Source organism: Shewanella sp., from assembly GCF_013214165.1.
GTDB lineage: Bacteria > Pseudomonadota > Gammaproteobacteria > Enterobacterales > Shewanellaceae > Shewanella.
The window spans coordinates 1-57671 of record NZ_JABSSM010000019.1 but is presented as its reverse complement, the minus strand read 5'-3'; the positions used below and the strand labels follow the sequence as shown (position 1 = coordinate 57671).

Here is a 57671-nt window from a genome sequence, read left to right as displayed (position 1 = left end):
TTATCATCGATGATGATAAAATATTTGCCAAAATATTGCGGGACCATGCCCGGGAAAATGGTTACAAATGTCTGGTTGCCGGTGACGGGCGTACGGGTATTTACCTGGCGCAGGAGCACCAACCCGACGGTATCATTCTCGATATCATGCTACCGGATATCGATGGTCATAGGGTGCTTGAGCAACTCAAATTTAGTCTCAAGACACGCCATATACCGGTAGAGATCATCTCGGCCCATAGTGACGACAAAAACGCTGCCCTAGTTCAGGGAGCTATCGGTTTACAGACTAAGCCTGTCAGTCAGGAGCAACTCTTGACGGTATTTGACCAGATAAGGGCATTCTCTGCCTCCGAGTTGCGCCATGTGTTAGTCATAGAAGATGATATCGCCAATCAAACTTTAATCAGCAGGCTATTGGAGAATAGTGATATCGACATCAAGTGTGTCGATAACGGCAGCCAGGGGGTCGATGAGATCATGTCGGGACAATATGATTGCGTCATCTTAGATTTGGGACTGCCGGATTTCAGTGGTTTCGAAGTGCTAAAGCGGATCGATGCCAGTGACCTTGCTCGGGTGCCGCCAGTGATCATTTACACGGGGAAAGAGATCACCGATGAAGAGCAAGATGAGCTGAACAAGTACTCATCCAGCATAGTGATCAAGGGCGTGGGCTCTGCAGAGCGACTACTAGATGATATTTCACTGTTTTTACACGATATAGAGTCGAGGTTTTGTACCAGTAGCCGCAAGACCATACATATGCTCCACGATGAAGACTCCATGCTTAAGGGCCGTAAGGTTTTACTGGCCGATGATGATATGAGAAATACCTACGCCTTGTCGAAAAAGTTGATCGAGATAGGATTAGATGTCGAGATGGCCCATAACGGTAAGGAAGCGGTGGAGCAGCTAGAGCAAGATAAAAATTTCGAATTGGTGCTGATGGATACCATGATGCCTGAGATGGATGGTTATGCGGCGACGCGAAAAATTCGGGCCATGAGCCATTACAAGCAGATCCCTATCATAGCGTTAACCGCTAAGGCCATGCCCGAGGATAGGGAGGAATCTCTTCAAGCTGGCGCTTCGGAATATCTGACTAAACCGATTGATTTCGATAAATTATTGTCGATTATGCGGATATGGCTATTTAAGCACTAGACTTGGGGGAGGGTATCTTTTGATGATGAAACCCGAAGATATGATTGAGTTTGAAGTCAATCAATTGTTAGAGGCGATAAATTTCCGTTATGGCTATGATTTTCGTGATTACTCCAGAGCCTCTCTGGAGCGCAGGATTTTAAATCGCGTTCAGCTATCGGATCTCGGCTCTGTGTCCGACATGGTGCCTAAGATTTTACATGATGCTGATTTTTTCGATCTCTTTCTACGAGACATGTCGGTGACAGTGACCGAGATGTTTCGTGAACCTCTGGTGTTCAAGAAGGTACGCCAAAAGGTTTTTACGCAACTCAAAACCTATGCGAGAGTCAACATCTGGCATGCCGGCTGCGCGACGGGAGAGGAGGTGTATTCCATGGCCATCATGCTCAAGGAGGAGGGCCTGCTGGAGCGTACTCGGATCTATGCCACCGATTACAATAATCATTCTCTGGAGATCGCCAGAAAGGGGATTTATCCTGCCGAAAAGATAAAACTTTTCACGCAAAATTATCAGGGTTCCGGTGGCAAGGCATCCTTTGCCGATTACTACCTGGCCAAGTTTAATTCGGCTAAAATGGCCGAGTCACTCAAGGAACACATCACCTTTGCCAACCATAATTTAATGAAAGATCAATCCTTTGCCGAGATGCATCTGATCGTGTGTCGTAACGTGCTCATCTATTTTAACCCCAGATTACAAGACAGGGTGCTTAGCCTGTTCAAAGAGAGCCTGATCCCCAGAGGCTTTCTCTTGCTAGGGGATAAGGAGACGCTGGAATTTAGCCAAGTTAAATCTTCATTCGAGGTGTTTGCCAGTAAGGAGCGGATATTCAGGCGGCTCATTCATGTATGAAGCCATGGTCATAGGGGCCTCTGCGGGAGGATTACATGCATTGACCGCTATCTTGCCACAGCTTCCCTATGATTATCCTTTAGGGATACTGATCGTTCAGCATAGATGCAGGCAGGCGGATAATTTTTTGGTGGAATATTTAAATGACAGATCCGCAGTGGTGGTGAAAGAGGCTGAGCCCGGTGAGCCTGTGTTACCAGCTCATGTGTACCTTGCTCCTGCCGGCTATCATCTGTTGGTAGAGAGGGATAAAACCTTGAGCCTGAGCATAGACCCGCCAGTAAATTACTCTATTCCTTCCATCGATGTATTGTTTCAATCTGCGGCGACTTGCTACAAGGAGCAGCTGATTGGACTTATACTTACAGGAGCCAATTCTGATGGAAGCTTGGGGTTGAAAATGATCAAAGACTATGGCGGTTTTGTCCTGGTTCAAGATCCACAAACTGCCGAGGTCGATGTGATGCCAAAATCTGCTATAGCTATGGTGGTTGTTGATAGGGTTATCTCAATGGATAAATTGGGGCACTATCTGGCTCAGTGTGATTTTAAGCCTGACCTTGATGTGAATAAAGGCGTTTTGCATGAGTGACCCCCAAGCTAAAATCCTCATCGTCGATGACGAGCCTAATAACCTACGTGTTTATGAGCGAATTTTAGCGCCACTGAACTTAGACTTTACCAAAGCCATGTCCGGTCAGCAGGCCTTGGCTGTGGCTCACAAACATGATTTCTTTCTTATCTTGATGGACGTACAGATGCCTGGTATGGATGGTTTCGAGGCGGCTTCACTCATCTTAGACCATCCCAAAACCTGCCATATCCCCGTCATCTTCATTACCGCCTTTGCCCGTGATGAGGCGTTTGAGTTCAAGGGATATATCAGTGGCGCGGTGGATTATCTGGTGAAACCGATTAACGATGAGATACTGAAGAGTAAAGTCGGGGTGTTTCTTGAACTCTATAAAGAGCGCCTTAGATTAGGCCAGGCTTATGAGACGAAGAAGAAAGCCGAGGAGGAGTTGAGGGTACACAAGGAAAACCTTGAAGAGTTAGTTAAGGCCAGGACCAAGGAGTTGCAGCAGTCAATGGAGCACTTGATATCGGCTCAGGACAAATTAGTCAAAGCTGAAAAAATGGCGTCCTTAGGCCGATTAGTTTCAGGGGTGGCTCATGAGCTTAATACGCCCATTGGAATTTGTGTTACGGCAGCGTCCTTTATGCATGGGGAAACTGCCAGATTGAATCATGATTTTAAAGAGGGACAACTGGCACACGAGGATATGTCTGGTTTTTTCGATGCCGCCATTCAGTCATCTGAGATGATTTTATCGAATTTGAATCGAGCTTCTAAGCTGATAAAAGACTTTAAGCTGGTGGCTGTTGATGTGTCATCAGAAGCGCTAACCACATTTAATCTTATGTCTCATGTCGATGACTGCATTACTGAAATATTACCCGAGTTAGATTTAACCCATCATCAAGTGAGTATCGAAGGTGATAAAGACCTCTGGGTGACTAGCTACGCAGAAACCTTGAAATTAGTGCTCAAAAATTTACTGCTTAATGCCATCATCCATGCTTTTGACCATGACGCTAATGGAAAGATCTTGATCAATATTGCCCAAGCAGAGGACAGAGTATTGGTGCGTTTCAAAGATGACGGCAAGGGCATGTCTGCGGAGTCCGTGTCTATGGTCTTTGAACCTTTTTATACGACTCGTAGAGGCTTAGGGGGCAGCGGGCTTGGTTTATATATTGTGTTTAACCTGATCACTCAAGTGTTAAAAGGCGATGTGCTTTGTACCAGCAAACTGGGTGAGGGTACTGAGTTTAAGATCATCTTCCCGATCGAGAGAGATACCGATAATCGGTCATTGAAGCACTTTAGTAAAAGCACTTTAGTAAAATGATTTAAGGAAAAGCATTTAAGTAAAAGCACGTTAGTAAGATAATTTTAAGCCCCTTGTCACCGAGGGCATGCAATCATTAACAGTACGGCTTAGTGTAATTTCATACGAGGTCTAACTAGGCGCATGATTTTCTCGGCTAACCACAGAGCTATGGTCTTCAATGCCCCATGTATGGCTTGTTGATGCATGCGGTAAAGAGAGGGATATACCAAGTGGACGATCTTGCCCTCAATAAACATACTGTTGTTGGTTAAATTCCCCATCAGGCTGCCGACCGTGCTAAAACGCGACAGCTTGACCAAGGAGCCATGATCCACATCATTTATTGTGCTGAGTAAGTTAACCTTTACCATGATCTGATTGGCTCGCTTTAACTCAAACATCTCGATATTTTTGATGAAATCCGGGGCTTTCACTCCAGCGGCCCACGACATCAGGTTGGCTTCGATGAGTTTTTCTGGCCAAGCCTATGGCCTAATTGAGTCGCAAGCTCTAACCCTCCGGCCCACCACCTACAATGACAATTTTTGGACATGATGACTTCATTACGCGCTCCTTAATGACAGCATTGTTAACCTCACTGGCGATGGCTTGATTTTTCACCGAATGGATTTTATTCGAAACACTCATTGATTAAGACTGCTCTATAACCTAATTATCTTGGCGTATATCACAGCCTAAGTCATGGCCATAAATTCTGTTGTTTTAGGTTTATCCAGTTTTATCTGCTTAGGTGGTATCTGTGATATCTCCAGTAAGGCTAGATATAGGCAGTTTAATTTACGATTTTTGATTAATAAAGCTACTAAATCGATGCGTTTCATGGCATGTTTTTGCTTCATCCCATGGTTTTCTAAGGTGTTAATGCGATCATTTGATTTCGATTTAAAAGCCTTGCAGGTATTTGTCATGACTGCGCAAACCGGTAACATGACTGCAACGGCTAAACATTTGGGGCTGACTCAGTCTTCGGTCTCACAGACCTTGTCGGTACTGGAAAAAGGGGTGAATGCCAAGCTGCTGGATCGCAGCATACGTCCCATTGGCCTGACTATCGCCGGGCGATATTTTTTCGATCAATCCTCACATCTCTTATATCAAGCTGAGCAGACTCAAAGAATGATCGCTCAAGGCTGCTTCGAGCAGCTGCACCTAGTGCGTATTGCCTTGGTGGACTCCTTAGTCACTGCCTTGGGAAAGCCCTTAATTGAGGTGGTAAAACGACGCACCGAGAACTGGACATTAACCACGGGTCGCTCAAACATGCACGCCGATGCATTACTGTCTCGGCAACTCGACATCATCATCTCCGATGATGCCCTCGAAGATAACGATGATATCTGTCGTTATCCCATTCTTTCTGAGCCATTTGTGCTGGTGGTTCCCGCCAATTATAACCTGTGTGTTGGGGGGCATCCTTCGTTGCACGAGGTTAAACAGCTCGAGAAAGAGCTAGATTTTGTCCGTTATACCCAGGATTCTCTGATTGGCATCTACATCGAACGTTATCTCAAGCGGCTCGCTATAGAGCCAAGCATGCGGCTGCAACTGGATAATACCTTCGCTGTCTTGTCTATGGTCGCTGCCGGTATAGGTTGGACGATAACCACGCCTCTGTGTCTGTATCAAAGCGGAATAGGACTCGAGCAGATTAAGTGTCTGCCGCTGCCGGCTAAAGCGCCGCTACAGCGTCAATTGACATTGGTGTGCCGTCGGCATGAACTGGGGGATTTGCCGCTAAAAATGGCCAGAGACAGTTGCAATATCATGCGGCAGAGCTTCTTGCCTGAGTTAACCAAAGATCTACCTTGGCTGGTCGCATCGATAGAAATTGGTGAGTGAAATAGGCTGAGGTGTGTGACTCACATAGCGGCAATTAAACAGCAATAGGCCCTAGTATTAAAAAAATTAATACTAGGGCCTTAGTACAGATGATTGTAGTTGTCCAATTGGTTGAAGGGCATTAGGGTCGATATAGAGTTAATTTAGCAACATTTTGTTAACGCATCTATCGGGCCATTTCGCCAACCAAGTTAAGGGGAGTGTCATGTCACAAGCATCAAAACAAGAGGCAGTAACGGGTAACAAGCGTACCCACGAGTATAACGCTGTTTCCGATGAATATATGAGTAAGAGGCAGTTAAAAAAAGGGGTAGCGGGCTGGATCGTGCTCGCTAGCCTGGGGGTCTCGTATGTTATTTCTGGTGATTTCGCTGGCTGGAATTTTGGTTTAGCCTTGGGCGGTTTCGGTGGCATGTTTATCGCGACTCTGGTGATGGGCTTGATGTACATCTGCCTGGTATTGAGCTTGGCTGAGTTGTCTTCTTCTCTACCCACAGCAGGAGGCGGCTACAGCTTTGCTCGTCGGGCCATGGGTCCTTGGGGAGGTTTCTTGACTGGCACCGCTATTTTACTGGAATATGCCATAGCCCCTGCAGCCATTGCCGTGTTTATTGGCAGCTATGTCAATGAACTCATAGGTATCGACGGCCCCATTGTTTACGGCGCCTTCTATCTAACCTTTGTCGGACTCCATCTGTGGGGCGCGACTCAGGCATTAAGGATCATGATGGGTATCACCTTGCTCGCAGTTATCGCGATTGGGGTGTTTGCTTTTTCCATGGTGCCTCATTTTTCTGTGGACAACTTGTTCGATATCGCGGCTAACCCAGATGTTGTAGGTTCGAGTCGTTTTCTGCCCGAAGGCTACATGGGGATATGGGCGGCCTTGCCATTTGCGATGTGGTTGTTTCTCGCGGTGGAGGGGGTGCCGTTAGCTGCAGAGGAAGCTAGAAATCCGGCTAAAGATATGCCCAGAGGTATCATAGCCTCCATGTTGGTCTTGATTGTATTTGCAGCGGTGGTGCTGTTGTTGGCCCCCGGTGGGGCAGGTGCTGAAGCGATGAAGGCACATGGTGCGCCTCTGGTCGGTGCCCTAGAGGCTGTTTATGGCACCGACTCGGTCGCGGCTAAATTTGTCAATGTCGTCGGCTTATTTGGCCTGATTGCCAGCTTTTTTTCTATCATCTACGCTTATTCCCGTCAGGTGTTTGCACTCTCCCGCGCCGGTTACATCCCTCGCTTCTTGTCATTATCGGGCAAGCGTAAAGTGCCGGTGTGGGCCTTGATTGTGCCAGGTATCTTGGGTTTCTTATTGTCCTTATCCGGCGAGGGGGACATGATGATCACCATGGCGGTATTTGGCGCCACTATCTCCTATGCCATGATGAGCCTGTCTCATATCATTCTTCGCATGAAAGAACCCGATCTCGAGCGTCCTTACAGGACACCAGGCGGCATCATCACCTCAGGGATAGCCCTAATACTTTCCCTCGTCGCACTGGCATCGACCTTTATCGTCAGTCTGCAAGCCGCTGCTTGGTCGGCACTCTTCTACTCGATAATGGTGACCTATTTCGTGTTCTACAGTCGACATAGGCTGGTGGCTTCGGCTCCCGAGGAAGAGTTCGATATGATCGCATCCGCGGAATCTGAGCTTAACTAAATCTTGAAGTAGCGGCTGCACCTTATTGTTTTTTATGACTAATGTTAACTTGTCTACGGGTGCTGGCATTGAAGTGTGAATGAGGGTTACAGGCGCGTTAGGCTACGAATAGGTCGGCGTGCCAGCCAATAATAGGAAACATGATTATGGATACAAGAATGCAAGCGAGAGATGTCAAGAATGTGGCCGATGCCATGGCGATTATCGAAGAGCGTGGCCTGAGTCATATAAAAGTGGGTGTGTTTGATAATGATGGCGTGATGCGCGGCAAATATATGTCCAAGTCTAAGTTTGTCGCTTCATTAGAGAAAGGCTTCGCTTTTTGTGATGTGGTGCTTGGCTGGGACATGAAAGACCAACTCTATGACAATGCCAAATACACAGGCTGGCACACAGGTTACCCGGATGCACCGGTGCGGATCTTGGCCCACACTTGTCGTGACGTGGTTGGTGAGCCGGGTATGTTGCTATTTATTGGCGAATTTGCTCAGGAGGCCGAAGCGGTTTGCCCCCGTGGCACCTTGCGGCGGGTGATCGAAAAAGCCGATGAAATGGGGTTTAAGGCATTCGGAGCGCTTGAATATGAGTTCTTCCTCTTCAATGAAACCCCCCATTCAATTCGTGAGAAAAACTACCGTAATTTAGAAACCGTGACGCCGGATTGGTTTGGTTATTCGATGATCCGTAATTCGGTGCACTCGGACTTGTATGAAGCCATTCTCGCCATGGGGGAAACCATGGATTTCCCCATCGAAGGGCTTCATTCTGAGACTGGGCCTGGCGTTATCGAGGCTGCCATCGCCGTTGACGGCGTGGAAGCGGCGGCCGATAAAGGCGCACTGTTTAAGACTTATATGAAGGTGTTAGCACAGAAACGCGGTTTGATGGCCACTTTTATGGCGAAATGGTCCGGTGATTGTCCAGGGCAGAGTGGTCACATTCACCTATCACTGCAGCATAAAAATGGTCAGTCGGCATTTTATGACCCCAGCCAGCCCCACAACATGAGTGACAATCAGCGTCATTTCCTCGCTGGGCAACAGCAACTTATGCCGGAGTTTTTGTGCATGATAGCCCCAACTATCAATAGTTATTCCCGTATGGTTCCCGGTTTTTGGGCCCCCACCGAGGCGACTTGGGGAGTTGAGAACCGCACCACAGCATTGAGAGTGATCCCTGGTAGCCCTCAATCCCAGCGAATCGAATATCGTTTAGGCGCCGCCGACGCCAATCCTTATCTCGCCTTAGCTGCTGCCCTGGCCAGCGGGTTATACGGCATAGAGCATAAGTTAGAGCCCCAGGCTCAAGTCAAAGGCAATGCCTATGCGCAGCAACATGACGTGTCTTTGGCCTTGCCGGCCACCTTGTGGGACGCCGCGCAACGATTCAAACAATCCCAGGCGGCGAAAGCGTGTTTCGGCGAGCAGTTTGTCGAGCACTTTGCCATCACCCGAGAATGGGAAGAGAGAGAGTACCGTAAACATGTTAGCGACTGGGAGATGCAACGGTATTTCGAGATCATCTAGTCGCCGGCATGTGTCACGTAACGGCTAATGAGTCGAGTGATTAGGGGTAGTTTTGGTATTAATTGTGAGTAAGGTTCGAGGCTAAATGAATATGTCGCAGCAAGTGAAATTATCAGATGAAACCAGTAACTCAGGTATTCAGCAGACCATCTCGCCCATCGATGCCAGTGTCTATGTGACTCGGGAACTGGCCGGTGATGAGCAGATTGTTGCCTGTGTGAAACGGGCAAGGCAGGCGTTTAAAGGGAAGGGGGAAAGTTGGGCCTTGACCCCGCTGGCCACGCGAAAAACGCTCTGTCAGGCGGCAATCGATATTTTAGTGAGTCATAAAGACGAGATAGCCCAAGAGCTGAGTTGGATGATGGGCCGTCCGGTTCGCTATGGCGCCGGCGAGCTTGCCGGTGTCGCCGAGCGCAGCGAGTACATGATTGGCGTGTGTGAACAGGCTCTGGCGAATATTGAATGTGAAGACAAGCCAGGTTTTACCCGTTATATCAAGCGTGAGGCCTTAGGTGTCGTGCTGGTGATTGCGCCTTGGAATTACCCGTATCTGACTGCCATCAACGCGATTATTCCAGCGCTTCTGGCGGGTAATACTGTGATCCTCAAGCATTCCGCTCAGACTCCATTGTGCGCCGAGCGCCTGTTTCAGGCGTTTGAACAAGCCGGGCTGCCCCCAGGTGTGTTTCAGTATTTACATATGGATCATCATCATACGGCAAGGCTTATCGCCAATGAAGAGGTGGCCTATGTGGCCTTCACTGGATCAGTCTTTGGCGGGGAAATGGTGGAGAAGGCTGCCCTGGGGCGGTTTATCGGTGTTGGCCTCGAGCTTGGGGGCAAAGATCCCGCCTATGTTCGCCAAGATGCCGATATCGACAAGGCGGTCGAGGCCCTAGTCGATGGCGCCTTCTTCAATTCGGGCCAATCATGCTGTGGCATCGAACGCATCTATGTGCATCACAGTGTTTATGATGAGTTTGTCACTAAGGCCGTGGCCTTAACTAAGCAATATCAATTAGGACGCGCCGATGATAAAGCGGTGACCTTAGGCCCGCTGGTGCGGCGCGAGGCCGCCGACTTTGTGCGTGGGCAAATAGCAGAGGCCTTGGCTCAAGGGGCTGTCGCTCATATCGATGAATCCTTGTTTGCACTGAGCCAGGCAGGGACGGCTTATTTGGCACCGCAAATTTTAACCCATGTGGATCACCATATGCGGGTCATGACCGAGGAGTCTTTCGGCCCGGTTGTTGGCATCATGAGTGTGGCAGATGATGATCAAGCCTTGGATCTGATGAACGACAGTGATTTTGGCTTAACGGCGAGTATTTTTACCCGGGACATCAACAAGGGGATTGCCTTAGGTGAACGCGTCGAGACCGGCACCTTCTTCTTAAATCGCTGTGATTACTTAGACCCCGCCTTGGCCTGGACTGGCGTAAAGCTATCTGGCCGAGGCTGCACCTTATCACAGCTTGGATTTGAGCAATTTACGCGGCCAAAGTCATTTCATATCAAACACGCATAGTGCGGCGCGCTTTAGCCTGTGTCGCTAGGTTGAACGCAGGCGTTTATCCCATAAGAACTAAGGAAGTTGTCCATGTTATTGCAAGCCAATTGGAATTATCCCACTGATATCACAGTGGGCGAGGGCTGTATTAAGCAGATTGCCAGCTGTTGCCTCGAGCTTAAGATGACCCAGGTGTTACTGGTGACAGATCCGGGACTAGCCAAGCTGCCCATGGTACAAGACATACTCGATATCTGTGTCGGTGCGGGGCTGGTTATCCAGGTGTTTTGCGACATTCAGGCTAACCCAACGGGTGATAATATTCGCTGTGGTGTCGACGTGCTTAACAGCGGCCAGTTTGATGGTGTGGTGGCGCTCGGCGGCGGTTCGAGTCTCGATGCCGCGAAAGCGATTGCCTTGATGGCAAAACAATCGATTTCCCTGTGGCAGGCAGAAGATGTAGGCGATAACTGGCGAAAAATTGATGCGAGTGTGATGTTACCTGTGGTTGCCGTGCCCACAACCGCAGGCACAGGATCCGAAGTCGGACGGGCCTCGGTGATCACTGACACGGATGGAGATCGCCATGTTAAGCGCATTATTTTTCACCCCAAGATGATGCCTGCCAAGGTATTGCTCGATCCTAACTTGACTATAGGCTTACCGGCCCATATCACCGCCGCCACGGGGATCGATGCCTTATCTCATAATCTAGAAGCCTATTGTGCCCCTTTTTACCACCCGATGGCGGAAGGCATCGCCCTCGAAGCCATCAGCTTGATTAAAGACTTCTTACCCAGGGCCGTGGCCAATGGTGAAGATATAGAGGCGCGCACTCAGATGTTGGTCGCATCGTGTATGGGGGCGACCAGTTTTCAACGTGGCCTAGGGGGAATGCATGCCATAGCGCACTCGCTGGGCGCCTTGTACAACAAGCATCATGGCTTATTAAACGCGATCTTGATGCCCTATGTGCTATTAAGAAATAGGGCCGAGATTGAGACTCGCATCACCAGACTCGCCGGTTATCTCGGCTTAGAGGATCCAAGCTTCGATAGTTTTCTCTCCTGGGTGCTCGAGCTTAGGCAAGCGCTGTCGATACCGGATAATTTGAGCGAAATAGGCATTAATCTGGATGATGCGGTACTCGTGGGGGAAATGGCGGCGAGTGATGCCGCCGCGGGAGGCAATCCCATCCCCTTAACACCCGCACAGTACGCCATGTTATTCAGTGATGCGGTCAAGGGTCGGCTCTACTATTAATAGAGGTGGAATATGTTGACTGGAGGACACAATATGATAATTGGAATTTTGCAATGTGATGATGTGGCTGACACATTACGGCCCAAGCATGGCAATTATCCACAGATGTTTACTCAGCTGTTCGAGGCGCTAGGGGAAGATATTCAATGTAATGTGTACCGGGTGATTGAGGGACAATATCCGAGCACCCTAGATGAATGCGATGCCTATATCACCACTGGTAGCCGTTTCGGGGTCAATGATGTCCAGGATTGGATCGAAACACTGGAACACTTTGTCATCGAGTTATACCGGGCTAATAAAAAATTAATTGGCATCTGTTTCGGTCATCAATTGATGGCTAAGGCCTTAGGTGGAGTGGTGGAGAAGTCATCTAAGGGCTGGGGAGTCGGTGTCAACACCACACAGGTGCAGCGACAGCAGCGATGGATGGGCCAAGGTCAAGATGAAATATCACTGGTGGTGAGTCATCAAGATCAAGTCGTCCAGTTGCCGGCAGACTCGCAGATCTTAGCATCGAGTGAGTTTTGTCCCTTCTACATGATACAGATTAATGAGCATTTTTTAGGGATACAGGGCCATCCGGAATTCAGTAAGGATTATTCATATGATCTTATGCTGGCACGGCGGGCTCGCATACCGGGCCGTTGCATCGCTGCGGGGATAGACTCATTGGCATTACAGACCGACGATAAGTTAGTGACCCGCTGGTTGATCAATTTCTTAAGACAAGGCGGTTGATGCTGGATTTTTAGCCGTTAAATCTATGTTTAGCGGGATAATTTAAACCTTAACCGCCGACAAGTGAATATCACATAGGTTATAATAGCGGATTTATCCCTTGTCTTGTTGCGCTTATCTAGGCGCTTCGAGGCGTTATTATAGCCTTTTTTGTTTGTGGTAACAGATGACAGATATACAGAAAACCTCCGATGAGCTCACCATACTCTCGATAGATACTTGTACCGAATCTTGTTCGGCGTCCCTGGTGGTCGATGGCGAGATATATCATGAATTGGCGATAGTGCCTCGTGAACACAGCCAGCGTATCTTGCCCATGATAGACAGTGTCTTATCTCAGGCAAATATCAAGATTGCCGATGTGGATCTTATTGCCTATGGTCGCGGGCCGGGCAGCTTCACCGGGATCCGTATCTGTACCAGCATGACCCAAGGTCTGGCCTTAGGACAAGATATCCCTGTTATCGGCTTATCTAGCCTACAGACCATGGCACAAGCCGTATATGACGATCAAGGTGGCGAGCAGATCGTTGCCGCCATCGACGCTAGAATGGGTGAGGTCTATTGGGGCCAGTTCGTGGTTAAAGAGGGTATCGCCGAGCCTGTTAGCTCTGAGGTGGTGATCGCGCCAGATTTAGTGACCCTAGCGCCTGATACCCAAGGTGCTATCCTGGCCACAGGTACCGGATTCGATACTTATCCGCAACTACTCGAACTATCGAATGAGTTAGTGGCGGCGAATAACATCAAGTTTCCCGATGCTAAATCGATGTTAGCCTTGGCAAAACAGGGGTATACTCGAGGACTATCGACCTCAGTCGATGAACTGGCACCCGTGTATGTACGTGATACGGTAACCTGGAAAAAATTACCGGGACGTGAGTAGGGCTTATACCGGTATTTAAGGTAAGCTTAATCTGTTAAAAGCCATGACGGGAATATGTGTGGCCTGAGGCAAGGAGTCGATATTATGCAGATACAAACCAACCATTATAACGTGCTCAAGTCCGGGTCATCGAGTATTGCGCCGGCATCAATAGATGCCATAACCTTGACTCCAAGTGAGCGGGTCGAGAGCTCATCTAGAGTCGAGCAGCTTGATAAGGTTCACGCCTCACCCCAAAGAGAGGAGACTAGAGAGCGCGCTGCAGAGGGCTTATCGAATGAGCCTCTCCTTGCTAGCCAAGTTCAGTCGCCTGCACCCGACCCCTTGGCGTCTCGTTTAGGCGCCAGGCTGGAATATGAGCAGCAGACCCAAGCCAGTGACGGCGCTGTTGCCCAATACCTGACGAATCAACATGCGGCCGAAAGAGAAGCCATTCAACAGATGGTTGGAATTGATACCTATGCTTAATCAGCCAGGCACACTAGAGACTCAGATAAACCAAGCTGTGACTGGCGCGCCCAGCCGGGGACGATTCTTAGTCGAACTCTTAATCGCTTTACTTATCACACGTTTACCTTTTATCAGTGTCCCTTTTAAATGGCTCGAAAGCTATTTTCATGAACTCTCCCACGGCTTGGCCACCTTATTGACCGGTGGTGCTGTGAGCCATATTCAGCTTTTCCCCAATGGTGCAGGCTTGTGTTTCAGCCAAGGTGGTTGGCCTGTGGTTATCGGCTTTAGCGGTTATTTCGGTGCCGCTCTTTGGGGGTATTTAATCTTTATTCTGGCGACTTGGCCCAAGGGCATAAGAGTGAGCTTCGCCCTATTGGGCGGCGCGGTCATATTGACGACCTTGTTGTGGGGCAGGGATGTGCTCACTATCTCCATCTTAGCCAGTCTTGCCGTGCTTTTCTTGTTGCCGCTTAAATTAAATAAAAACCGCTTCATGGGGAGTGGCTTAAGGATCATGGCACTGATGATCATGTTAAATGCCTTGGCCAGCCCCACTGTCTTGCTCGGCCTCAATGGCAAAGGTGATGCCGCCATGTTGGCGGGTGCGACTTGGATCCCAGCCTGGATCTGGGTGTTCATCTGGCTAGCCTTCAGCGCCTCGATGATCTTCCTTTGCTGGCAACGTGTCGATAGGGCCGCATCTAACACGGCTTAATCGGCTCAATTGATTGCGTCTATTCATTATCTTTTTACATTCCCCCTGCATTTTCGGCCAGTAAGCCTGCCTATGGGCGGCTAAAGCCACTTGGTTTTTGAGTGCGCTGCTGCTAGGTTAGTCGAGTCCGATTAATGATTAACCTATCTACAGGGAAGCAATAATGAGAAATTACATGTTTGTGGCTGGCATGCTCGTCAGTGCCACGCTGAGTGTCAACGCCTTGGCCCATTCTGATGGTCATGGGGCGAGCAGTTTACAGCAAGCGGTGAATAGCGATTTTAGACAAGCTAAAAATACCAGCCGAGATGACTTTCGTCACCCATTAGAGACGTTAGTCTTTTTTGACATCAAACCAAGCGATAAGGTGATCGAACTCTGGCCTGGTGGCGGCTGGTATGCCGAGATCTTAGCGCCATACTTGGCTGCAGATGGCCAATATATTGCTGGTAACTTCAATACTCAGCCTATTGATGAGAACAAGCGTGCAGGTTATAAAGCTAAGTCTGGTAAGAAGTTTGAAACCTGGCTGCAAGATAATCGTCAACGGCTAGGTAAAGCGACGACTGTGACGTTCGAGCCGCCGACACATTATGCACTAGGTGATGACGCCAGTGTCGATGTGGTGCTGACATTTAGAAATTTACATAACTGGGCGATGAAAGATCAACTAGAGCCAGTATTCGAATCGGCTTACAAAGTGCTAAAATCTGGTGGAACCTTTGGCATAGTCGAGCACAGAGCCAAGGCGGGAATGGACGCTAAAACGGGTTATATGGATGAGGCTAAAGTGATCGCGTTAGCCGAAAAAGTGGGCTTTACCTTGGTCGCTAAATCTGAGATCAATGCCAACACCAAGGATAGCAAAGATCACCCTAAAGGTGTGTGGACCTTGCCGCCCAGATTAGCCTTAGATGATCTTGATAAAGAAAAGTATCTGGCCATAGGCGAGAGCGATCGCATGACATTAAAATTTATTAAAAACAGTCAATAAATAACTGACATCTTAGGTTAAGTATGGCACTGTTGCGCCCCTGAAAAAGGGGCGTGTTAACTAATGAGGTCTTATGCTGCATACTCGAGATGAGAAAAATGAGGTCCAGATACAGTTACCTCATATCCGTTTATCCGGACGTCGTTGGGGGAGCGCTGATAAGCCCTTGTTATTAGCCCTGCATGGCTGGTTGGATAATGCCAACAGCTTCGAGCCTTTGGCACAGTTCTTACCTCAATACCAGATCCTGGCGATTGACTGGCCTGGCCATGGTCATTCCGAACACAGGCCGGGATTATATCCATTGCATTGGATAGATTACCTCTATGATCTTGAGTTGTTAATCGACAGTCTCAAACAAGAAGACACATTCGAAGGCATCATAGGCCACTCGTTAGGGGGCATCATCGCTGCAGCGTATACGGCGGCGTTTCCAGAACGGGTCAACAAGCTGGTGCTGCTCGAAGCCATCAGTCCATTATTCGAGTCAGCCGCTAAAAATAATGTAAGACTAAGAAACAGCTTCGCCAGTCACCTTCGCATGGTCAACAAGAGCGTGAACTCGGCGGCCGTTTATGACTCGATTGAACTCGCGGTCAAGGCCAGAGTCAGGTTGACCGGCCTCGATGAAGCTTGGTGTCGTTTATTAGTCGATAGAAATATGCAACAAGAGGTTAGCGGTTTCAGCTGGCGCAGTGATCCCAGGCTTAAATTAGACTCGCCATTGAGACTGACCTTCGAGCAGGTCGATGCCTTGATGACAGGCCACAGTACTGAGACACTGATTATTACAGCCGAATCAGGTTATGAGCAGATAAGTCATTTATTGCCCAAGGCTCAGCTATGGTTCAATCATCTGTCTTGTATTGAATTAGCCGGCGACCATCATCTGCATATGGGAAATGCGCAACGAGTCGCCGATGCGATCCTTGCCTTTCTGTCTGCAGGGGGAAAATGAGATAAAGAAAAATGGGACTAGGTTTTTTACGCCATTTATGTGATGATGATCAAAATTAAAACACTCGTATGAAACTAGTGTTTATAAAAAAATAATTAAAATCAGTGATTTTGCTTGTTGATTTTCAAGCTATTTATAGGCGAATAAGCTTATATCCACTGGATGTGGGGATTTAGGAGATATTTGTGGAACAGATTTGGATTGATAATTTACCGGATGATGTACCCGCTGAGATCGACGTTGAGGAGTATGACTCGCTTGTCGATATGTTTGAGACTTCAGTATCGAGGTTTGCCGACCAGCCTGCTTTCGTCAACATGGGTGCGACCTTAACCTACCGTAAGTTAGAGGAGCGTAGCCGTGCTTTCGCGGCTTACCTTCAGAACGAGCTTAAGCTAGAGAAGGGCGATAGGGTGGCTATCATGATGCCAAATCTATTGCAGTATCCCATCGTCTTATTTGGTGTGTTACGCGCGGGCATGGTGGTAGTCAATGTTAATCCCCTTTACACGCCCAGAGAATTGAAGCATCAGCTGAACGATTCGGGCGCTAAGGCCATAGTCGTCGTGTCAAACTTCGCGCATACCCTGGAAAAGGTTGTCGAACAGACACAGGTAGAGAGTGTGATCTTGACCGGACTGGGTGATCTTCTTAGTGCTCCGAAACGCACCTTAGTTAACTTTGTTGTCAAATATATCAAGAAGATGGTACCAAAGTTCGATCTTCCCCACGCCATGTCCTTGAGAAAGTCTCTCAGCAAGGGTCGCCGTTTACAATATGTGAAGCCTAAGCTGAATAAAGATGATCTGGCTTTCTTGCAATACACAGGTGGCACCACCGGGGTGTCTAAAGGCGCGATGTTGACCCATGGTAATGTGGTTAGTAACTTGCTCCAGGCCAATGCGGCTTACTCGCCTATGCTCGACGACGGCAAAGAGTTTGTCGTTACCGCGCTACCGCTTTATCATATTTTCGCGTTAACGGTGAACTGTCTGCTGTTTATGCATAAAGGCGCGAATAACCTATTGATCACCAATCCCAGGGATCTGCCCGCTTTTATCGCTGAGTTGAAGAAACATCCCTATACTGCGATTACTGGGGTTAATACCCTATTTAATGCGCTGGTTAACTCGGAAGAATTTAGAAAGCTCGATTTTTCAAATCTGAAGTTGTCTATCGGTGGTGGTATGGCCGTACAGCGCGCCGTCGCTGAGAAATGGCAGAATATCACTAAGACCAAGTTATTGGAGGGTTATGGTTTAACCGAAGCCTCGCCTCTGGTGACGTGCTGCCCCTATAACCTGGCAGGTTACAACGGTGCCATAGGCTTTCCCGTGGCAATGACAGATATTCAGGTTCGTGATGATGATGGCAAGGTCCTAGCTCAGGGAGAGACTGGAGAGCTGTTTGCTAAGGGGCCGCAAATCATGCTTGGCTACTGGCAGCGTCCGGAAGAAACCGCTACCGTCATCGATAAAAATGGCTATCTGGCCACCGGTGATATCGGTTATATGGATGAGCAAGGTTACTTCTATGTCGTCGATCGTAAGAAGGACATGATTCTTGTGTCTGGCTTTAATGTATTTCCCAATGAAGTCGAAGAGGTTGTCGCCATGCATTCGGCCGTGGTTGAAGTCGCCGCCGTGGGCGTACCTAATGACCTCTCGGGTGAAACCGTGAAGGTGTTTGTGGTGGTAAATGATAAATCTTTAAGCGAACGAGATATCATCGACCATTGCCGACTGCATTTAACGGGATATAAAGTGCCTAAGCTGGTAGAATTCAGGGATGAGCTACCGAAAACCAACGTAGGTAAAATCTTACGTAGAGAGCTAAGAGATGAGGTTAAGTCAGCTTAACCTCATTATTGATATCTTTGCTCTCTAAGCCGGCTATATGCCGGCTTTTTAACGACACAATCTTGGGAGAAGACCTTGTTAGCGTTTGAATATATAGAGGACGATGCGAGCTTAACAGCACTCGTATCGCAATATCGACAAAGTGATCTATTGGTATTAGATACCGAGTTTGTTCGCACCCGCACCTTTTATGCCCGTCTAGGTTTAATCCAGGCCTATGATGGCAAGACGTTAGCTCTGATTGACCCGGTTGCTGTGAATAATTTATCTGAGTTTTGGAGTTTACTGACTGATCCTAATATCACCACAGTGCTGCATTCATGCAGTGAGGATCTAGAGGTCTTTGCTCGTAACGGGTCTTGTCAACCAAGCAATCTATTCGATAGCCAGATTGCCGCGGCCCTGTGTGGCTTAGGTCATGGACTCGGTTATGCTAAGTTAGTGGAGCAGACGTTAGATATCAGCTTAGATAAGGGGGAGTCACGTACCGATTGGATGAAGCGTCCCTTGAGCGAGGCTCAGCTTAACTATGCCGCAAACGATGTCTATTATCTTTATAATCTCTATCCTCAGTTGCTCGAAAATCTCCAACAGCAGGGGCGTTTAGACTGGGTCATTGAGGAGGGAGAGCGAATGACCCGAGGCCGATTAACGCCGCCGGATCTGGAGCAAGCCTACCTTAAAGTTAAGAATGCCTTTCAATTGAGTCCAAGGCAGTTGGCCTATCTCAAGGTACTGGCTCAATGGCGCTTGAAAAAAGCCATCGCACGTGATCTGGCTGTGGGCTTTGTGGTTAAAGATCATGCCTTGATAGGTTTAGCTAAGAAGCAGCCGAAAAATAGCCAAGAACTTTTTAAGATGATTGAGCTCACCGAGCAGGAAAAACGCATTCACGGCAAAGATATTTTGGCCTTATTGAAAACCGCCGATGTCGAAAATCCGCCTAACGCAATCGATGTTATCGCCTTGAAAACGGGCTACAAAACATCATTTAAGGTGATAAAGAACTGCCTAGTTAGCATATCTGAGCAGCAGGAGGTTCCCATCGAGCTCTTGGGATCTAAGCGATATATTCATGGGTATTTACAGTGGCTTTGGGACGGTAAGATAGGTGAATCGCCCTTGTTATTGACGGGCTGGCGTAAGGCTTTGGTTGAGACGGCATTGGCTGAGCTAACACTGTCAAATATCTGATAATCATCATGTAGAACCAAGAAAAACGCCGCATTATCGATGCGGCGTTTTTTTGTTTAACTGACCAGATACTCATATGGAATGGTATTACTTTTCCGGTAAAGTCACATTCAGTTCGAGTACAGATAGTTGCTCATCATTTTGATCCAGCTGCACAGTTATTTGATCTGTGTCTATCTGTACATACTTACGGATCACTTCGATGATCTCTTGCTTCATCTTAGGGAAATAATCAGGCGCATCGCGCTCGCCCCTTTGATGAGCGACGATGATCTGCAAGCGCTCTTTAGCCGTCGATGCCGTATTAGGTTTTTTCTTGCTCTTGAAATAATCGAGTAAAGTCATAATTAGCTCCCAAATATCCTCTTTAAGAAACCTTTCTTTTTTTCGGTGGTGAAACGCAGAGGAAGTTCTTTACCCAGTAGACGCTCTACACTGTCGCTGTAAGCTTTTCCGGCGTCACTCTCTAGATCTAAGATCACAGGTACACCAGAGTTCGAAGCTTTCAATACCGCTTGCGACTCAGGGATCACGCCGATAAGTGGAATTGCGAGGATATCTTCAACATCTTCGACACTTAACATCTCTCCGCTCGATACCCTCTTGGGAGAGTAGCGGGTGAGTAACAGGTACTCTTTAACCGGCTCTAAACCCTCTTCGGCGCGTTTCGATTTACTCTGTAGCATGCCAAGAATACGGTCAGAATCTCTTACCGAGCTCACTTCCGGGTTCGTCGTGACGATGGCGATATCGGCAAAATAGAGTGCCATCATGGCACCCGTTTCGATGCCAGCGGGTGAGTCACAGATGATATATTCGAAATCTTTAGCAAGATCTTGCAGAACCTTGCCAACGCCTTCCTTGGTCAATGCGTCTTTATCACGGGTCTGGGATGCTGGCAGTATGTATAACTTTTCGCAGCGCTTATCCTTAATCAAGGTTTGGCTGAGATTTGCTTCACCATTGATAACATTGACAAAGTCATACACCACGCGACGTTCGCAACCCATAATGAGATCTAAGTTACGCAGTCCAATATCAAAATCTACAACGACAGTCTTATGTCCCTTCAATGCCAAACCTGTGGCAATGGCAGCACTGGAAGTTGTTTTCCCTACGCCGCCTTTACCTGAGGTGACAACAATAATTTGCGCCATGTGTGCTTCTATCCTTATTTCTATCTTTTTAAAGTGGCAAAGCTTCGATGGTGAGAGATTCACCGTCGAGCCGAATACAACCACTTTTCGTTGTGCTGTTTGCTTGAATGTTTTCCGTTAGCCAATATTGACCCGCGATGGAAACCAGCTCGGCATCGATGGATTTTGCGATTATGACCGCATGTTTATCACCCGCAGCCCCAGCCATTGCCTTACCACGCAGTGAGCCGTAGACATGAATGCTGCCATCGGCGATAAGCTCTGCGCCATTGCCGACTGTGCCGACCACGATCAGATCACTGTTCTTAGCATATATCTGTTGTCCTGAGCGGACATTGCGTTTCACTATCTTGGTGGTCTTTGGCATCTGTGGTTGAGCTGTTACCTGCTTGCCAGACTTGATCAGTGCCAAGCCTAAATCTTTAGCTTGCGCCGCCACTCCTGTGACCGCACCTGTGATGCCAACGATGACGAGTTGCCTCGAAATGAGCAGGTCTCTGAGGGCGGCAAGGTTATACTCGGGATCGGTAATTGAGCTAAGATTGACAACCAGAGGGGCGCCAATAAAAAACTGCGGGGCGATAGCTAATTTACTATCTAACTCTGCTGCGACTTTTTCCAGATCAAAATGATTGATATGAAGCACAGAAAGCGTAAAAGAGGAGCCTTTCAGTTCTAGGCTGGGTTTCTGCATGCCGATATTGCTCTTTTATAAATAATCAGCATTGATGCTGATGTGCATTATATTCCTGACCTTCCATGTTATAGTGTGACTCAGTCACTGGCAAGTTGAATAGTTTGGAAAGTTGGTAGTATATGATCTGTGCTGTATATAAGAGTCGCCTCAAGGCTGACAGTTATCTTTTTGTTGAAAAACGTAATGAATTTGAACGTGTCCCAGAGGCTTTAATGGAGATGTTTGGTGCACCGACCTTAGTGATGATGTTACCCCTGTCAAAAAGAGATCATTTAGGCTTTGCCGATATTAACAAGGTTAAAAGTGAGCTGCTTAATAAAGGTTATTATTTACAAGTCCCCCCACCAAAGGTTAACTTACTAGAAGAGCATAAGAAAGCGATCGGCTACAGCGGTAAATAGCCTGAATAGGGAATGTTTATGGTGCTAAATAGGCGTTGGCTTCGGGTGGTGTCATTACTGATGATGTCATCCCCGAGTGTTTTGGCTAGTGAGCCAGAAAAACAGCACAGCTTTAATGAGTTTTTGGCTCAATTAAGGCAAGAATCCACGATTTAGGTATTGATAAAACCACCATAGACACAGCATTTTCTCAGATTAAACGCTTTAAACAATCTACTCCCCCAAAGCAAGATCCCAATCTTCCTATATCGCTTGAGACATATTTGCCCATTCGCGTATCAGACGCCAACGTGAGCACGGCCCGTGCCTTTTTCAAAGAACATAAGGACGAGCTGGACATCTTGGGTGAAAAGTATGGGGTTCAGCCCAGATTTATTTTAGCCCTGTGGGGTATTGAATCTAATTATGGCGGCCATTTAACTGGCTACCCAGTACTTTCTGTTACCGCTTCCTTAGCCTTTGAAAGTAGACAGCCGTCCGCTTATAAAAAAGAGTTTTTCGCCGCCTTGAATATTCTTGCTCAAGCACGAATAACGTACGATGACTTGAGGGCGTCGAGAACCGGCACCATGGGGCAGATTCAGCTTACTCCCAATATGTATCTTAGTTACGCCCAAGATGGTAACGGAGATGGCAACAAGGATATCTGGAATAACACCTTAGATGCGTTAGCGTCGGCAGCGGCTTTTGATGCCGAACTCGCCGCCTTAGCGGTGAAGCAGACATTCTCACAGTGGTCTAGTCTGTGACTTATCTGTCTGAAAGATTGAAATACCCTCCTATCAAATAACTCTTACCTAACGTTTACCAAGGTTGGGGAGCATGCAGAGACTCATGAGCTTCAATGAATTCACTAACTAGTGTAAAATAGCCTGCGAAAGTTGTCTTTTTTATAGAATTGAATAATGGAATTTTGGAAAGAAAAAACCTTAGCTCAGATGAATATTTCAGAGTGGGAGTCTTTGTGTGACGGCTGTGGTAAGTGTTGCTTGAATAAAATTATCGATGATGATACCGAAGAGCTCTATTACACCAATGTGGCGTGTAAGTTACTCGATAGCCACCAAGGTCATTGTATCCACTATTCAAGCCGATTCGACTATGTGCCTTCGTGTACTCAAGTGACCATGGACAATGTCGCCGAATTAACCTGGTTGCCGGATAGCTGTGCCTATCGACGTTTATATCTAGGTAAGTCATTACCGAGTTGGCACCCACTCATCACTGGCTCTAAATCAGAGATGCATCAAAATGGCATGTCGACACAAGATAAGGTGATTTGTGAGACAAGGGTTAAGTATTTGGAAGATCATATCGTGATTTGGCCATTGAACGCGCTGGATTAGTCGATCCATCGCTGTGAGAATAGAAAGCAAAAACGCCCGGGTAGGGCGTTTTTTTGCGCTGATTATCTATAATCGGCGATAAATCCTGGTCTTGGTTTGTTTGCCGATAAAGCCGGGATAATGAAGAGAAGTAAGGCCATCAGGTAAGCCGCGAAAGCCCCAATCATATATTGTCCCATGGTGACTCCCATCATTTCCCAAGGAATATCACTGCACATACCTGTTGGCAGGAAGATATCAGGCATCCACTCATGGAGCGGCATCCAAGCAGGAAATTCGGGTAAGAAAGAGCATGTCGCAAATGGAGATGGGTTGGTTTGCATATCGACTAGCTCAAGTGCTAGTTTCAAGCCCCAAGCGGCGCTAACCCCCCAGCCAATCACGGCGATTAGCCGAGCAAATCGATTTTTATGGCCGACAATGCCAATTAAGCCCGCGGCCAAAATGCCAAAGATAGCCAGCCTCTGGTAGATGCACATCACACAAGGATCTAATTTCATGACATGTTGAAACAAGAGGGCGCATACCTCGAGTCCCAACGCCGTGCCAGCCAGGATAAACCAGGCAAGACGGGATTGAGCGAATCTAGTCATAGAGTTCAAATCATTTTCTCCGTAATATTTTATACCGCAGGCTAGGCCCTACTCATTATAGATAAACCATATCCTACTGTGGCGAATGTGCCAATGAAAAACGCCCATGTAGGGCGTTTATAGGACTGAATTAGCAGATAAAAGTTCAGTATCTCTATTAATGACCGGTCACGGCACCCACAGCGTCTTTCGCAGAGTGGTGAATGAGTATGCCTGAGTCATAGAAGTACTGAGTCATGTGCTCGAGCGCGCCGAGCTGAATGGCCAACACACCCACTATGGATAACACTATGGTGTATGGCAAAGCCATCCATACCATGCGCCCGTATGAGAGGCGTATGAGTGGAGCAATTGCCGAGGTCAACAAGAACAGGAAGGCGGCCTGACCGTTCGGTGTTGCAACCGATGGCAAGTTAGTCCCCGTGTTCACTGCGACGGCTAACAAGTCGAATTGGTCGCGGGTTATCTGGCCATTGAGCAAGACGGTCTTGAGCTCGTTGATATAGACGGTGCCGACAAAGACATTATCGCTAACCATAGAGAGTAAGCCGTTGGCGATGTAAAAAATCACCAATTGAGTATTCCCTTCGTAACTCAGTGCCCATTGAATCACAGGTGCAAACAGCTGTTGATCTATGATGACACCTACGATGGCAAAAAATACCGCTAAGAGCGCGGTAAAAGGTAGGGCTTCTTCGAATGCCTTACCTAGCGCATGTTCATTGGTTATGCCATTGAAAGCCGTTGCTAGAATGATGACTGATAGACCTATTAAGCCCACAGAGGCTAAGTGTAGGGCCAGACCCACTACCAACCAGACGCCGATGAGGGCCTGAACAACCAGCTTCATCTTGTCGTGTTTAGTACGATGTGCATCTTCATAGCTGGCGTAATCGGAGAGTATCTTATGCACGGCTTCTGGAAGTTGCACGCCGTAGCTGAAGACTTTAAACTTCTCTACCAGATAACAGGTCGCTATGCCGGCAATAAATACCGGCACTGTGACCGGTGCCATACGTATCGCAAATTCGGCGAATTGCCAGTTTGCTTGTGCGGCTATGATTAAGTTTTGTGGCTCTCCCACCATGGTACAGACACCACCGAGCGCGGTACCCACGCCGGCATGCATCAATAAGTTACGTAGGAAACCGCGGAAGTTTTCTAACTCTTCTTCACACAATTGGTTATTACCTTCATCGGTATGGTCATGTTCATCCGAGAAAGATTTACCCGAGGCCACTTTATGGTAGATGGAGTAGAAACCTATGGCCACGGCAATGATCACCGCGATGACGGTTAATGCATCGAGGAAGGCCGATAAGAAGGCGGACGCTAAACAGAACATTAAGGATACGGCGATTTTAGAGCGTACCTTAGTGATCATCTTAGTGAAGGCAAATAGGAGCAACTGCTTCATAAAGTAGATGCCTGCGACCATGAAGATCAACAGCAAGAGTACTTCTAAATTGGCCTCTATCTCATGCATTACCTGATTCGGTGAGGTCATGCCTATTGCTACAGCTTGGATAGCTAATAAGCCACCGGGCTGCAGAGGGTAACATTTTAACGCCATGGCTAAGGTGAATATGAACTCGACGACGAGTAACCAACCGGCGACGAAGGGGTTAATATAGAAAATTATTGGATTTATTATTAAAAAAGATATAATCGCGATCTTGAACCACTTGGGTGAATTTCCCAAGAAGTTATCAATAAACGCCTGACGCATTGTCACAGGCATGGCACCCTCTCAAATTGATATATGATTGATTGTAAAAACTACAGTCTATTTGAATCGCACCAGTCTAGCGTAAAGAAACCATTAATTTAATACCTTAATTAGCCCAATTGCTTAAAAATAGCTTAAAATTTAGATCTAAATAGCAAAAATGTGCCAAAGTCGTGATCTAAGCGTGATTTTACCCCTTATGTGAGTGCGTGATTTTTGAACAGAAGCAGTATTATTCATATTAGGTTTCCATTTTTTCCCGCTCTGGTATGATCAGTACTCAAAATAACACGAACTAGAGTGGGAAAAGTAACCTGATGACAATTGCCCAAAAAGCTCCTTTAACTTCAAAAGATTCAGGTATCATTGAGGCTAAAGGACCGGCGAGCTTTGCTGAAAAATACATTGTCCGATCTATCTGGGAAGATAAGTTCCCCCCAGGTACAATTTTGCCTGCAGAGCGTGAGCTTTCCGAATTAATCGGCGTTACACGAACCACACTCAGAGAAGTGCTCCAGCGATTGGCCAGAGATGGCTGGTTGACGATTCAGCATGGTAAACCGACCCGAGTCAATGATATCTGGGAATCGTCAGGCCTCAATGTACTTGAGACCATTGCGGATCTTAATCCAGCCGGCGAGCCTGTACTATTAGAGCAACTCCTCTCGGCACGAACGAATATCAGCGCCATCTATTTCAAGGGGGCGGTGCGTCATAATCCCGATAAAGTGCTGCAAGCATTGGAGCAGATCTCTAGTTTAAATGATGATCCTCAGGCCTATGTCGATTTTGATTATCAGCTGCATCATACTTTAGCGTTTAACTCAGGCAATCCACTCTATGTGCTGATCCTCAATGGGTTTAAAGGCCTTTATAGCCGAGTCGGTAAAGATTATTTCACCATACCTGAAGCCAGACTGCTAGCGTTTGATTTTTATGAAGGGCTAAAACAACTTGCGGCAGAGAAGAATCACAACGCGATACCGGCTTTGATGCGCAGTTATGGTATCAATAGCGGTAAGGTGTGGCAGAAATTTAAAAATAGCCAGGCTAAAAATATGGAACATAAATAGTCGCTATTTTTTTGTTCAATGATTGTCATCTAGTAAAACTGACACTTGTTCTGTTAAGAATAGGTGTCAGTTTATGATTCCTAACTGTGTTATCTACATAAGAAATCATAACTAAATGCTAATTTTAAGCTAGCAGGTTACAACTTTTTAGATTGGCGAAGTATTTCTATGAACGTAGACTTGTCAATTAAATCAGTGGTCTGGAGAGGGAATGATTAGCCAACCCAGCCAATAGTAAAGGGGGGCTGGTCGCAAACCATGTTCACTTTCAACGTGCTTAGTCGTAGCTATTTTAAATAAACTCTGCTATATTGAAGATCATGGTTCCGCAAGAAACTATCTAGCAACTCACAAAGTTGTGCACCCAGAACTTTCCCTTCAAAGCTTGATATATGGTTAATAATTATCAATGAAAGTTCTCGCTTAATCGTACCCACTTGCACCAAATTAGTACCCATTAGTACCCATTAGTACCCATTAGTACCCATTAGTACCCATTAGTACCCATTAGTACCCATTAGTACCCATTAGTACCCATTAGTACCTAATTGCACCTAATTGCACCTAATCGTATTAATCGTCTGTTCGCTATATTATTTGACGTGATCCATAATTCATTTCCATTAAGGTTCATTTACGAATAAGTCTATAAAAAACATGACTGTTGTACACTTGTCTATAATTTTTAGTGGAGAAAAAAAACAATAATGAACAATTATCTTTTGTTTACACCCGGTCCTGTTAATGTGGCAGATAATGTCAGGCAGGCAGTTGCTAAAGAAGATATTTGTCATCGAGAGGTTGAATTTGACCAGCTATTGCAAAGTATTGAAAGTAAATTGCTGAAAATATTTAGGGTTAAACAAGCAGATTATAGAGCAGTGGTTATTACTGGTTCTGGCACTGCAGCAAATGAATCTATGCTTTCGTCGGTAGTAGGTGATAAAAACATTCTTATTATTACTAACGGTGAATTTGGTGAACGCTTAGTCGATATTTCTACTATCCATAATAAAAACACCTTCAGGTTGGATTTCCCTTGGGGGGAAGAGTTAGATATTGATAAAATATCGGACTATCTTAAGCGCAATAAAATTGATGTCGTCGCCATGGTTCATCATGAGACCAGCTCAGGAATGTTAAATTCAATTGAAAAAGTTGGGGCCGTAGTTAACAAACACAATATTTTGTTTATCGTTGATGGTGTTAGCTCTGCTGGAGCCGAAGAAATAGATATGAAAAAATGTCATATTGACTTCTTTTCAAGTTCAAGTTCGAAAGCAATGAACTCGTATTCCGGCTTATCATTTATCTTGGGAAAAGTGGAAGAATTTGAAAAACTAAAAAAACTTCCAGTCAAGACCATGTATCTAAATCTATACAAGTTTTACTATTTCATTAAGACATTTTATCAAACACCCAATACACCAGCGGTGCACCTGTTTTTCGCATTGGAGCAAGCATTAGCCAATTTACTCAATGAAGGAGTGGCTAATCGACATGCTTTATTAAAAGCTAGAGCCACACGATTAAGAAAAGGCATGACTAAATTAGGCTTGAAATTTTTAATTGCTGAAAAAAATATGTGTTCTGTATTAACAACGGTTTATATACCTAGAAATATAAATGTGGGTTCTTTTCGTCAAAAATTACGTGAAAAGTCTATTATTATTTATGAAGGTAAAGGCTGTTTCAAGAACAAGGTATTTCAGGTCGGTAATATTGGAGAGCTTTCAGCTAATGACATCCGGTATTTTTTATCTTCATTGACCGATGTACTCGAAAATTTCAATTCGATAGAAAAAAGTAATCTTCTGCCAACTCCCGCCGCTTTTATTAGCGTGAGTCCATTTACTAAAAAATTATCTCCTACGAAGCTTTCCATTGCATGAAACTGACGAAGTCAAAATTTGCCCGTTTATGGGCAACTAAAACGAAAGACGACGAATGGTGGTCATCATTCGTTACCTCGCCTTTAGCTATTGTCTTAAATTTTATAGTAGTTGATTTTAAATGGTTAACGCCGAATTTAATCACCTTAATTTCATTTATTACGGCTATTATTGCCACTGTTTTTATTGTGCTCGGAGGTTACCAAAATTTCATTATCGCAGCCATTTTGATACAGTTAAGTCATGTGTTTGATTGCATGGATGGGCAGATGGCGCGCTACCGGAAAACGACCTCTGTAGTTGGATGTTATTATGACAAACTTACCGATGAAATCCAGGTGGCACTTTGGTTTGGTGCGATCGGTTACGCCGCCTACAGTCAAACTCAACAAGTATTACCACTTCTTTTAGCTTTTATCGGTGTGGCAGCATACTCCTTCAGGGGCTATGTCAAATACGTAGGCTATCATACGCAAATGTGCCACAACAGTAACTATTTAGCAGATCTTGCTCTACAAGAGTCTACGGCTAACGCTAGCAAAGAGGATGTGGCTGGATTTGGCTTTGGATTACGGGCAAACTTACGTTGGTTTATTGGTGAGCAGTACAAGATCATTTATGTTAATGAAGGTGTGTTTATTTTCATGCTGTCGTTAGCCTTAATACTTGATTGCTTAATTCCAATGTTATGGATTTTCGCTTTTAGTCAATTTTTTCTTGCCCTTGGACGTGCTTGGCTTAAATGCAGAGAAATTGAAAAGATTAAAAGTTAGTTACCTGACTATGTCGTAACCTACTAAATGTAATTTAAATTATTATTTGAGAAGTCAACATGCCCCCAGTAGAAACCATGAATAACCAACAAGCACGACCGAGTATATTATCATTTGCTAAAGATTTACCCAACATATGTTCATTGATGGGATTATTATCGGCATTATTAGCCATATATTTTGCTTTTTTATCTTTGTACCCAGCAGCAATGATTGCATTGATTGTTGCGGTATTTCTAGATTGGACTGATGGCATTATCGCCAGAAAAATGCAAGGGCGGACCAAAGAGCAAAGCCAGTTTGGCGCTCAACTCGATTCCTTAATTGATATTGTTAGTTTTGGTATTTGCCCTGCAATATTATTATTGAGTTATGGCGATTTTAGCCCTTGGTTTTTCCCCGGAGCCTTTATCATTGTTGCAGCCGGTGTTTTACGTTTGAGTTACTTCAATGTTTTTGGTTTAGATGGTGAGTCATCGTATCAAGGTATGGCCATTGATAATAATGCCATTATTTTGGTTTTTCTTTTTCTATTTGATGGTTTGCTCGAGCCTGGCTTATTTATCTACCTGCTATATGGGAGCATTATCGCTATAGCTTTTCTCAATGTAGCACCAATCAGAACACCAAAATTAAGTGGTGCTTGGTATTATGTGCTTATTGCATACACCATCATTATATCGATAATTTATACTTGGAAGATAATGTCTACTAGTGTTTGAATGCCTAGTCAATATATACAGCATCAATAACATTATTAAACGTCGTGACGATTTTAGTTGAAACTTAACAATTTAGAGTAATAACATGAAAGAGCAAATTAATAACACCAAAATTAAAGCCATCATCTTGGCTGCAGGAGTCGGTTCTAGGATCAGACCTCTGACTGATAATTGCCCAAAAAGTTTACTAAAAATAGGAGACCACACTATTTTGCAAATGATGGTTTCAAATCTTCAAGCTTGTGGCATTAATGACGTGATTTTTGTTCTAGGCTATTTGCAAGATCAAATAAAAGATTATGTCAGGTCTAATTTCCCTAGTTTAAACGCACAGTTTGTGACTAATGAACGCTATGAGCAGACAAATACTGGTTATTCTTTAATGTTGACCGAACCTTTTGTTAAAGATTGTGATTTTATAAAATTTGATGCAGACGTTGTTTTTGATCAAGACATTCTGCGTAAATTGATAGTGAGTGATGTTGCTAATTGCCTTTGCATCGATAAAGATATTAATCTTGATGCCGAAGAAATCAAGGTGATTGTTGATGAGCAAAATAAGGTACTCAAAGCCAGTAAAGAAGTCGCGCCTCAAGATGCCATCGGGGAGTCAATTGGTATCGAAAAAATCAGCAAAGCAACCGGGAAACTATTATTCACTGAATTAAAGTTAATGATGAATGATCCAGAAAATCATCAAGCTTATTATGAAGCGGCTTATGAGCGATTGATTGAGAAAAATGTCACTTTTAATACCCTAGATATTACAGGGCTTAAGTGGACTGAAATCGATACACAAGCTGATTTCTCTTTGGCAAAGAGCATTTTTTGCAATCAAATTTAACTGAGACTGTCAATTATTTTTAGTGCTGAGTCTAAAAATAATGAACAAAAATTGCCAAGATGCTAGTGAACAGTATCAGTCCTTAGCTGATTTTATGATGTCTGCTGGTGTATATCCCACTCTTTGAGTGGGATTTTTCGTTTAAGCATATGCTCCAGGAGCATTGACTCATCAAGGAGCGAGTTTGAGTCTAGGTCATACATAGGACGTCATTTTTAGTATCAATAAACCTAATCGATATCGAAGTTATAATAGATGTCTAATGATTGCTCTATGGTGCCCGATACGGACTCTAAATAGAGCTGTGACAACAGGTAATACCGTACCGTCATCTCATAACCAGGATTAAAGACCCCATAACCATATTTGACCATCAAGTCTTCGCCGATGAAACCGCTGATAGCCACACGGCCGTCATCATTTGCATCGAGTTGAACATTTGAAAATCCAAGTTTTTCAATTAATCCGGTTGCCGAATCGCCGATGTTATTCACAGCCCCCCCCCCGATCTGATTACTCAAGGTTAGCGCCGCACCCAACATCAAACCACTGTTCTGTTCATTATCATTATTGTGAAACCCAGTGCCCTTGATGATGTATGAGAGTATTTCGGCTTGTTCCTTGGTTGGGCTAGAAAACAAGGTGACGATGGGTTTGAGCGGCGTGCCGGTTATTCTTACTCCGGCCAAGACATCTTCATCTTTGATCTCTCTTACCGCCTCGATATTAAGATTGGGCACTTCCATTGGGCCAATAAATTGGACTTCGCCGGCCTTAATATCTAAGGTTTGCCCCATGAACTTATATTTACCATCTACAACGCGTATATCGCCGTAGAGTAATGCTGGTTTGAAGGCTGCTTGTTTTAGCTCTAAGACGCCTGTCAGCTTACCTGTGAGGCCCATGCCATCAATTTTCAGGTTGTCTGCGAGCTTGATTTTTATGTTAGATGTAAGAGTCAGGGGAATTTGATTGCTCTGCCCGGTGGAGAGACTGTCGTTAAAAATCACATCTTGAGATACCTCTACCCCTCCTTCGGGTAACTGCACTATCTTGATATGGCCTGATGGCACTTCGATGACGCCTTCTATATTAAAACTGTCTTTAGCGAAAGTAATATCAAGCGCGGGTGATACATTGATGATGGCCAGAGGAGGTTGAATGATAACTAGGTTATCACCGTTAATTTGGATATTGCCATTGAGCGCTCCTGTGCTCCAGTCTATGTTGCCTAATACCTGTGCCTGGCCTTGTCCCATTTTCCAGGTACCATCGAGTAGAGCACCTTGACCCGATAGGGACACAGCAAGCTCAATCTCTTCCAATAGTGTTGGGTTCGCTGTGGTCAGGAATTGACCATTTTCAAGTAGTAGTTGCCCAGAAACATCGGGGTGATCTAATGTGCCCGTTATCGTCAACTCACTGGATATATAACCCTGTATCACTTCGAGTTGCGGCAAAAATTCAGCCAATGCATTCAAGTTTATCTTATGTAATCTTGTATAACCCGATAGCGTCCGGTCTGGGGTCACGGCTATGTCTAGTCGTCCTTCCCAGCTAGCGATATCATGTGAATCGAATTGTAACTGGCTTGATAATCTCTTCTCATCTAGTGAGGCGTGCAGTGACAGTGTCTTATAACCTATGTCCACATCATGCTGGTCATTCTTAAGGCTGACATGACCGGGTTCGAAATTGAGGCTCAATGCTCCTTGAGGCTTACTATCTTTGGCCCATATCAAATGTGAAGATAATTTTGCCGGCGCTTGCCATATTAAGTTGTCGGGTAATAGCGGCGCTAATATGGCGCCTATGTCTCCTTGGAAGGTGATTCTGGCATCACCATTCTCGCCCAACTCGGCTTGATCATCCAGACACAGCTTGCCATCGATGTTGAGCCAACAAAAGGTGCTGAGTAAGCCTGTCTGGCTCAGGTTGTCCCAAGATATCTTAAATGGCGCTTGCAGAGCCCAGTCACCTAAGAGTGAACTCAGGCTTAATCTTCTGACCTCGGCGACTATTTTTTCGGTTTTGGTGTTGAGTTTCGAGTCTATGTGCGTATCGAGTCTATGCTCTCCCGATGTCTCTAGCTTCAGCTTTTGATCTTGCTTGTCTCCTGTAATACTCAGTGTGATGGAGTCTAATGTTTGAGTGTTATATCTGAACTCTCCGGTACCGAGTGTTAGGGCAAACTCTTGATTATCCAGCGGACGATAGAAGCCATTAATCTTAGCTTGTTTTAGCTTGAAACGTTCAAATTGCAGGTCCTGCGCGTTAGCCGAGACGCTGATTTCAGGGTGGTCACTCTTTCCCGACACATTCATCTTAGCCTTGATACTGCCAGATGAATCCGGGTGCCAGAGGTTAAGGTCGGGAACATCTAGGCGTGCATTGACGGACCAGTCGTCGTCGGCTGTGCCCGAAAGTGTCAAGATGGATTGTAAGGCGCTCAGTCTTAAGCTGTCGGCACTGAGATGAAGTTGATTATCCAAACTGAGATCGCCAATGAGATGAAAAGGGTATCCTTGAATTTCACCGGTTAAATCAGATTGAGATATAGCGACCCGCCACTGTGTTGTATCAAGTTTACCTTGGGTGTTAAATCTGCCACTGATGAAGCTCTCCGGTAAAGGATTATCAAGGGCTAATGCCAGCTGCTCCATATCAAAATCTATGACATCGATAGCCACATCCCAGCTGATGCCGTCTGTGTAACTGGCATGGCCGGAAATGTCGATGTCACCCAGCTTGCCTCTTGCCTTAAGACGTTTGACTTCGACCTTGGAATTGCTATGGGTAAACTCGGTGTCGATAGCTAAAATGGGATGGTAAGGGGTGTTAACACGGCCTGAGAACGTCAGGTTTTGCAGGTCAAGATCGCCCTCACTCTCAAGGTCGACAGACTGGGCTGAATAGGTATTTGTGTCTAAGGGCCAACCCAGTTGTCTAGATGTGAGAGAAAGATGATAGGCCAGTTTAGGATCGGCCAGTGCAATATCGCCAGTCAGTGAATAGTCGATATGGCCATTGCCGCTCGATTCTATCTTGAGTCTATTGAAGCCTCCGGATAATGCTAAAGTGACATGCTGCTGTCCTAATCCCGGTATCACATCGACTTGCCGGGCATCTATGAGGGCAATAAAATCCAGCGGGTAATCGTCGTGTAGGGATATCTCGCCCTCGAGTTCGACCTTACCATAGGTGTGCTCTAGCTTAAGTTTCTCGATATGGATAAGGAAACTGTGATAACTGGCTTCAAAGTCTATCTGGGAGAAGAGGTCATCTCTGTGCCCAAGTCTTAGATGACTGTTGGTGAGGGAAACACGCTCGGCAAAGACAGGAATTGGCATAAAGACCTGGGGTAAGTCTGCCATGGCCCAAGTGTGATCTTGGTCTATATCTATATCAGTATCTATTTGTGAATGTTTATCTGAATCCCGCGATAATGGAATGTCGACCAGCAGATCTTCAGAGGTTAAATAATTCACTCTGATACCTGTTGACTGCCATTGGGCTCTTGTTTGTAGTCGCGATACATTGAAATGCATTTCATTGACCCTGACCCTGACATTAGCCAGATCAGCCTTAGTCAGGTCGATGCCGAAAGGCAGGGTGATTTCTGCATCAATTACATCGCGCTCCTTTGGCTCTTTTATATCATCCTTAACCGGATTTTTAGCATCAACAAGGGCTGCGGTCGTTAGGTTTACTTGGCTTAAATCGGCTGTGTCTCTCTCTATTATCGATGTTTGTTGTTTTGAGGATGGATCAGTATCTATTTCGACAATGACTCTCGACGCCAACAGTTCACCAACACAAAGCTGTTTGCGCAGCAGACACAAGGGTTGCCAATCTAAGGTTAAGTCATCGAGCTCTACTGCGACTCCCGGCATCCGCCAATGGACACCGGTGACCTCCAGCCTGTTATTGATCGCACCGCCGACATAGGTTATCTGCAGATCCGGCACTAGTGTATCGGCCAAGAATACCGTTAACCGGCTACCAATATGGGTGCCTATTAAGAGTGCAAATGTGATCAAAAAACCCAGTGGGATGTAGATCAAGGCACGCGAAACAAGCTTGAAACTTCGCCAAAGCGTGTATTGATAACCTGTTTTTTTATGTGGCTTTTCCCGGGTTGTTTTGTTTGGCTGCACTGGCTCATCGATGGGCATTTCAGTCGACTCTTGGGTCATAGCTCTGCCCCCATAGTCAAATGGATACGCCATGGTCTGTCTACCGTATCAGTCTCTTTGAGGCCAACACCGAGATCCAGCTTGATGGGGCCGATAGGCGATATCCAATGTAATCCGCCGCCAACAGAGACTATGGGTTCTATTTGGTTGATATCGAATGCATTACCCGCGTCGATAAAGGTGCCAACACGCCAGGTTGGCGTCACGTAATACTGATACTCGAGACTTCCCACCATCAGGTAACGTCCACCGACAACGTCTCTGGCTTTATCGCCATCAATATTGGTGTAGTCAATGTAGGGTCCCAAGGCTTGATAGCTGTAGCCCCTGATACTCTGATCCCCCCCGGCAAAGTAGCGCAATGACGGTGGAATAAGCGCTAAATCGGCATCATCGGCTAAGTTAACGCCTAGATCTAACCGAGCCACAACTCTATGTTTATCGAAAAACGTGTCAATCCATTTATATTTAGTCTGTATACGGGTGAGCTGAATCGCTGAGCCTAAATTAGGGTTAGCATACTCGATACTGTAATACTGAAAAAATCCAGACTTGGGGTCTAACGTGTTGTCGCCACGTGTGGTTTTGGAGATGCTGGTGCCAAACAGAAAAAAATCAGGGGAGTAATCAATATCAGACTGGGTGTAGTATTCTTTCATCGCTTCAACCGAATAACTTAATATCCAGTTATTAGCGAGCCTTTGCTGGCGTATCACGGCGACTAAGCCTTTACTCGCCTCGAGTTCACCGGTATTGGTGAACTTGTTATCATCGGCATCGTAGATCTGTGTCACACCGTATTTATCCCTGAGCATACCGAAACGGATTTTTAGCTGATCATCCAGAGGATGGGTCAATGGGATAGTGTAAGTGGTCAGATATTTGGGTCTATCCGGGGACCATTCTAAACTGGTTTCTTGGGAATGGCCGTAGCTGTTTATCTGTGGTGTGCGCCAGTTTATACTGACTCTGGGCTCGACGGCGCTGTCTGTGGTATTGCCTATATCGACACCTAAACCTAACTCGATCGAGTGACTCGGCTTGGGGCTTAACTCAACCTTGATGGGAACATCTAGCCCTGTTGCTCTATCGAGCTGAGGCAATACTTTGATATTAGAGAAGTAACTGGTGTCTAATAGCTCCCGGTTCAATCTAGATAACCCCCCAGTGCTATAGGGCGCATTTTTTTCAAATGGGATTAAGGTGTCTAGCAATCCATCTTGTAAGTTATGACCTGCAAAACTCACCTCTCCCATATGGTATCTGGGTCCTGAATCATAGTGCAGGGTGATCTTGGCTGTGTTTATATCACGGTTAACTTCGATGGAAGACTGAACATAATTACCATCGAAATAACCTCTGGCGAGTGCGAGGGTGATTAATTGAGATTTCATCAACTGGTACTTGCCGTGATTGAGTATATCGCCAGGTTTGATGGCAAGCTTGTCGAGCCATTGCAGGATAAACACGTCTTCGAGGATCTCACCGTCAAAATGTAAGTCAATCCATTCGATGCGCGTGGGCTCTCCCGGGGTCACCTCTAATGATAAGACCCAAGGTGAATCAGGACTGGTTTGCACATCTTGTGCTATCTCTCCATGGTAATAACCCAGGGAATTCAATGCTGCGATCACATTATCTTCGGCATTAAAGATGAAAGCCCGTCGCTGGACTTCTGAGCTGGGTAACGTCCCTAAATGGGCTTCAATGTTGCGGCTTAGGGAGGCATTCGCACCGGTGATTTTTAACAGTAGGAAAGTATTCGCCATGACAGGAAATGTGCTGAGCAGACAGCTCAATAAAATGATGCTCAATGGCCATAAGTGTAACGAGGATAATTGCAAAAAATCGGGCTCTATTCAGTGAGTAAAGAAGGCTGGGTATATTGTCACTATATAATTGATTGCTAGCAAGCTTATGATTGTAATTAGCACTAAAAATGGTTACAAAGAGTGCAAATAGAAAATAAAGGCCCTAAAAGTGAAAAATAAAAACAAAATACTCGCCATTTTGCTGGCTATATCAAGCGTGTCGAGTTCAGCAGCCTGGGCTGAAGACAAGCCATTTGCTATCGCCATTCATGGCGGAGCCGGGACGATTAAACCAAGCAACTTCACTCCAGAGAAAGAGCAGGCGTACCGCGACAAGTTAGCCCAAGCGGTCGATGCCGGTTATGCCGTGTTGGCCAAAGGGGGCTCGAGTCTGGATGCGGTCACGACAGCCATTAATGTGTTGGAGAACTCGCCATTTTTTAATGCGGGTATAGGTGCTGTCTACACTCATAATGAACAACATGAGATGGATGCCTCCATCATGGATGGTCAAACCATGAATGCTGGCGCCGTCGCTGGGGTTAAACATATCAAAAACCCGATAGATTTGGCGCGTCTGGTCATGGATAAATCTGTTCATGTGATGCTCTATGGTGAAGGGGCCGAGGAGTTTGCCTTGACTCAAGGTGTGTCACTGGTTGCCAACGAAAGCTTCGACACTCAACACAGATACCAAGCACTGCAGCGCGCTAAGGCTAAGATGGAGCAAGCTAAGCTCGAAGACAAAGATTATCTTGTTGCTCACAGCGATCTCGATACTGAATATAAGGTAGGTACCGTAGGGGCTGTCGCCCTCGATAAGCAAGGCAATATCAGCGCCGGCACGTCAACGGGGGGGATGACCAATAAGCGTTATGGTCGGATCGGTGACGCGCCAATCATAGGCGCAGGAACCTACGCAGAAAATGGTGTCTGTGCCGTATCGGCGACGGGCCATGGTGAATTCTTTATTCGCTATCAAGTGGCGGGAGATATTTGCGCTAAGGTGAAATATCAGCAGAAATCTATTATTCAGGCTGCGGATGAAGTCATCAACCAAAGGCTCATTACCGCAGGCGGTATGGGGGGAGTTATCGCCATAGACCATCGTGGCAATATCGCTACCCCATTCAATACCGACGGCATGTACCGTGCGACCCGCAAGAGTGGTGAACAGGCCCAAGTGATGATCTGGCGCGATAAGTAATGGCTTAAGAAGTGGATTTAAGCTTATGACGGCTGTTTTGGTGAATTGCCAGAGCAGGCGGTCATTTTTGTCTGTCTATATAAGCGAGCATCCGAGGAGCGTATTAGGCGCAAAACCTTCGTCGTCGTAGCCGACACTCGATTAGACCTTAGATGACATTTCTTTTTGAACATCTTATTGAAAAGACTTATCTAAAAGAGTCATTGAAGATTTAGATTAGCGAAATCGATTGTTTACTGTTCTGTTTTTTAATAACTTATGTATATTGGAGTCATACAGTATTCAATGAATGTGTCGTTTTAATACTAGGCATTTTCAATACAAATACTGTTAGATAAGAAAGATCAAAATCATTGAGTCATCAAACGACTAGGGAGTGAATATGGATTCAATTAAAGTAAGCGAATATATGGATCGTCAACCTGTGCTGTTAACTGCGGATATGCCTCTGTCCAATGCCGTCGATGCCTTACTGTCGAGGAATAAGCCGGGGGCTCCCGTTGTCGATGATTCTGGGGCATTGATTGGCTTTCTGTCTCAACAAGATTGTATGTCAGTCATGCTCAAGAGCAGTTATCACTGTGATCTCGTGGCTAAGGTAGCAGATTGCATGCGCTCCGAAGTATTGTCGGTAACGCCGGATACCAGCGTCTTGCAGTTGGCTGAGCAGATGTTAGGCCCTAAGCCTAAGGTTTATCCCGTGGTCGATAATGGCAAGGTTGTCGGCACCATCAACCGAACCAATGTGCTTAACGCGATCAACATCTATATGCAGCAGTGCTATCTGGCACCGGTATAAGTTTTGATTAATAGATGTCATTAATGCATTGACCTTAATGGGTGAATCTAGCACCTTTGGTGATTCTTCGAATGAAGCTAGATTACATTTTCTGGTTTAGCTTCTGGCTGAGTGGGTATTAGCTAGTGCTTTGAAGGTCGACCCTTCATGGTTATCTATCACTTGCCGTGGTGCCGTGCAGGGTCTTGTATGTTCCAGACATACATTAGACATTTCCTATCTCCCTATAGGTCAGATTCACCAATGTCGTGATCACATGGTCAGAGATGTTCCCTACATCTCAAGACATTTCCAATCTGACCCACAAGGACGTGGGGAATGCCTGAGTGATATCTGGAGTATCACAGGCCCTATGGGTCAGATGTGAATGACCTTTCATGCAGATACTTCTACGAGACGCTGCAAGTCCGTCCATGGAAGCTCTGCCAAAAAGTCCCTTTTTTGGAAGCTCGCAGCCGCATCTACACCTGTTCTTACAAGCAAAGAGTATGCAGTTGGTTTCTTCGATTTAACTTTGCTAATTGTCGATAGCTTGTCTAGGGCTCGTTTTTCTCGGAATTTAATATTCGCCTTTCTGCTATTCAACATTCGTCTTTACTGCAATTCAATACTGGTCTTTCCCGCAATTCAACATTCGTCTTTCTGCAATTCAATACTGGTCTTTCCCGCAATGCTTGTGGGCGGGAATCCAGCCCTTTGGTGATTCTTCGAATGAAGCTTGGTTACATTTTCAGATTTAGCTTCTGGCTGAGTGGGTATTGGCGAGTGTGTTTATAATTTCTGCTTCATGGTAATTTATAGCCTGCGGCGGTGCCGTGCAGGATGCACCAATGTCGTGCTCACATGGATGTGAATGAACGACCCTAATATGTAAACACTTCTGTGACGCGGCGCCCTCTCTATTGACGGAAGGGTCCCTATAGCCTCTGCGATTTCAAACAACGTCCATGTTTAAATGCCAGTTCCCTGCTGTCGAAGGTCACAGCCGCGTTCACATTTTATGCAGGGTGGCTCGATAAATTATTTGCATATGGGAATTCCAATAGAGGTAGGACTTATCTGTTTGATAGCTGTAATGACGTACCCTGATCTCGCTCCGTATAGCCTCCAGAAATGTTAACTTCTCCATAGTCGTCACCCCATTAGTTTACTGTGTTTATACAAGGGTATAACTGGGGTTGAGATAATTGCTATAAAAAAGATGCATAAATCGCTGAGTTGACGCATCGATGACACGAATGTGAAAATATTAATCAAATCTTATCAATAGGTTACAATGTTGTAAAAGCGTTATGCAGACCTCGTAAACATCCACACATCTTTTTTAGCTGATTATTTACGGTATACCATCTGTGGGTTATATAAATAATCGATTTACAACAGCGACTTAGCGGTGATAAACTGGCAAAAAATTAATAAGCAGACAGGAACGTTATCCTACTGCTAATCAATAAGCTGTTAGCTTTACAAAAGGGATATCGTGAAGAATCTAATCTTAGTTTTATTTACCTGTATATTCGTTTTTGGTTGTGGAAATACGCATAGCTCTGCGAAGTCGGGTTATGTCCAACTTCAATATGATGTAGATAGCAAAGGAAAGACTGAAAATATACAAGTAATTAAGTCTCAGCCAGAAGGTATTTTTGATGACGCGGCGGTAAGAGCTTTATCTAAATGGAAATACAACCCAAAGATAGCTGATGGAAAGCCAGTAAAGCAGTTAGGGTTAAAAGTTCAACTTGATTTTTGATCCAGTTAGTAAGTAAAGCTAACAAACTGCTGAATTCAGACTCACCAAGGCTGTCATGCCATTTGCACAGCAAATCGCCCGCCAGCACTTGGCTCACTATTAAATGGGCGTTAGGCTACTTTGCAACTTTATCTTCCCATTCCGCAGCCCATTCCCTCAAAGGATTCAGTGTATTCATTAAGGATAATCCTAACTCTGTTAGTTTATAGCCCTCTGATGTCGTAAAAACCAATTCAGCCGCAGTCAATTGCTTAATCCTAGTGTTTAAAACCGAAGGAGACATACCGTCACATCGTTCTTGTAATCCTCTAAAACTTAAAGAAGAGGAGTTAAGTTCCCACATGATTCTCATATTCCACTTTCGACCTAGCAGATCAAAAACAGCCATGATAGCTACACCCGAACTCGATCCTCTTACTAATTGTCTAGGTAATGGTGTTGTCATAAATGTTGCGCTTCTAAAAAAGTAGCGGTATAGTCGCTACGAAATAAGTAGCGATATTATATTAATCTATTTAAAAAGCGAGAATAATATGTACCTAGTAGATATGAGTTTTACAGACATGGCAAAAATCACACCGGAACTAACTGATAAGCATAAGAGTTATCTTGAACAAGAATATAAATCAAACAAGTTGATGTTTGGTGGAAGAAAGGTACCTCGAACTGGGGGGATACTTATTTCACAGCATGCGAGTGAACATGAGCTTAAGCAAGTTTTAAACTCAGACCCATTCGTTAAAAGTGGAGCTGTAACCTATTCAATTACCGAATTTATTCCTGTAATGGCTTCCCAAGATTATGAAAATGTCTTAACGAAATAACGCAGACCCCCTTGTTGATGATACAGGGCGCATCGTCATAGGTGACAAGCGAGGCTCTATGAGTCGAGAGTCGGCTAATATCTTAAATAGACTTAATATCCCGCAAGAAAACGGGATATAACTGACCACAGAGTTTACCAAGATTTTCAAAGGGCCTATGGGCAACATCCAAAAATTGATAGCGTATTTGAGCATCTTGACCGCAAGCGCCGGCAAGGAGCCGCCAACTGTCATCGATGGCACAGGCTATCTTCCTTAGAATATAACGGATGTCTTGGTTACTGTTCTCCTGCCATTGCTCTCGCTGAAAACAGAGTTTACATAATACTTCAATTCGGACGCTTTCTTTGAGTGGCAGTTGTTTATACTGGTTTACCATTAGGTTACCTTGGCGGATTGTGTGAGGATCAGAAGCTTATAAGTAACTGACTATCATTTTTATACACAAAGTGTTCGGTTATCCTTGGAATCTAAGAAAAACTAATGAAAAACTTCGCAGAGTTGCATAAGATACAGTGATAATTATATAGGGATATAAGATGAAAATGAAATACTTAGCGGCGGTGATCGCTGCAAGTTTAACGTTATCCGCCTGCACGGCAACCACTGCTGACTCTAGCAATGGCGCGTCACAGCAGTCAGCCGAAAATAGTGCCAATAAAGTCTTTAGCCAAAAGTATTTATTTAAAGAGTTAGCTAATGGTTTACGAGTATTAGTGGTGAAAACAGACTATCCAGATCTTGTTTCAGTACAAATTCCTGTGTCAGTTGGCTCTCGTGATGAAGATGAAGCAGGTAGAACCGGCTTTGCGCATTTTTTTGAACATATGATGTTTAAAGGCTCTGATAAATATCCACAAGATGTTTATTCAGAATTATTTAAAAATGCCGGTGTTGACAATGGTGCTTACACGACCAATGATTACACCAATTATCACTTAGATTTTTCTAAAACTCATTTAGATAAAGTATTAGAGATTCAAGCGGATCATTTTAAAAACCTAAAATATACCGATGCACAGTTCAAAACTGAAGCGTTAACGGTAAAAGGCGAATACTTAAAAAACAATGCTAGCCCAATTCGGAAGCTATTAGCGGCTGTGCGAAAAGAAGCATTTGATACTCATACCTATAAACATACCACAATGGGCTTCTTTGAAGATGTAGAGGCAATGCCTGAGCAAATTGCTTATGGTAAAAAATTCTTCGAACAGTTTTATAAGCCAGAATATGTTTCTTTAGTGATTGTTGGTGATGTGGATCCACAAGCAACAATGGCGCTGGTAGAAAAGCATTGGGGCAGTTGGAAAAAAGGTGATTTTGTTAATGAAATCGCGCAAGAGCCAAAGCAAGAAGCCGCGAAGTATGTTCATGAAAAGTTTGATGGTTTACCAGGTCATTGGTTATTAGTTTCTTATAAAGGCTCTGATTGGCAACTGAAGGAAAAAGATCGCGCTGCTTTAGATTTAATTTCTGAATTATATTTTTCAGAAAACTCAGCATTGTATCAAGAGCTAGTGGTAGATAAGCAGTTGGCGAGCCAAATGTTTAACTACAATCCTGAAACTAAAGATGCGGGCTTACGTCACGTATTTATCAAAGTGAATGAAGAAAATGATTTAGCGATTGTCCGTGATGCGGTGAATAGTACCTATGCACAAGCACGTACCGAGCTTGTTTCTGCAGAAAAACTTGATAACTTAAAATCTAATTTAAAATATAGTTTTGTCAATAGCTTAGACTCTTCAGAGTCTATAGCGGCAACACTAGCCGGTTATATGCACTTTGATCGTGATCCAGAAACAATTAACCACCTATATAACAGCTTTGACAGTATTTCAGCTGAAGATATCAAAGATATCGCCAATCAATATTTTATTGATGAAAACCGTACAACAGTCACGTTATCAGCATTAGATCAAATTGCTGGTTTTACACAAGAAGTTGACTTAAACGCTGCTGTGGCAAAAATCGAGATGAAAAAGGCTCATCCTAGCGCTCCGCTGTTTTCGGTATTAGACAAGACTAATGATTCGCCGTTGATTGATGTTAATTTCCTGTTTTATACCGGTGCCGCAGCAGATCCTGCAGGGAAAAAGGGCGTGGCGGCAATGACCGCGCGCATGTTAACCCAAGGTGGTTCACAAACGCGTAGTTATAAAGACATTCAGCAAGGTTTATATCCTTTAGCGGGACAGTTTTCGTCTCAGCTTGATAAAGAAATGATGTCATTTACCGGTCGTGTTCACAGAGACAATGCGACGCAGTGGTATCAACTTATCAGTGATCAATTATTGAACCCGGGTTGGCGTGAAGACGATTTTAAGCGTCTGAAGAAAGAGTTAATTGATGACATTAAATCAGGGCTTAAATCTTCTAATGATGAGGAGTTAGGTAAAGAGGTGCTTTATAGTGAGCTTTATAAGGGCCATGCTTATGAAAACTTCAATAGTGGTGATTTATCTGACTTAGCAGCGATCACCATTGAAGATGTTAAGGATTTTTACAGCACTCAACTTACGCAAGCTAAATTACACTTGGGTATCACTGGCGCTATGCCGAGTGCGTTAAAAGCACAATTAATGACCGACTTAACGGCGTTGCCTGTTGGTGATGAAAAGCGCTTAACGATTGCCAAAGCGCCGACTTTAAAAGGCCGTCATGCGACAATTATTGAAAAGAATGCACAATCTACCGCTGTTTCTTTTGGTTTCCCAATCGATATTATTCGCAATGACAAAGATTGGGCAGCACTTTGGTTAGTTCGTTCATATTTTGGTGAACATCGTAGTTCTAACAGCTACTTGTATCAACAAATACGTCAAGCGCGTGGTATGAACTATGGCGATTATTCTTATATTGAATACTTCCCGCGTGGTATGTACCAAACTAAGCCTGACGCAAACTTAGGCCGTTCAAGTCAGATTTTCCAAGTTTGGTTACGTCCTTTACGTTCAAATAATGATGCGCATTTTGCTACACGTGCCGCTTTATATGAGTTGGATAAACTGATTGAAAATGGCATGAGCGAAAAAGACTTTCAGTCGACACGTAATTATTTAACTAACTATGCGCCGCAATTAGTTGCTAGCCAAGACCAGCAGTTAGGCTACGCACTTGATAGTGAGTTTTATCAAACAGAAGAGTTTGTAAAATATGTACGTGATCAGTTTGCCAAACTAACGTTAGCCGATGTCAACCGTGTTATTAAGGAAAACTTACAAACTGATGATATTCATTATGTTTTCATATCAGCCGATGGTGAAGATATGAAGCAACGCTTATTGTCTGAACAAGCATCACCGTTAACCTATAACAGTGACAAGCCCGCAGAGCTTTTAGCCACCGATAAAATTATCGAAAGCTACAAGTTAACGCTACCGGCGAAGAATGTTGAAGTTATTGCCGTTGACAAGGTTTTTAAATAAGGAGTTCAAATAAGCCCTAACCATAGTTAGGGTTGAACCCACTGACCTTCAGATACTTTATTAAACACCACGCTTGACGTGGTGTTTTTATTATTAACAAATACATTTTTAAGAAAAATAGTAAGAAAAATAGAGACAAAAAAAATAGAGACAGCCATAGTTAATGGCGTGACAGAAAAATAGAGACAGCCATAGTTAATGGCGTGATGTTTAACCACCTACTAAGCTTTAGATATGGGTTTAAAGTAGGAGTTAGCGATGCCACGCCCAAGAAGAACTCAAGTCAGTATCGAAGACACATCTTGGTACCATTGCTGTAGCCGGGTAACTAGAAGAGCCTTCCTCTTTGGAGAGGATAAGTTCACAGGGAAAAACTATAATCACAGACGAAACTGGGTAGAAAATCAGTTACTTAAGCTGGGTGGGATATTTTCAATAGATGTAGTAGCATATGCAGTGATGTCGAATCATCTGCATGTGGTACTTAAAATTGACATTTTTCAAGTAAATAGCTGGACAGATAGAGAGGTGGTAGAGCATTGGCACCAACTGTTTAAAGGAACGGACTTAACCCAAAGGTTTGCTAAAGGTGAATTAGTTGCAGAGCAAAACCTATCTCAGCTAAGACATTCAATTGCTCAATACAGAAGCCGATTAAGTGACATCAGTTGGTTTATGCGCTGTCTCAATGAGCCAATCGCGAGGAGGGCGAATAAAGAGGATAACTGCACTGGGCATTTCTGGGAAGGGCGGTTCAAAAGCCAAGCGTTACTCGATGAAGTGGCAGTGCTGGCTTGTATGGCATATGTAGAACTCAATCCCATACGCGCAAAGATGGCTAAAACACCAGAAACCTCAGACTACACTAGCCTTAAAATGAGAGTAAAAGCAGCTTTAAAAGACCAACAGCCGGCAAAGCTATTGCCCTTTATTGGGGATGAGCGACTCAATCAATCTAAAGGAATCAATTTTGTTCTGAAAGATTATCTTGAACTTGTTGATGAAACCGGCAGGATAATCCGTGATGACAAGCGTGGGAGTATTTCTACCAGTTCGTCTAAGATACTCAACAGGTTGAATATATCACCAGGTAACTGGATAAAGATGACCTCTGACTTTGGTAAAATATTTCATGGCCCTGTTGGGACAACCCAAGAGCTTACAAATTACTGCGACCATCTACAGAAAAGACGTCGTCATTTTGCTAAGTGCTGCAAGTACCTGGAAGATGGCTGCGGTGCTTTTCAAGATAGTCATTAGCTGATTTTCCCTCCTTTACAATTATTTCTACTTAAACAGCTTGAGTTCACCAGCCTTGCCTGAAAATCGATATTTTAGCTAGAAATTCCCAGTTCGACGATGGTAATGGACAGAAGTTGCAGTTATATCGGTAATCACTGAGCTTTCTGTACGTTGAACTGAAAGCTCGTTATTGCAGCGTTATGTTGTTGATTTATTGTGGGTGGCCTGATTAAACGGCGGATTTATTGTGGGTGGCCTGATTAAACGGCCTGATTAAACGGCCTGATTAAACGGCGTGATTAATCGGTTTTGTGGGTGGCGTGATTAATCGTGATTAATCGTGATTAAACGACGTTAGCAAGGTCTTCGCGGCTGAAGACGCTCCTGCCAGTAAGCTTAAATTGTGATCACACTGACACATTGATACTTTAATCACAGAGATGAATAATCCGCTGTAGATGCGGCTGTGGGCTTAGGTTTCAGGGCGAAGTTTCACACTGTGAGGCTCTTTGAGCGAGAGACTGGGATAATATGGCATTTATCGGGACTATCCCAGGGAGAATCTGACCGACAGTGACACCTAAAATAGCCGCAAATTTTCATTTCATTATTTTACCTGCATTTAAACCTGAGTCTTGCTGGTTTATTAGACGTTTGGTTAAGTTTCCGTACCAATAAGAATCGTTACTTGCTAGGATCGCTTTTTTGCTCCGAGTAATGGGATCTGACTTGAGTTCGCAACCACATCCGCTATCAAACAATTATCTAAAACTCTGCTATCAGGCCGATGCCTCGAAGATCAGGCGTCGTCTCTTCAGGCTCAATAACGAGGCTGATTCGGATAAGAAGCGGGCTAATCTGGACCAGCTCGAAGCTCAGGCCGTTGCTGCATTCGAAAAGGTTGAGCGGCGTCGCCGAGATCGTCCCGAGATCACCTATCCCGAAAGCCTGCCTATTTCTCAGAAGCGAGATGAGATTGCCAGGGCGATTGCCGGCAATCAAGTGGTCATCATAGCGGGTGAAACCGGCTCGGGTAAGACGACTCAGCTGCCAAAAATATGTCTGGAGTTAGGTTTAGGTTGCCGTGGTCTCATAGCCCATACTCAACCTAGGCGACTCGCGGCGCGGAGTGTTGCCAGTCGTATCGCCGATGAACTCAATAGTCCACTCGGTGAGGTGGTCGGTTTTAAAGTTCGCTTTGCCGATGCCATCAATCAAGATTCTTATATCAAGTTGATGACCGACGGTATCTTGCTGGCTGAGCTGACCCATGATAAGTTTCTCGACCAGTACGACACCATCATAATAGATGAGGCCCATGAGCGAAGCCTGAATATCGATTTCATCTTAGGTTATCTCAAGAATGTATTAAAGAAGCGCCCGGATTTGAAGGTGATCATCACCTCGGCGACCATAGATCTGGATAAATTTTCCAAACATTTCAACGATGCCCCCATTATTCAAGTCTCGGGGCGTACCTATGAGGTTGAGACTCGCTATCGTCCCTTGCTGCGTGATGCGGGAGAAGATCTGGACCTCACCGAAGGCATATTCGAAGCTGTCGATGAACTGGTTGCCGAAGGGCCCGGTGATATTTTGATCTTCATGAACGGTGAGCGTGAGATCCGTGATGTGGCGGATCAACTCAATCGCCGTCAGTACCGAGATACCGAGATCTTGCCCCTCTATGCGCGCCTGTCATACGGCGAGCAGTCTAAGGTATTTAAGAGTCATATTGGCCGCAGAATAGTGCTGGCGACTAACGTAGCCGAGACCTCATTGACGGTTCCCGGCATTCGTTACGTCATCGATCCCGGTACTGCTAGGATCAGTCGTTATAGTTATCGCACTAAGGTGCAACGTCTGCCCATCGAGTCCATCTCACAAGCCAGCGCTAATCAGCGTCAGGGACGTTGTGGTCGTGTCGCTGCGGGCATTTGTATCCGTTTATTTAGTGAGGATGATTTCAATAACAGACCCGAGTTTACCGATCCTGAGATCTTAAGGACTAATCTGGCCTCGGTTATTCTCAAGATGCTCTCAGTAGGTCTTGGCGACATAGAAGCATTTCCTTTCTTGCAGCCGCCAGACCCTCGCTATATCCGTGATGGATTCCTGCTACTGGAAGAATTAGAAGCGGTGAAAAAGTCTCAAGGGCGCTTAGCCTTGACGACACTGGGCAAGCAACTTGCACATATTCCCGTGGATCCGCGTCTGGCCCGTATGGTTATCGCGGCGAACACAAATGGCTGTCTTCATGAAGCCTTGGTGATCACCTCTGCATTGTCGATTCAAGATCCAAGGGAACGTCCCATGGATAAGAAGCAGGCGGCCGATGAGGTGCACAAGAAGCACAGCGATAAGGATTCAGATTTTGTCTCCTTCGTTAATCTGTGGGATCACCTCAAGCAGCAACAAAAATCTCTATCCAGCAGCCAGTTTAGAAAGCAGTGTAAGAAAGAATTTCTTGCCTACATGAGGGTGCGTGAGTGGCAAGATCTCTATGCCCAGATGAGACAAGCCGTGCATGATTTGAAGTGGCGTCTCAACAGCGAGCCTGCAGATTATGAACTATTGCACAAGTCTCTGCTCACGGGTCTGTTGAGTCATGTTGGCTTTAAAGACAAAGATAATGAATATTTAGGCGCCCGTAACCGTAAATTCTTCGTGTTTCCAGGATCGCCCCTGGCGCGCAAGGGGCCTAAGTGGATCATGGCCGCTGAGCTCACCGAGACCTCACGCCTGTTTGCCCGCTGCTGCGCCAAAATTCAACCCGAGTGGATCGAGCCTTTGGCCGAACACCTGGTGAAGAAAAACTATCTTGAGCCACATTTTGAGGCGAAGCAGGGCAGTGTGGTGGCCCTTGAAAATCAGATCCTCTATGGACTGACCATAGTTAACCGCCGCAAGACCCAATACGGCCCAGTCAATCCACTGGAGGCCCGTGAGATTTTTATTCGCAGCGCCTTAGCCGATGGTGAGCTGAGAACCAACGAAGCCTTCTTTATCAAGAACCGTAACTTGCTTAAAGAGGTCGAGAACTTAGAACATAAATCTCGCCGCCGCGACATCTTGGTGGATGAGCAGGTGTTGGTGGATTTCTATGAGCCCAGAATTCCTGAGGGGATCTATAACGCGCCTAAGTTCTTTAGCTGGTGGAAGGCTGAGCGTAATAAAACTCCAGATCTATTAGATTTCGAGCGTGAGCAATTGATGCAGCGAGGAGATGATCACATCTCGGCGCTGGATTTCCCAGACTTTTGGCATCAAGCAAATCTTAAACTCTGCTTGAGCTATCATTTCGAGCCTGCGGCCGAGGATGATGGCGTGGCGGTGCACATTCCTGTGGCACTGCTCAATCAGATAGAAGATGTGGATTTCGATTGGCAGGTTCCGGGCCTGAGAGAGGAAAAGTGTATCGCCCTGATCCGCGCTCTGCCTAAGAGTCTCAGGCGTAATTTCGTCCCGGCGCCCGATTATGCTAATGCCTGTATGCAGGCGATGAAGCCCTTCGAAATGAGTTTCATCGATGCCATGTGTAAGCAGTTGCTGCGCATGAGTGGCGTTCGTGTGAGCATCGATGACTTCGATCTTAGCCAACTCCCTAAGCATCTGTTGATGAATTTCAAGGTAGAGGATGATAATGGCAAGTTAGTGGCTCAAGCTCGAGATATTGAGCAGCTCAAAGCCAGCCTTCAAGGCCAGGTGACTCAAGCAATCCGCAAGGTAGCCGATTCTGGTATCGAAAAAACTGATTTGACCCAGTGGTCCTTCGGCGACCTGCCACAGGCGTTTAAACAGAAGAAAGGCAACTTTGAGGTCAAGGCGTTCCCCGCATTGGTGGACGATAAATCCAGTGTTTCTATCAAATTATTTGATGATGAAAATGAGGCCATTCGCTCCCATCAACTAGGTCTGCAGCGCTTGTTGTTAATTAACATTCCTTCACCGGTGAAGCATCTGCAGCAGACCCTACCAAATAAGGCTAAGCTGGCCATGTATTTTAACCCCTTCGGTCAAGTACAGATCTTGCTGGATGATATCTTATCGGCGTCTGTGCAGCAGCTACTCGATGAGAAGGGGCTTGATGTTCGCTGTGAGTCCGATTTTGAACAGGCTAAAGATTGGGTGAGGCAAGAACTCAATCCAACGGCGGCTAAGATTGCCCTCAGAGTCGAAGAGATACTGACGCTTTATCAAAAGGTGAAGAAGCGATTGAAGGGCAAGATAAGCCTGGATATTGCCTTCGCCATGAGTGATATCAAGACTCAGTTGGATAAACTCGTGTTCAAAGGTTTTGTCGAGGCTTGTGGTTGGCAGCGTTTACCCGACATGGTGAGATATCTTAAAGCCGTCGATAATCGCTTAGACAAGTTGCCTGTGGATCCCAATCGTGACCGCTTGCATATGCACAGCATTGCCAATGTGCAGCAGGAGCTGGAGGGTCAGTTAGCTAAAGTGCCCAGATCGGCGGCCACGCCTGAGTCCTTGCTCGAGGCTAGGTGGATGATAGAGGAGTACCGTGTCTCCTGTTTTGCTCAGATCTTGGGGACGGCTTATCCTATCTCAGAGAAACGTATCTTGAATCAAATCAAGCAAAACTAACTTGCCAAATTAATCGGTAGCATACACCTGATTAATCATTACAAGCACTGACCTCATGGTCGGTGCTTTTTTTGTGTCTCTCACCTACCACTTAAGTTATACCTACCTCATATTGTTAACCTCCCAGATTGATATTTATACGCTGTCAACTCCTTGTTTAGACTATGCTGAATAGTCATAGCTGATGATTTAGGTGCTTGCCAATCTGCCAAGGCAGTTAATTTAGTGGATTCATCATTTATTTTGTTAAAAACGATGATCCAGATCAAGCTAGTTAGTCTTTACCAAATTGTGGGTATACAGTTTAGTTACACATTAGGATTATGATCCACAGCAAGAAGGAACTTGATAAAACATAACGTTAATTACCACCAAACCTGGAGTCATTTTTATTGACTCACCTTGCTTAGGGTCATAACCCTAAGTTGGAGTGCTTATGAGTTCCACAGCCAAAGAAAAGAAAAAATTAGGCTTTGCAATCTGGTTGGCCAAGCAGCGCCATGTCAGTATTTTTCCCCAGATAGATAAGGAACGCCCACATGTCGTTACCTGAGGCGCATATCTCAAGCCTACTTGTTCAGGTTAGCCCTGAGCATTTAGATGAAACTAAAAAAAGAATTGCAGCATTTGATGAAGCCGAAATTTATGGTGTGAGTGAAGTCGGAAAAATCGTTGTAGTCCTAGAGACTGAAGCAGAAGGCTTTATTACCGATGTTATTGAAAAAATAATTAATATGCCAGGCGTGCTCGGTGCCTCTATGGTTTATCACCAAATTGATATTGGAACCGATACCGATACCAATAACCTAGCCCCTGATAATAGCGATAGTGTTAGCGAGGAACAAGTATGAAAATGTCTAGACGTGATTTTATTAAAGCCAATGCAGCGGCATCTGCTGCGGCACTTGCAGGGATCACTCTTCCAGCCACTGCAACGAATTTAATTGCATCGACTGAAGAGTCAAAAATTCATTGGGATAAAGCGCCTTGTCGTTTCTGTGGTACAGGTTGCTCGGTACTTGTCGGGACTCAAGAGGGTCGGGTGGTTGCGACTCAAGGTGACCCAGAAGCTCCAGTAAACAAAGGGCTTAACTGCATTAAAGGCTATTTCCTCTCTAAAATCATGTACGGTTCAGATAGGCTAACGCAGCCGCTTTTACGTCAAACTAATGGCAAATTTGATAAAAATGGTGACTTTGCGCCGGTAAGTTGGGATCGAGCCTTCGATATCATGGCTGAGAAGTGGAAAGCGGCGTTAAAAGAGAAGGGGCCAACCAGTGTGGGTATGTTCGGTTCTGGCCAGTGGACCGTAATGGAAGGTTACGCCGCGTCTAAGATGATGAAAGCGGGTTTCCGCTCAAACAACTTAGATCCCAATGCGCGTCACTGTATGGCTTCAGCCGTTGGTGGCTTCATGCGTAGCTTCGGTATCGATGAGCCAATGGGTTGTTATGATGATTTTGAACATGCCGATAGCTTCGTTCTGTGGGGCTCGAACATGGCCGAGATGCATCCAGTGTTATGGTCTCGCATCACTGACAGACGCTTGAGTCATCCCCATGTGAAAGTGCACGTATTATCCACCTATTACCATCGTTCATTTGAACTTGCTGATAAAGGTTATATCTTTAAGCCGCAAACAGATCTAGCAATAGCCAACTATATTGCTAATTACATCATTGAAAACGATGCAGTGAATTGGGATTTTGTTAACAAGCATACCCATTTCAAGCAAGCCACTACCGATATTGGTTATGGGTTAAGGGACGAGCATCCCCTGCAAAAAAAGGCAGCTAACCCCAATGTAGGTAAAATTCATTCAATTGATTTTGAACAGTATAAAAAATCAGTAGCACCTTATACGCTTGAAAAAACAGCTGAAATGACCGGCCTAAGTGAAGATAAACTGCTGATACTCGCTAAGCAGTTCGCCGATCCTAAGATAAAGGTGATGTCACTTTGGACCATGGGGATGAACCAACATACCCGTGGTGTGTGGATGAACTCTCTGGTGTATAACATTCATCTCTTAGTCGGCAAGATATCACTACCGGGTAATGGCCCATTTTCATTAACAGGCCAACCATCAGCCTGTGGTACAGCACGTGAGGTGGGTACCTTCTCTCATCGTTTACCCGCAGATATGGAAGTAGCAAACCCAGAGCATCGAAAGCGTGCTGAGAAGCTGTGGAAGATTCCACAAGGCACTATTCCACCCAAGCCGGGTTTCCACGCCGTGGAGCAAGACCGTAAATTAAATGACGGTGTGCTTAATGCTTACTGGACAATGTGTAGTAACAACATGCAGGCCGGTCCCAACATCAATGGAGAGCGCTTACCTGGTTATCGTAATCCGAAAAACTTTATAGTCTGCTCTGACCCATACCCAACGGCGACGGGACAAGCTGCTGACTTGATCTTACCGACAGCCATGTGGGTGGAAAAAGAGGGCGCTTACGGTAATGCTGAACGTCGTACTCAGGTTTGGTATCAGCAAGTTAAAGCGCCAGGTGAATCGAAATCCGATCTTTGGCAGATCATGGAATTTGCAAAACGCTTCAAAATTGAAGAGGTGTGGACCGAAGAGCTGATAGCAAAAATGCCAGAAGTACGTGGTAAGAATATGTGTGAAGTGCTATTTGAAAACGGCCAGGTGAACAAGTTTCCATTATCAGAAGCGCAAGCGCTCAATGATGATGCCAAAGACCAAGGTTACTATGTACAAAAAGGTCTATTTGAGGAGTACGCCAGCTTCGGACGTGGACATGGCCATGATTTAGCGCCATACGACCGCTACCATCAAGAGCGCGGTTTACGCTGGCCTGTCGTCGATGGCATAGAGACAAAATGGCGCTTTAAAGAGGGCTCAGATCCCTATGTTGGCAAGGGTAAAGGATTTGAATTCTATGGCAAGCCAGATGGCAAGGCATGGATAATCTCGGCACCTTACGAGGCGCCACCAGAGTCTCCAGATGAAGAGTTCCCCCTGTGGTTATGTACGGGTCGTGTACTTGAGCATTGGCATACGGGAACAATGACACGCCGTGTACCTGAACTGTACAAGGCCGTTCCTGATGCACTTTGCTACATGCACCCAGATGATGCTAAGTCTCATGGTGTGCGTCGTGGTGATGAAGTGTTAATGAGTAACAAGCGTGGTGAAATTCGTGTGCGTGTCGAGACTCGAGGGCGTAACCGTCCACCAAAAGGCTTGGTATTTGTGCCTTTCTTCGATGCGCGTATTTTGATTAATAAACTCATTTTAGATGCAACCGATCCGATATCTAAACAGACAGACTATAAAAAGTGTCCTATTAAAATCACTAAAGTAGGATAAGGCGGGGTTATGATGAACAAATTAATTTTAATAACGTTGAGCATGACTTTTACTCTGATCAGTGGTTTTGCAGTCAGCCAGGATCGGGGTATAGGTGGCGTCGAGTCTTTGCGCGGTAGTGCTGAGTTAGAAACCACGAGAGCGGCAGATCCTATGAAGAAAGTGCCGCGAGATCAGGTGGATATTGAAAGCAGTTATGTGTTTCAGCCACCTCTGATCCCGCATCACATCAGGAGCTATGAAGTCTCACTCAATGCTAATAAGTGCTTATCATGCCATGGCTGGAAAAAAGCCAAGCAGATGGGTGCCACTAAAATCAGTGTGACTCACTTCACTAATCGACACGATGAAGTGTTGGCTGATGTGTCTCCTAGACGATATTTTTGCCTGCAGTGCCACGTGACACAAGCAGATGCTAAACCGTTAGTGGGTAACTCCTTCGAGCGTGTTAAATCACTGCAATAACAACATAGGCAGGTAAAAATATGAAATGGATTATTAACGCCTTAAAAGGCATCTGGAACATATTGAGGCGGCCCAGTAAAGCCGCCGTAGGTATCGTTCTATTTATGGGCTTTGCTGGTGGACTCATGTTCTGGGGTGCCTTTAACACAGGTATGGAAGCGACAAACACTGAAGAGTTTTGCTCTGGATGTCATGCCCCCATTGTGGCGGAAATTCAAGAAACGATTCACTACGCTAACCGCTCCGGTGTTCGTGCTACCTGTTCAGATTGTCACGTACCTCATGCTTGGACGGATAAAATCATCCGTAAGGTTCAGGCTTCTAAAGAACTGTTTGCTTATTATGTGACTCAAACCATTAACACACCCGAGAAGTTTAAAGAGCGACGAGCTCATTTGGCCGAAAGGGAGTGGGCAAGAATGAAAAGCAACGACTCTCTAGAGTGTCGTAATTGTCATAACTTTGAATTTATGGACTTCTCAGAGCAGAGCCCACGCAGTGTCAGGCAGCACTCTACGGCGCTTGCCAGTGGTGAAAGTACCTGTGTGGATTGCCACAAGGGTATCGCCCATAGATTGCCAGATATGCACCAAGTTGAAGGTTGGAATTAAGGAGCCATTATGAGTACATTAGAAAATGTTATATGGCATGTCCTGGGCTACGGCGCCATGCCGGTCATTATACTAGGTGGTTTTTCTGTCGTGGCACTTGCCTCTATTTGGATCCTGTCCAAAACATCAGATAAGTAAAGGGGCTTGTTCCAGTCGCCAGAGAGCGGGGCGAGCTAAACAATAAGAGATGCAATAAAACCTAAAAGCCTGACGTTAATATTAACGTCAGGCTTTTTTATTCGCTGCGCGTTCACTGAACGGTCTGCTAGGTCATCATGTATGCCTATAATCTGGTTTCTGGTTTCTGGTTTCTGGTTCCGAGTCTAGTGCCCTAGGCAGGATAGACTTGCTGCACCGACTCTATGATCATCTCTCTAAGCCAGCGATGACTGGGGTCTAAGTCAAAATGCCGGTGCCATAGCAAGACATAGGTCCCAGGCACGAGTTTAGTGGGCACAGGCAGTGTGACTAGCTGATAATGTCCCAACATCTCATTGGCGTATTTTGCCGGGGAGCAAAGAATGAGATCGCTTTTTTCACAGAGCTGCATGGCACAATTAAAGTCGGTGAGATTAATGGCGATGTCTCGTTTCAGATGCTGTATCTGCAGCACATCGTCTAACAGCCATTGGGCGATGCCGCCAAAGCTCACTTGCAGGTGACGATGCTTAAGAAACGTGTCTAAGTTCCACTCTTCTTTTAATAAGGGGTGGTCTTTTCTTACCAGGCACACTGAGTGATCACGAGTCAGCTCGATATAATTAAGCTCTTGGGGCAAGTTTTTTATGTGTAAAAGCGAGCGTTCATCCCATTCTCGGCACGCTATCCCCATGTCGGTTTCACAGCGCAACAGTTTATCCATGCTCTGACTGTGCCAGGTTTTACTGTCTATGCTGATATTCGGTGCCTGCTTGAGCAGTTCAGGCATGAAATAGGGGTAGGTGAGTGAGTAAGCCGTCTCAACCAGTTCGATACGAAACTTTCTGCGGCTCAAAGAGGGATCAAACTCACTGGGACGGGTCAATTGTTCAACCTGGTTGAGTACACGTCTCAATTCTGGTGCCAGTTGCTTGGCCTTAGGCGTCGGCCTCAGACCATAAGCCGTGCGTTCAAACAGCTTATCGTCGAAGGTTTCTCGTAGTTTTGACAGTTGTTTACTCACCGCCGATTGGCTCAGGTGTAGACGCGTCGCCGCGGCGGTGACACTTTGCTCTTCGAGTAATACTTCCAATACAGTTAACAGGTTAAAGTCAAAATTTTTCAATTGGCTACCGCCATTAAGAGGAAAATGTTTCCGAGTAAACTAAATACTTGTGCTTGGCCTAGTGTAATTAATTTTATTCGAAAGACAAGGTGGTGATTGGCACAAACATAGCGCCTCAGCCATAGTTATAGTGAGTTGAGTTTGACATGATTGGAGAAGCCGAGTGATACATTCCAATAAACATTATTTACTGTTAGCATTATTTCTCCTGCTGATATTTGTCAGTTTTACGGTGACGGCAAATACGATGTTAAATCCCATGGGGCAAAACATTGGCTCAACCATGAGTGCCAGCCAGGTTTCTCACCCGGCAGGACTCGGTATCGATTGGTTTTAATCGGGTTCAGGCCTTGTTATTGAGTTGGCGCATTATGTTGTGGCTGAGGTAGTCACTGAAATCGTCACCTTGGTGTTGTAGCATCTTGGGGAACATGGAGATGGGGGTGAGTCCTGGAAAGGTATTAATTTCATTGAGGAGAATTTCATTGTCCTCGGTGAGAAAGAAGTCGATACGGGACAGGTGACTGAGTTTCATGCCCTTGAATACCTTGACCGCATATTCACGGATCTCCTGGCTCACACTGTCACTAATATCGGCCACTACCTTGGTTTCTGCTTGACTGTTTTCGGCGTACTTCTCATCGAAGGTGTAAAAGGTATTGGTCGCACAGATGATCTCACCTGGCTTGGTCGCGATAATCTTGCCATCTATTTCATATACGGCCACTTCCAGCTCTCTGGCTTCAATGGTCTTCTCGACGATGACATAGGGCGAATAGTTGAAAGCTTGTTGCAATGACTCAGTTAATTCCTCTTGGCTGTCGACACGATAACAGCCCACAGAGGAGCCTTGTGAGGCGGCCTTGATGAATATCGATCCCCAAGAGCTCAGAGCCTGCTGAGCTTGAGTGATGGCATCATCATTGAAGTCATTGAGAAAAATATAGGGGGTATTGGGGATCCCAAGCGCCGAGAACCACATCTTGGCGGTGACCTTGTTGAAGCAATTACGGCTCGCTTCTGAATCGCAACCGAAATAGGGCAAGTTAATCAGCTCGAAATAGGATTGAATGTCACCGGTTTCTCCCGGATAACCGTGGATGCAGGGAATGACGTAATCTACCGGCCAGGACGCCTTGTTGTCATCATCGAAACGTATCTGTTTGCGATTGGTCAGCTCACAGAGTTCACCTTCTTGAGTGCGATAATGGCCCTGAGCGTCGAGCTCAACTTTCAATACGTTGATATGGGCTATTTTAGCCAGTGATGTCTCAAAAAATTTGGCTGACATCAGTGAGATTGCGTGTTCATCCCCACCGCCGCCACATATTAACAGTAGATTCGTTTGGCTCATTGTCTCTCCATA

The 57671-nt window shown here is 45.4% G+C and carries 48 protein-coding genes and 2 pseudogenes (1 of these 50 running past the window's edge); 39 read left to right on the top strand and 11 right to left on the bottom strand.

The window, feature by feature from the left end:
* The 4 genes in view from HRU42_RS06575 to HRU42_RS06560 are tightly spaced (at most 22 nt apart) and all read left to right on the top strand, a layout consistent with a single transcriptional unit that may run on beyond the window.
* Positions 1 to 1166 carry the 3' portion of a PAS domain S-box protein gene (locus HRU42_RS06575; RefSeq protein ID WP_295029673.1) on the top strand. It extends 3904 nt beyond the left edge of the window, so only the last 1166 of its 5070 coding nucleotides appear in the window; the start codon falls outside the window, past its left edge; its stop codon occupies positions 1164 to 1166.
* A 22-nt stretch (positions 1167 to 1188) separates the two neighbouring features.
* A complete protein-coding gene (locus HRU42_RS06570; RefSeq protein WP_295029671.1) occupies positions 1189 to 2022 on the top strand; it encodes a CheR family methyltransferase in 834 nt (277 codons plus the stop codon).
* Positions 2015 to 2614: a chemotaxis protein CheB gene (locus HRU42_RS06565; RefSeq protein ID WP_295029670.1), complete on the top strand. Its 600-nt coding sequence runs from the start codon at positions 2015 to 2017 to the stop codon at positions 2612 to 2614. Before HRU42_RS06570 ends, HRU42_RS06565 begins: the two co-directional genes overlap by 8 nt.
* Positions 2607 to 3935, top strand: coding sequence for a hybrid sensor histidine kinase/response regulator (locus HRU42_RS06560; RefSeq protein ID WP_295029668.1), 1329 nt, complete (start codon positions 2607 to 2609; stop codon positions 3933 to 3935). Before HRU42_RS06565 ends, HRU42_RS06560 begins: the two co-directional genes overlap by 8 nt.
* 89 nt (positions 3936 to 4024) lie before the next feature.
* Here HRU42_RS06560 and HRU42_RS06555 read toward each other — a convergent pair.
* Positions 4025 to 4390, bottom strand: a pseudogene (locus tag HRU42_RS06555) (NAD(P)/FAD-dependent oxidoreductase); the annotation flags it as partial.
* Between the two features lie 409 nt (positions 4391 to 4799).
* Between HRU42_RS06555 and HRU42_RS06550 the strand changes: the two are divergent.
* The 13 genes from HRU42_RS06550 to rnd all read left to right on the top strand — a co-directional run bounded on the left by HRU42_RS06550 (position 4800) and on the right by rnd (position 19539).
* Entirely contained in the window at positions 4800 to 5777 is a 978-nt protein-coding gene (locus HRU42_RS06550) for a LysR family transcriptional regulator (protein ID WP_295029666.1), read from the top strand.
* A gap of 205 nt (positions 5778 to 5982) precedes the next feature.
* Complete coding sequence (gene eat, locus HRU42_RS06545) at positions 5983 to 7440, top strand: ethanolamine permease (RefSeq protein ID WP_295029665.1); 1458 nt, start codon at positions 5983 to 5985, stop codon at positions 7438 to 7440.
* A 158-nt stretch (positions 7441 to 7598) separates the two neighbouring features.
* On the top strand, positions 7599 to 8966 hold the full coding sequence (locus tag HRU42_RS06540; RefSeq protein ID WP_367227152.1) for a glutamine synthetase family protein: 1368 nt from the start codon (positions 7599 to 7601) through the stop codon (positions 8964 to 8966).
* 91 nt (positions 8967 to 9057) lie between these two features.
* On the top strand, positions 9058 to 10494 hold the full coding sequence (locus HRU42_RS06535; protein ID WP_295029663.1) for an aldehyde dehydrogenase family protein: 1437 nt from the start codon (positions 9058 to 9060) through the stop codon (positions 10492 to 10494).
* A gap of 72 nt (positions 10495 to 10566) precedes the next feature.
* Positions 10567 to 11739 (top strand): iron-containing alcohol dehydrogenase, encoded by a 1173-nt coding sequence (locus HRU42_RS06530; RefSeq protein WP_295029662.1) that lies wholly within the window; start codon positions 10567 to 10569, stop codon positions 11737 to 11739.
* A gap of 33 nt (positions 11740 to 11772) precedes the next feature.
* Positions 11773 to 12480: a GMP synthase gene (locus HRU42_RS06525; protein ID WP_295029661.1), complete on the top strand. Its 708-nt coding sequence runs from the start codon at positions 11773 to 11775 to the stop codon at positions 12478 to 12480.
* A 166-nt stretch (positions 12481 to 12646) separates the two neighbouring features.
* Positions 12647 to 13366, top strand: a complete 720-nt coding sequence (gene tsaB / locus HRU42_RS06520) for a tRNA (adenosine(37)-N6)-threonylcarbamoyltransferase complex dimerization subunit type 1 TsaB (RefSeq protein WP_295029660.1) — start codon at positions 12647 to 12649, stop codon at positions 13364 to 13366.
* An 84-nt stretch (positions 13367 to 13450) separates the two neighbouring features.
* On the top strand, positions 13451 to 13834 hold the full coding sequence (locus HRU42_RS06515) for a hypothetical protein (protein ID WP_295029659.1): 384 nt from the start codon (positions 13451 to 13453) through the stop codon (positions 13832 to 13834).
* Positions 13827 to 14534 carry a M50 family metallopeptidase gene (locus tag HRU42_RS06510; RefSeq protein ID WP_295029658.1) on the top strand — a complete coding sequence of 236 codons (708 nt, stop codon included), beginning with the start codon at positions 13827 to 13829 and terminating at the stop codon, positions 14532 to 14534. The genes HRU42_RS06515 and HRU42_RS06510 overlap by 8 nt, the downstream gene beginning before the upstream one ends.
* A gap of 163 nt (positions 14535 to 14697) precedes the next feature.
* Entirely contained in the window at positions 14698 to 15528 is an 831-nt protein-coding gene (locus HRU42_RS06505; RefSeq protein ID WP_295029657.1) for a methyltransferase, read from the top strand.
* Between the two features lie 73 nt (positions 15529 to 15601).
* A complete protein-coding gene (locus tag HRU42_RS06500; RefSeq protein WP_295029656.1) occupies positions 15602 to 16486 on the top strand; it encodes an alpha/beta hydrolase in 885 nt (294 codons plus the stop codon).
* A gap of 185 nt (positions 16487 to 16671) precedes the next feature.
* Entirely contained in the window at positions 16672 to 18345 is a 1674-nt protein-coding gene (fadD, locus tag HRU42_RS06495) for a long-chain-fatty-acid--CoA ligase FadD (protein ID WP_295029655.1), read from the top strand.
* 75 nt (positions 18346 to 18420) lie between these two features.
* Positions 18421 to 19539 carry a ribonuclease D gene (gene rnd / locus HRU42_RS06490; protein ID WP_295029654.1) on the top strand — a complete coding sequence of 373 codons (1119 nt, stop codon included), beginning with the start codon at positions 18421 to 18423 and terminating at the stop codon, positions 19537 to 19539.
* An 87-nt stretch (positions 19540 to 19626) separates the two neighbouring features.
* Here the strand turns inward: rnd and minE are convergent, their stop codons facing one another.
* The 3 genes from minE to minC are packed head-to-tail and all read right to left on the bottom strand — an operon-like array spanning position 19627 to position 21390.
* Positions 19627 to 19884 carry a cell division topological specificity factor MinE gene (gene minE / locus HRU42_RS06485; protein WP_295029652.1) on the bottom strand — a complete coding sequence of 86 codons (258 nt, stop codon included), beginning with the start codon at positions 19882 to 19884 and terminating at the stop codon, positions 19627 to 19629.
* Positions 19885 to 19886: 2 nt separating this feature from the next.
* A complete protein-coding gene (minD, locus tag HRU42_RS06480) occupies positions 19887 to 20696 on the bottom strand; it encodes a septum site-determining protein MinD (protein WP_295029651.1) in 810 nt (269 codons plus the stop codon).
* 28 nt (positions 20697 to 20724) lie between these two features.
* Complete coding sequence (minC, locus tag HRU42_RS06475; protein WP_295029650.1) at positions 20725 to 21390, bottom strand: septum site-determining protein MinC; 666 nt, start codon at positions 21388 to 21390, stop codon at positions 20725 to 20727.
* 122 nt (positions 21391 to 21512) lie between these two features.
* Here minC and HRU42_RS06470 point away from each other — a divergent pair, with 122 nt between their 5' ends.
* The 3 genes from HRU42_RS06470 (at position 21513) to HRU42_RS06460 (ending at position 23140) form a co-directional block, all read left to right on the top strand.
* On the top strand, positions 21513 to 21794 hold the full coding sequence (locus HRU42_RS06470) for a YcgL domain-containing protein (RefSeq protein WP_295029648.1): 282 nt from the start codon (positions 21513 to 21515) through the stop codon (positions 21792 to 21794).
* Positions 21795 to 21925: 131 nt separating this feature from the next.
* Positions 21926 to 22543, top strand: a complete 618-nt coding sequence (locus HRU42_RS06465; RefSeq protein WP_367227151.1) for a lytic murein transglycosylase — start codon at positions 21926 to 21928, stop codon at positions 22541 to 22543.
* A gap of 156 nt (positions 22544 to 22699) precedes the next feature.
* Positions 22700 to 23140: a YcgN family cysteine cluster protein gene (locus tag HRU42_RS06460; protein WP_295029647.1), complete on the top strand. Its 441-nt coding sequence runs from the start codon at positions 22700 to 22702 to the stop codon at positions 23138 to 23140.
* A gap of 62 nt (positions 23141 to 23202) precedes the next feature.
* Here HRU42_RS06460 and dsbB read toward each other — a convergent pair whose 3' ends face one another.
* Both dsbB and nhaB read right to left on the bottom strand, forming a co-directional pair.
* Complete coding sequence (dsbB, locus tag HRU42_RS06455; RefSeq protein ID WP_295029646.1) at positions 23203 to 23742, bottom strand: disulfide bond formation protein DsbB; 540 nt, start codon at positions 23740 to 23742, stop codon at positions 23203 to 23205.
* Positions 23743 to 23890: 148 nt separating this feature from the next.
* Positions 23891 to 25474 (bottom strand): sodium/proton antiporter NhaB, encoded by a 1584-nt coding sequence (gene nhaB, locus HRU42_RS06450; protein ID WP_295029644.1) that lies wholly within the window; start codon positions 25472 to 25474, stop codon positions 23891 to 23893.
* 305 nt (positions 25475 to 25779) lie between these two features.
* On the opposite strand from nhaB, the gene fadR reads away from it, so the two are divergent.
* From fadR to HRU42_RS06425, 5 genes are all read left to right on the top strand, one after another.
* On the top strand, positions 25780 to 26535 hold the full coding sequence (gene fadR, locus HRU42_RS06445; RefSeq protein WP_295029643.1) for a fatty acid metabolism transcriptional regulator FadR: 756 nt from the start codon (positions 25780 to 25782) through the stop codon (positions 26533 to 26535).
* A gap of 707 nt (positions 26536 to 27242) precedes the next feature.
* On the top strand, positions 27243 to 28427 hold the full coding sequence (locus HRU42_RS06440; RefSeq protein ID WP_295029641.1) for an alanine--glyoxylate aminotransferase family protein: 1185 nt from the start codon (positions 27243 to 27245) through the stop codon (positions 28425 to 28427).
* A complete protein-coding gene (locus tag HRU42_RS06435; protein ID WP_295029639.1) occupies positions 28424 to 29200 on the top strand; it encodes a CDP-alcohol phosphatidyltransferase family protein in 777 nt (258 codons plus the stop codon). Before HRU42_RS06440 ends, HRU42_RS06435 begins: the two co-directional genes overlap by 4 nt.
* A 59-nt stretch (positions 29201 to 29259) precedes the next feature.
* Positions 29260 to 29922: a CDP-alcohol phosphatidyltransferase family protein gene (locus tag HRU42_RS06430; protein ID WP_295029638.1), complete on the top strand. Its 663-nt coding sequence runs from the start codon at positions 29260 to 29262 to the stop codon at positions 29920 to 29922.
* Positions 29923 to 30007: 85 nt separating this feature from the next.
* Positions 30008 to 30766 (top strand): phosphocholine cytidylyltransferase family protein, encoded by a 759-nt coding sequence (locus tag HRU42_RS06425; protein WP_295029637.1) that lies wholly within the window; start codon positions 30008 to 30010, stop codon positions 30764 to 30766.
* Between the two features lie 230 nt (positions 30767 to 30996).
* On the opposite strand, the gene HRU42_RS06420 is transcribed toward HRU42_RS06425, so the two are convergent.
* Positions 30997 to 34995, bottom strand: a complete 3999-nt coding sequence (locus HRU42_RS06420) for a translocation/assembly module TamB domain-containing protein (protein ID WP_295029634.1) — start codon at positions 34993 to 34995, stop codon at positions 30997 to 30999.
* Positions 34959 to 36821, bottom strand: coding sequence for an autotransporter assembly complex family protein (locus HRU42_RS06415; RefSeq protein ID WP_295029782.1), 1863 nt, complete (start codon positions 36819 to 36821; stop codon positions 34959 to 34961). Before HRU42_RS06415 ends, HRU42_RS06420 begins: the two co-directional genes overlap by 37 nt.
* 139 nt (positions 36822 to 36960) lie before the next feature.
* Between HRU42_RS06415 and HRU42_RS06410 the strand changes: the two genes are divergently transcribed.
* From HRU42_RS06410 to HRU42_RS06400, 3 genes are all read left to right on the top strand, one after another.
* Positions 36961 to 37980, top strand: coding sequence for an isoaspartyl peptidase/L-asparaginase family protein (locus HRU42_RS06410; RefSeq protein WP_295029780.1), 1020 nt, complete (start codon positions 36961 to 36963; stop codon positions 37978 to 37980).
* Positions 37981 to 38362: 382 nt separating this feature from the next.
* Positions 38363 to 38779: a CBS domain-containing protein gene (locus tag HRU42_RS06405; protein WP_295029632.1), complete on the top strand. Its 417-nt coding sequence runs from the start codon at positions 38363 to 38365 to the stop codon at positions 38777 to 38779.
* Positions 38780 to 40259: 1480 nt separating this feature from the next.
* A complete protein-coding gene (locus tag HRU42_RS06400; protein WP_295029630.1) occupies positions 40260 to 40529 on the top strand; it encodes an energy transducer TonB in 270 nt (89 codons plus the stop codon).
* A 115-nt stretch (positions 40530 to 40644) separates the two neighbouring features.
* On the opposite strand, the gene HRU42_RS06395 is transcribed toward HRU42_RS06400, so the two are convergent.
* On the bottom strand, positions 40645 to 40974 hold the full coding sequence (locus tag HRU42_RS06395; RefSeq protein ID WP_295029629.1) for a helix-turn-helix domain-containing protein: 330 nt from the start codon (positions 40972 to 40974) through the stop codon (positions 40645 to 40647).
* Positions 40975 to 41062: 88 nt separating this feature from the next.
* Here HRU42_RS06395 and HRU42_RS06390 point away from each other — a divergent pair, with 88 nt between their 5' ends.
* The 10 genes and pseudogenes from HRU42_RS06390 to HRU42_RS06345 all read left to right on the top strand — a co-directional run bounded on the left by HRU42_RS06390 (position 41063) and on the right by HRU42_RS06345 (position 55179).
* Positions 41063 to 41353: a YciI family protein gene (locus tag HRU42_RS06390; protein ID WP_295029628.1), complete on the top strand. Its 291-nt coding sequence runs from the start codon at positions 41063 to 41065 to the stop codon at positions 41351 to 41353.
* Between the two features lie 10 nt (positions 41354 to 41363).
* A pseudogene (locus HRU42_RS06385) lies at positions 41364 to 41593 on the top strand (transposase); the annotation flags it as partial.
* A gap of 299 nt (positions 41594 to 41892) precedes the next feature.
* Complete coding sequence (locus tag HRU42_RS06380; protein ID WP_295029627.1) at positions 41893 to 44781, top strand: pitrilysin family protein; 2889 nt, start codon at positions 41893 to 41895, stop codon at positions 44779 to 44781.
* A gap of 258 nt (positions 44782 to 45039) precedes the next feature.
* The gene (locus HRU42_RS06375) at positions 45040 to 46041 is read left to right on the top strand and encodes a transposase (protein WP_295029625.1); all 1002 of its coding nucleotides are present in this window, start codon (positions 45040 to 45042) and stop codon (positions 46039 to 46041) included.
* Between the two features lie 699 nt (positions 46042 to 46740).
* Positions 46741 to 50628, top strand: a complete 3888-nt coding sequence (gene hrpA / locus HRU42_RS06370) for an ATP-dependent RNA helicase HrpA (protein ID WP_295029777.1) — start codon at positions 46741 to 46743, stop codon at positions 50626 to 50628.
* A 539-nt stretch (positions 50629 to 51167) separates the two neighbouring features.
* On the top strand, positions 51168 to 51479 hold the full coding sequence (locus HRU42_RS06365; RefSeq protein WP_295029624.1) for a chaperone NapD: 312 nt from the start codon (positions 51168 to 51170) through the stop codon (positions 51477 to 51479).
* A complete protein-coding gene (napA, locus tag HRU42_RS06360; protein WP_295029622.1) occupies positions 51476 to 53965 on the top strand; it encodes a nitrate reductase catalytic subunit NapA in 2490 nt (829 codons plus the stop codon). Before HRU42_RS06365 ends, napA begins: the two co-directional genes overlap by 4 nt.
* A gap of 9 nt (positions 53966 to 53974) precedes the next feature.
* The gene (locus HRU42_RS06355; RefSeq protein WP_295029620.1) at positions 53975 to 54430 is read left to right on the top strand and encodes a nitrate reductase cytochrome c-type subunit; all 456 of its coding nucleotides are present in this window, start codon (positions 53975 to 53977) and stop codon (positions 54428 to 54430) included.
* 20 nt (positions 54431 to 54450) lie between these two features.
* On the top strand, positions 54451 to 55041 hold the full coding sequence (locus HRU42_RS06350) for a NapC/NirT family cytochrome c (RefSeq protein ID WP_295029619.1): 591 nt from the start codon (positions 54451 to 54453) through the stop codon (positions 55039 to 55041).
* Positions 55042 to 55050: 9 nt separating this feature from the next.
* Positions 55051 to 55179: a TIGR02808 family protein gene (locus HRU42_RS06345; RefSeq protein ID WP_295029618.1), complete on the top strand. Its 129-nt coding sequence runs from the start codon at positions 55051 to 55053 to the stop codon at positions 55177 to 55179.
* A gap of 193 nt (positions 55180 to 55372) precedes the next feature.
* Here the strand turns inward: HRU42_RS06345 and HRU42_RS06340 are convergent, their stop codons facing one another.
* Complete coding sequence (locus HRU42_RS06340) at positions 55373 to 56305, bottom strand: LysR family transcriptional regulator (RefSeq protein WP_295029617.1); 933 nt, start codon at positions 56303 to 56305, stop codon at positions 55373 to 55375.
* Between the two features lie 163 nt (positions 56306 to 56468).
* On the opposite strand from HRU42_RS06340, the gene HRU42_RS06335 reads away from it, so the two are divergent.
* A complete protein-coding gene (locus HRU42_RS06335) occupies positions 56469 to 56642 on the top strand; it encodes a hypothetical protein (protein WP_295029616.1) in 174 nt (57 codons plus the stop codon).
* Between the two features lie 6 nt (positions 56643 to 56648).
* Here the strand turns inward: HRU42_RS06335 and HRU42_RS06330 are convergent, their stop codons facing one another.
* Positions 56649 to 57659, bottom strand: coding sequence for a D-alanine--D-alanine ligase (locus tag HRU42_RS06330; RefSeq protein ID WP_295029775.1), 1011 nt, complete (start codon positions 57657 to 57659; stop codon positions 56649 to 56651).
* Positions 57660 to 57671: the final 12 nt, after the last annotated feature.

Coding starts and splice junctions, on each gene's coding strand:
- HRU42_RS06405 (WP_295029632.1), top strand. CDS start 38,363: ATGGATTCAATTAAAGTAAGCGAATATATGGATCGTCAACCTGTGCTG.
- HRU42_RS06420 (WP_295029634.1), bottom strand. CDS start 34,995: ATGGCGTATCCATTTGACTATGGGGGCAGAGCTATGACCCAAGAGTCG.
- minC (WP_295029650.1), bottom strand. CDS start 21,390: ATGCAGAAACCCAGCCTAGAACTGAAAGGCTCCTCTTTTACGCTTTCT.
- minE (WP_295029652.1), bottom strand. CDS start 19,884: ATGACTTTACTCGATTATTTCAAGAGCAAGAAAAAACCTAATACGGCA.
- HRU42_RS06460 (WP_295029647.1), top strand. CDS start 22,700: ATGGAATTTTGGAAAGAAAAAACCTTAGCTCAGATGAATATTTCAGAG.
- eat (WP_295029665.1), top strand. CDS start 5,983: ATGTCACAAGCATCAAAACAAGAGGCAGTAACGGGTAACAAGCGTACC.
- HRU42_RS06535 (WP_295029663.1), top strand. CDS start 9,058: ATGTCGCAGCAAGTGAAATTATCAGATGAAACCAGTAACTCAGGTATT.
- HRU42_RS06425 (WP_295029637.1), top strand. CDS start 30,008: ATGAAAGAGCAAATTAATAACACCAAAATTAAAGCCATCATCTTGGCT.
- HRU42_RS06500 (WP_295029656.1), top strand. CDS start 15,602: ATGCTGCATACTCGAGATGAGAAAAATGAGGTCCAGATACAGTTACCT.
- HRU42_RS06430 (WP_295029638.1), top strand. CDS start 29,260: ATGCCCCCAGTAGAAACCATGAATAACCAACAAGCACGACCGAGTATA.
- HRU42_RS06350 (WP_295029619.1), top strand. CDS start 54,451: ATGAAATGGATTATTAACGCCTTAAAAGGCATCTGGAACATATTGAGG.
- tsaB (WP_295029660.1), top strand. CDS start 12,647: ATGACAGATATACAGAAAACCTCCGATGAGCTCACCATACTCTCGATA.
- napA (WP_295029622.1), top strand. CDS start 51,476: ATGAAAATGTCTAGACGTGATTTTATTAAAGCCAATGCAGCGGCATCT.
- HRU42_RS06440 (WP_295029641.1), top strand. CDS start 27,243: ATGAACAATTATCTTTTGTTTACACCCGGTCCTGTTAATGTGGCAGAT.
- HRU42_RS06470 (WP_295029648.1), top strand. CDS start 21,513: ATGATCTGTGCTGTATATAAGAGTCGCCTCAAGGCTGACAGTTATCTT.
- HRU42_RS06510 (WP_295029658.1), top strand. CDS start 13,827: ATGCTTAATCAGCCAGGCACACTAGAGACTCAGATAAACCAAGCTGTG.
- HRU42_RS06355 (WP_295029620.1), top strand. CDS start 53,975: ATGATGAACAAATTAATTTTAATAACGTTGAGCATGACTTTTACTCTG.
- HRU42_RS06345 (WP_295029618.1), top strand. CDS start 55,051: ATGAGTACATTAGAAAATGTTATATGGCATGTCCTGGGCTACGGCGCC.
- minD (WP_295029651.1), bottom strand. CDS start 20,696: ATGGCGCAAATTATTGTTGTCACCTCAGGTAAAGGCGGCGTAGGGAAA.
- hrpA (WP_295029777.1), top strand. CDS start 46,741: ATGGGATCTGACTTGAGTTCGCAACCACATCCGCTATCAAACAATTAT.
- HRU42_RS06390 (WP_295029628.1), top strand. CDS start 41,063: ATGTACCTAGTAGATATGAGTTTTACAGACATGGCAAAAATCACACCG.
- HRU42_RS06570 (WP_295029671.1), top strand. CDS start 1,189: ATGATGAAACCCGAAGATATGATTGAGTTTGAAGTCAATCAATTGTTA.
- HRU42_RS06330 (WP_295029775.1), bottom strand. CDS start 57,659: ATGAGCCAAACGAATCTACTGTTAATATGTGGCGGCGGTGGGGATGAA.
- HRU42_RS06395 (WP_295029629.1), bottom strand. CDS start 40,974: ATGACAACACCATTACCTAGACAATTAGTAAGAGGATCGAGTTCGGGT.
- HRU42_RS06365 (WP_295029624.1), top strand. CDS start 51,168: ATGTCGTTACCTGAGGCGCATATCTCAAGCCTACTTGTTCAGGTTAGC.
- HRU42_RS06435 (WP_295029639.1), top strand. CDS start 28,424: ATGAAACTGACGAAGTCAAAATTTGCCCGTTTATGGGCAACTAAAACG.
- HRU42_RS06380 (WP_295029627.1), top strand. CDS start 41,893: ATGAAAATGAAATACTTAGCGGCGGTGATCGCTGCAAGTTTAACGTTA.
- HRU42_RS06565 (WP_295029670.1), top strand. CDS start 2,015: ATGTATGAAGCCATGGTCATAGGGGCCTCTGCGGGAGGATTACATGCA.
- HRU42_RS06550 (WP_295029666.1), top strand. CDS start 4,800: ATGCGATCATTTGATTTCGATTTAAAAGCCTTGCAGGTATTTGTCATG.
- HRU42_RS06560 (WP_295029668.1), top strand. CDS start 2,607: ATGAGTGACCCCCAAGCTAAAATCCTCATCGTCGATGACGAGCCTAAT.
- HRU42_RS06505 (WP_295029657.1), top strand. CDS start 14,698: ATGAGAAATTACATGTTTGTGGCTGGCATGCTCGTCAGTGCCACGCTG.
- fadR (WP_295029643.1), top strand. CDS start 25,780: ATGACAATTGCCCAAAAAGCTCCTTTAACTTCAAAAGATTCAGGTATC.
- HRU42_RS06515 (WP_295029659.1), top strand. CDS start 13,451: ATGCAGATACAAACCAACCATTATAACGTGCTCAAGTCCGGGTCATCG.
- nhaB (WP_295029644.1), bottom strand. CDS start 25,474: ATGCCTGTGACAATGCGTCAGGCGTTTATTGATAACTTCTTGGGAAAT.
- HRU42_RS06525 (WP_295029661.1), top strand. CDS start 11,773: ATGATAATTGGAATTTTGCAATGTGATGATGTGGCTGACACATTACGG.
- HRU42_RS06375 (WP_295029625.1), top strand. CDS start 45,040: ATGCCACGCCCAAGAAGAACTCAAGTCAGTATCGAAGACACATCTTGG.
- HRU42_RS06540 (WP_367227152.1), top strand. CDS start 7,599: ATGCAAGCGAGAGATGTCAAGAATGTGGCCGATGCCATGGCGATTATC.
- HRU42_RS06530 (WP_295029662.1), top strand. CDS start 10,567: ATGTTATTGCAAGCCAATTGGAATTATCCCACTGATATCACAGTGGGC.